The 57,671-nt window shown below is 34.1% G+C and carries 58 protein-coding genes and 2 pseudogenes (2 of these 60 only partly in view); 50 read left to right on the top strand and 10 right to left on the bottom strand.

Annotation, left to right across the window (positions count from 1 at the left end; genetic code table 11):
- A protein-coding gene (locus tag D9842_RS08305; RefSeq protein ID WP_121662125.1) for a hypothetical protein crosses the window boundary here: on the top strand, positions 1 to 42 show its final stretch. The gene continues 174 nt to the left of window position 1, outside the view; the window shows 42 of its 216 coding nt (coding positions 175-216); the start codon falls outside the window, past its left edge; the stop codon is at positions 40 to 42.
- 141 nt (positions 43 to 183) lie between these two features.
- Here D9842_RS08305 and D9842_RS08300 read toward each other — a convergent pair whose 3' ends face one another.
- On the bottom strand, positions 184 to 390 hold the full coding sequence (locus D9842_RS08300) for a hypothetical protein (protein ID WP_121662124.1): 207 nt from the start codon (positions 388 to 390) through the stop codon (positions 184 to 186).
- A gap of 679 nt (positions 391 to 1,069) precedes the next feature.
- On the opposite strand from D9842_RS08300, the gene D9842_RS08295 reads away from it, so the two are divergent.
- The 6 genes and pseudogenes from D9842_RS08295 (at position 1,070) to D9842_RS08270 (ending at position 6,529) form a co-directional block, all read left to right on the top strand.
- Entirely contained in the window at positions 1,070 to 1,525 is a 456-nt protein-coding gene (locus D9842_RS08295) for a hypothetical protein (RefSeq protein WP_180320421.1), read from the top strand.
- Positions 1,526 to 2,529: 1,004 nt separating this feature from the next.
- On the top strand, positions 2,530 to 3,576 hold the full coding sequence (locus D9842_RS08285; RefSeq protein WP_121662122.1) for an ArsR/SmtB family transcription factor: 1,047 nt from the start codon (positions 2,530 to 2,532) through the stop codon (positions 3,574 to 3,576).
- Positions 3,577 to 3,594: 18 nt separating this feature from the next.
- Positions 3,595 to 4,815 (top strand): MFS transporter, encoded by a 1,221-nt coding sequence (locus D9842_RS08280; protein WP_121662121.1) that lies wholly within the window; start codon positions 3,595 to 3,597, stop codon positions 4,813 to 4,815.
- A 150-nt stretch (positions 4,816 to 4,965) separates the two neighbouring features.
- Complete coding sequence (locus tag D9842_RS08275; protein WP_121662120.1) at positions 4,966 to 5,469, top strand: GNAT family N-acetyltransferase; 504 nt, start codon at positions 4,966 to 4,968, stop codon at positions 5,467 to 5,469.
- A 175-nt stretch (positions 5,470 to 5,644) separates the two neighbouring features.
- Complete coding sequence (locus D9842_RS25785) at positions 5,645 to 5,794, top strand: PASTA domain-containing protein (RefSeq protein ID WP_162987364.1); 150 nt, start codon at positions 5,645 to 5,647, stop codon at positions 5,792 to 5,794.
- A gap of 140 nt (positions 5,795 to 5,934) precedes the next feature.
- Positions 5,935 to 6,529, top strand: a pseudogene (locus D9842_RS08270) (kinase).
- 421 nt (positions 6,530 to 6,950) lie between these two features.
- Here the strand turns inward: D9842_RS08270 and D9842_RS08265 are convergent.
- Complete coding sequence (locus D9842_RS08265) at positions 6,951 to 7,955, bottom strand: DUF3231 family protein (RefSeq protein ID WP_121662119.1); 1,005 nt, start codon at positions 7,953 to 7,955, stop codon at positions 6,951 to 6,953.
- 424 nt (positions 7,956 to 8,379) lie between these two features.
- Here D9842_RS08265 and D9842_RS26650 point away from each other — a divergent pair, with 424 nt between their 5' ends.
- Positions 8,380 to 8,709 (top strand): PH domain-containing protein, encoded by a 330-nt coding sequence (locus D9842_RS26650; protein ID WP_121664993.1) that lies wholly within the window; start codon positions 8,380 to 8,382, stop codon positions 8,707 to 8,709.
- A gap of 197 nt (positions 8,710 to 8,906) precedes the next feature.
- Here the strand turns inward: D9842_RS26650 and D9842_RS26645 are convergent, their stop codons facing one another.
- A complete protein-coding gene (locus D9842_RS26645) occupies positions 8,907 to 9,059 on the bottom strand; it encodes a DUF6980 family protein (protein WP_373995098.1) in 153 nt (50 codons plus the stop codon).
- A gap of 72 nt (positions 9,060 to 9,131) precedes the next feature.
- Between D9842_RS26645 and D9842_RS08255 the strand changes: the two genes are divergently transcribed.
- From D9842_RS08255 to D9842_RS08200, 10 genes and pseudogenes are all read left to right on the top strand, one after another.
- On the top strand, positions 9,132 to 9,476 hold the full coding sequence (locus tag D9842_RS08255; protein WP_121662118.1) for a hypothetical protein: 345 nt from the start codon (positions 9,132 to 9,134) through the stop codon (positions 9,474 to 9,476).
- A gap of 83 nt (positions 9,477 to 9,559) precedes the next feature.
- The gene (locus D9842_RS08250) at positions 9,560 to 9,748 is read left to right on the top strand and encodes a hypothetical protein (RefSeq protein WP_257536015.1); all 189 of its coding nucleotides are present in this window, start codon (positions 9,560 to 9,562) and stop codon (positions 9,746 to 9,748) included.
- 2,088 nt (positions 9,749 to 11,836) lie between these two features.
- A complete protein-coding gene (locus D9842_RS08235) occupies positions 11,837 to 13,369 on the top strand; it encodes an NADH dehydrogenase subunit 5 (protein ID WP_121662116.1) in 1,533 nt (510 codons plus the stop codon).
- Positions 13,369 to 15,993 (top strand): DUF2309 domain-containing protein, encoded by a 2,625-nt coding sequence (locus tag D9842_RS08230; RefSeq protein ID WP_121662115.1) that lies wholly within the window; start codon positions 13,369 to 13,371, stop codon positions 15,991 to 15,993. Before D9842_RS08235 ends, D9842_RS08230 begins: the two co-directional genes overlap by 1 nt.
- A 75-nt stretch (positions 15,994 to 16,068) precedes the next feature.
- On the top strand, positions 16,069 to 16,566 hold the full coding sequence (locus tag D9842_RS08225) for a carbonic anhydrase (RefSeq protein ID WP_121662114.1): 498 nt from the start codon (positions 16,069 to 16,071) through the stop codon (positions 16,564 to 16,566).
- A gap of 158 nt (positions 16,567 to 16,724) precedes the next feature.
- Positions 16,725 to 17,015, top strand: a complete 291-nt coding sequence (locus D9842_RS08220) for a DUF6407 family protein (protein ID WP_121662113.1) — start codon at positions 16,725 to 16,727, stop codon at positions 17,013 to 17,015.
- Positions 17,016 to 17,185: 170 nt separating this feature from the next.
- Positions 17,186 to 17,548 carry a Na-translocating system protein MpsC family protein gene (locus tag D9842_RS08215; RefSeq protein WP_121662112.1) on the top strand — a complete coding sequence of 121 codons (363 nt, stop codon included), beginning with the start codon at positions 17,186 to 17,188 and terminating at the stop codon, positions 17,546 to 17,548.
- Between the two features lie 259 nt (positions 17,549 to 17,807).
- Complete coding sequence (locus tag D9842_RS08210; RefSeq protein WP_121662111.1) at positions 17,808 to 18,260, top strand: MarR family winged helix-turn-helix transcriptional regulator; 453 nt, start codon at positions 17,808 to 17,810, stop codon at positions 18,258 to 18,260.
- A gap of 19 nt (positions 18,261 to 18,279) precedes the next feature.
- Positions 18,280 to 18,801: a spermidine/spermine N(1)-acetyltransferase gene (locus tag D9842_RS08205; RefSeq protein WP_121662110.1), complete on the top strand. Its 522-nt coding sequence runs from the start codon at positions 18,280 to 18,282 to the stop codon at positions 18,799 to 18,801.
- Positions 18,802 to 18,824: 23 nt separating this feature from the next.
- Positions 18,825 to 19,448, top strand: a pseudogene (locus D9842_RS08200) (FMN-binding negative transcriptional regulator).
- Between the two features lie 462 nt (positions 19,449 to 19,910).
- Here the strand turns inward: D9842_RS08200 and D9842_RS08195 are convergent.
- The 3 genes from D9842_RS08195 to D9842_RS08185 form a co-directional block, all read right to left on the bottom strand.
- Positions 19,911 to 20,927: a DUF3231 family protein gene (locus D9842_RS08195; RefSeq protein ID WP_121662109.1), complete on the bottom strand. Its 1,017-nt coding sequence runs from the start codon at positions 20,925 to 20,927 to the stop codon at positions 19,911 to 19,913.
- Positions 20,928 to 21,228: 301 nt separating this feature from the next.
- A complete protein-coding gene (locus D9842_RS08190) occupies positions 21,229 to 21,663 on the bottom strand; it encodes a hypothetical protein (RefSeq protein ID WP_162987363.1) in 435 nt (144 codons plus the stop codon).
- Positions 21,664 to 21,716: 53 nt separating this feature from the next.
- A complete protein-coding gene (locus D9842_RS08185) occupies positions 21,717 to 22,193 on the bottom strand; it encodes a hypothetical protein (RefSeq protein WP_121662107.1) in 477 nt (158 codons plus the stop codon).
- Positions 22,194 to 22,884: 691 nt separating this feature from the next.
- Here D9842_RS08185 and D9842_RS08180 point away from each other — a divergent pair.
- The 9 genes from D9842_RS08180 (at position 22,885) to D9842_RS08140 (ending at position 30,307) form a co-directional block, all read left to right on the top strand.
- Positions 22,885 to 23,655: an SDR family NAD(P)-dependent oxidoreductase gene (locus D9842_RS08180; RefSeq protein ID WP_121662106.1), complete on the top strand. Its 771-nt coding sequence runs from the start codon at positions 22,885 to 22,887 to the stop codon at positions 23,653 to 23,655.
- A gap of 167 nt (positions 23,656 to 23,822) precedes the next feature.
- Complete coding sequence (locus D9842_RS08175; protein WP_180320420.1) at positions 23,823 to 24,701, top strand: DMT family transporter; 879 nt, start codon at positions 23,823 to 23,825, stop codon at positions 24,699 to 24,701.
- A gap of 331 nt (positions 24,702 to 25,032) precedes the next feature.
- On the top strand, positions 25,033 to 25,506 hold the full coding sequence (locus D9842_RS08170; RefSeq protein WP_121662105.1) for a GNAT family N-acetyltransferase: 474 nt from the start codon (positions 25,033 to 25,035) through the stop codon (positions 25,504 to 25,506).
- A gap of 174 nt (positions 25,507 to 25,680) precedes the next feature.
- Positions 25,681 to 26,964 (top strand): IS110 family RNA-guided transposase, encoded by a 1,284-nt coding sequence (locus D9842_RS08165; protein ID WP_121662104.1) that lies wholly within the window; start codon positions 25,681 to 25,683, stop codon positions 26,962 to 26,964.
- 400 nt (positions 26,965 to 27,364) lie between these two features.
- Entirely contained in the window at positions 27,365 to 27,865 is a 501-nt protein-coding gene (locus D9842_RS08160; protein ID WP_257536014.1) for a GNAT family N-acetyltransferase, read from the top strand.
- Positions 27,866 to 28,016: 151 nt separating this feature from the next.
- Complete coding sequence (locus tag D9842_RS08155; RefSeq protein ID WP_121662102.1) at positions 28,017 to 28,376, top strand: cupin domain-containing protein; 360 nt, start codon at positions 28,017 to 28,019, stop codon at positions 28,374 to 28,376.
- Positions 28,377 to 28,407: 31 nt separating this feature from the next.
- Positions 28,408 to 28,914, top strand: a complete 507-nt coding sequence (locus tag D9842_RS08150) for a GNAT family N-acetyltransferase (protein WP_121662101.1) — start codon at positions 28,408 to 28,410, stop codon at positions 28,912 to 28,914.
- A gap of 36 nt (positions 28,915 to 28,950) precedes the next feature.
- Positions 28,951 to 29,511 carry a class I SAM-dependent methyltransferase gene (locus tag D9842_RS08145; RefSeq protein WP_121662100.1) on the top strand — a complete coding sequence of 187 codons (561 nt, stop codon included), beginning with the start codon at positions 28,951 to 28,953 and terminating at the stop codon, positions 29,509 to 29,511.
- 223 nt (positions 29,512 to 29,734) lie between these two features.
- A complete protein-coding gene (locus D9842_RS08140) occupies positions 29,735 to 30,307 on the top strand; it encodes an outer membrane protein assembly factor BamE domain-containing protein (RefSeq protein ID WP_162987362.1) in 573 nt (190 codons plus the stop codon).
- A gap of 123 nt (positions 30,308 to 30,430) precedes the next feature.
- Here the strand turns inward: D9842_RS08140 and D9842_RS08135 are convergent, their stop codons facing one another.
- The 3 genes from D9842_RS08135 to D9842_RS08125 all read right to left on the bottom strand — a co-directional run bounded on the left by D9842_RS08135 (position 30,431) and on the right by D9842_RS08125 (position 33,574).
- Complete coding sequence (locus D9842_RS08135) at positions 30,431 to 31,822, bottom strand: MFS transporter (RefSeq protein WP_121662098.1); 1,392 nt, start codon at positions 31,820 to 31,822, stop codon at positions 30,431 to 30,433.
- 75 nt (positions 31,823 to 31,897) lie between these two features.
- Positions 31,898 to 32,920: a quercetin 2,3-dioxygenase gene (locus tag D9842_RS08130; protein ID WP_121662097.1), complete on the bottom strand. Its 1,023-nt coding sequence runs from the start codon at positions 32,918 to 32,920 to the stop codon at positions 31,898 to 31,900.
- An 81-nt stretch (positions 32,921 to 33,001) separates the two neighbouring features.
- Positions 33,002 to 33,574, bottom strand: coding sequence for a TetR/AcrR family transcriptional regulator (locus D9842_RS08125; protein ID WP_121662096.1), 573 nt, complete (start codon positions 33,572 to 33,574; stop codon positions 33,002 to 33,004).
- Positions 33,575 to 33,975: 401 nt separating this feature from the next.
- Between D9842_RS08125 and D9842_RS08120 the strand changes: the two genes are divergently transcribed.
- From D9842_RS08120 to D9842_RS08070, 10 genes are all read left to right on the top strand, one after another.
- The gene (locus tag D9842_RS08120; RefSeq protein WP_121662095.1) at positions 33,976 to 34,398 is read left to right on the top strand and encodes a YdcF family protein; all 423 of its coding nucleotides are present in this window, start codon (positions 33,976 to 33,978) and stop codon (positions 34,396 to 34,398) included.
- Between the two features lie 177 nt (positions 34,399 to 34,575).
- Positions 34,576 to 34,842 (top strand): DUF4190 domain-containing protein, encoded by a 267-nt coding sequence (locus D9842_RS08115; RefSeq protein WP_121662094.1) that lies wholly within the window; start codon positions 34,576 to 34,578, stop codon positions 34,840 to 34,842.
- Between the two features lie 158 nt (positions 34,843 to 35,000).
- Complete coding sequence (locus tag D9842_RS25780) at positions 35,001 to 35,147, top strand: hypothetical protein (RefSeq protein ID WP_162987361.1); 147 nt, start codon at positions 35,001 to 35,003, stop codon at positions 35,145 to 35,147.
- A gap of 1,403 nt (positions 35,148 to 36,550) precedes the next feature.
- Positions 36,551 to 37,021: a hypothetical protein gene (locus D9842_RS08095; RefSeq protein ID WP_121662090.1), complete on the top strand. Its 471-nt coding sequence runs from the start codon at positions 36,551 to 36,553 to the stop codon at positions 37,019 to 37,021.
- A complete protein-coding gene (locus D9842_RS08090; protein WP_121662089.1) occupies positions 37,021 to 37,515 on the top strand; it encodes a hypothetical protein in 495 nt (164 codons plus the stop codon). The genes D9842_RS08095 and D9842_RS08090 overlap by 1 nt, the downstream gene beginning before the upstream one ends.
- Positions 37,516 to 37,843: 328 nt before the next feature.
- Positions 37,844 to 38,365 (top strand): GrpB family protein, encoded by a 522-nt coding sequence (locus D9842_RS08085; protein ID WP_121662088.1) that lies wholly within the window; start codon positions 37,844 to 37,846, stop codon positions 38,363 to 38,365.
- Between the two features lie 73 nt (positions 38,366 to 38,438).
- The gene (locus tag D9842_RS08080; RefSeq protein ID WP_121662087.1) at positions 38,439 to 38,840 is read left to right on the top strand and encodes a hypothetical protein; all 402 of its coding nucleotides are present in this window, start codon (positions 38,439 to 38,441) and stop codon (positions 38,838 to 38,840) included.
- 223 nt (positions 38,841 to 39,063) lie between these two features.
- Positions 39,064 to 39,264, top strand: coding sequence for a hypothetical protein (locus tag D9842_RS08075; RefSeq protein WP_121662086.1), 201 nt, complete (start codon positions 39,064 to 39,066; stop codon positions 39,262 to 39,264).
- A 71-nt stretch (positions 39,265 to 39,335) separates the two neighbouring features.
- Positions 39,336 to 39,467, top strand: a complete 132-nt coding sequence (locus D9842_RS26290; protein ID WP_257536013.1) for a hypothetical protein — start codon at positions 39,336 to 39,338, stop codon at positions 39,465 to 39,467.
- A 69-nt stretch (positions 39,468 to 39,536) separates the two neighbouring features.
- Complete coding sequence (locus D9842_RS08070; RefSeq protein WP_257536012.1) at positions 39,537 to 40,007, top strand: hypothetical protein; 471 nt, start codon at positions 39,537 to 39,539, stop codon at positions 40,005 to 40,007.
- Between the two features lie 268 nt (positions 40,008 to 40,275).
- Here D9842_RS08070 and D9842_RS08065 read toward each other — a convergent pair whose 3' ends face one another.
- Positions 40,276 to 41,664 (bottom strand): MFS transporter, encoded by a 1,389-nt coding sequence (locus D9842_RS08065; RefSeq protein ID WP_218975605.1) that lies wholly within the window; start codon positions 41,662 to 41,664, stop codon positions 40,276 to 40,278.
- A 297-nt stretch (positions 41,665 to 41,961) separates the two neighbouring features.
- Between D9842_RS08065 and D9842_RS08060 the strand changes: the two genes are divergently transcribed.
- The 13 genes from D9842_RS08060 to D9842_RS08005 all read left to right on the top strand — a co-directional run.
- Positions 41,962 to 44,838, top strand: coding sequence for an alpha-L-rhamnosidase (locus tag D9842_RS08060; RefSeq protein ID WP_121662084.1), 2,877 nt, complete (start codon positions 41,962 to 41,964; stop codon positions 44,836 to 44,838).
- Between the two features lie 283 nt (positions 44,839 to 45,121).
- Positions 45,122 to 46,087 (top strand): alpha/beta hydrolase, encoded by a 966-nt coding sequence (locus D9842_RS08055; protein ID WP_121662083.1) that lies wholly within the window; start codon positions 45,122 to 45,124, stop codon positions 46,085 to 46,087.
- A gap of 149 nt (positions 46,088 to 46,236) precedes the next feature.
- Positions 46,237 to 47,775: a sigma-54 interaction domain-containing protein gene (locus D9842_RS08050; protein WP_212138285.1), complete on the top strand. Its 1,539-nt coding sequence runs from the start codon at positions 46,237 to 46,239 to the stop codon at positions 47,773 to 47,775.
- A 330-nt stretch (positions 47,776 to 48,105) separates the two neighbouring features.
- Entirely contained in the window at positions 48,106 to 48,444 is a 339-nt protein-coding gene (locus D9842_RS08045) for a cupin domain-containing protein (protein WP_121662082.1), read from the top strand.
- Positions 48,445 to 48,469: 25 nt separating this feature from the next.
- Positions 48,470 to 49,249, top strand: a complete 780-nt coding sequence (locus D9842_RS08040) for an SDR family NAD(P)-dependent oxidoreductase (protein ID WP_121664989.1) — start codon at positions 48,470 to 48,472, stop codon at positions 49,247 to 49,249.
- A 34-nt stretch (positions 49,250 to 49,283) separates the two neighbouring features.
- Entirely contained in the window at positions 49,284 to 50,240 is a 957-nt protein-coding gene (locus D9842_RS08035) for a 3-hydroxyacyl-CoA dehydrogenase family protein (protein WP_121662081.1), read from the top strand.
- 28 nt (positions 50,241 to 50,268) lie between these two features.
- Positions 50,269 to 51,207: a cyclase family protein gene (locus D9842_RS08030; RefSeq protein WP_121662080.1), complete on the top strand. Its 939-nt coding sequence runs from the start codon at positions 50,269 to 50,271 to the stop codon at positions 51,205 to 51,207.
- Between the two features lie 33 nt (positions 51,208 to 51,240).
- Complete coding sequence (locus D9842_RS08025) at positions 51,241 to 52,092, top strand: beta-keto acid cleavage family enzyme (RefSeq protein ID WP_121662079.1); 852 nt, start codon at positions 51,241 to 51,243, stop codon at positions 52,090 to 52,092.
- Positions 52,093 to 52,224: 132 nt separating this feature from the next.
- The gene (locus tag D9842_RS08020) at positions 52,225 to 53,709 is read left to right on the top strand and encodes a sodium:solute symporter family protein (protein ID WP_121662078.1); all 1,485 of its coding nucleotides are present in this window, start codon (positions 52,225 to 52,227) and stop codon (positions 53,707 to 53,709) included.
- A gap of 15 nt (positions 53,710 to 53,724) precedes the next feature.
- Complete coding sequence (locus tag D9842_RS26285) at positions 53,725 to 53,847, top strand: hypothetical protein (protein WP_257536011.1); 123 nt, start codon at positions 53,725 to 53,727, stop codon at positions 53,845 to 53,847.
- Positions 53,848 to 54,033: 186 nt separating this feature from the next.
- A complete protein-coding gene (locus tag D9842_RS08015) occupies positions 54,034 to 55,032 on the top strand; it encodes an amidohydrolase family protein (RefSeq protein WP_218975604.1) in 999 nt (332 codons plus the stop codon).
- Between the two features lie 138 nt (positions 55,033 to 55,170).
- Positions 55,171 to 56,523 carry an MFS transporter gene (locus D9842_RS08010; RefSeq protein WP_121662076.1) on the top strand — a complete coding sequence of 451 codons (1,353 nt, stop codon included), beginning with the start codon at positions 55,171 to 55,173 and terminating at the stop codon, positions 56,521 to 56,523.
- A 248-nt stretch (positions 56,524 to 56,771) separates the two neighbouring features.
- On the top strand, positions 56,772 to 57,671 hold the 5' portion of the coding sequence (locus tag D9842_RS08005) for a sensor domain-containing protein (RefSeq protein ID WP_121662075.1). Its footprint extends 333 nt past the window's final position; only the first 900 of its 1,233 coding nucleotides appear in the window; its start codon is at positions 56,772 to 56,774; its stop codon lies beyond the right edge, outside the window.

The raw sequence follows: 57,671 nt of genomic DNA, 5'->3' as shown, positions 1-57,671 counted from the left end.
AAACTTATGGACGAAGCCAACCGTTTAGCCGATTATATCTAAACATCTGCCGTTATCGTTTTGATCGTATATTATATGTTATTTGTTCAAAGTGGTAGCTAGTCTAAGTTCAATCTTCAACAATTAGAACCCTAAGTGTTATATGAAAAACAATAAACGTCTAAAACAAAAACGGACCTACTATTAAAGGTCCGTTTTTGAACGTATCTTCTCAATTCTTCTTACACCTAAGTTTAAAATTAAAGCAATCATACTCCAAATAAGAAGCACTGTAGAAAATAATAGCATTGTCCAATAGATAAATGGAGGTAGGCTTACAGTTGTTGTAATGCTTCTTAAACTTAGACCTACAAGAAATAACGCTAGTAGTAATGGTGTATTTCTAATCAATTTACACACTCCAAATATGTCATATTGTAAAATTATAACATATTGAACTGCGCTTTATCTAAAATTACAAAGAACGAGTTAAATGCCCCAGTTTTTAAAGTATTCAAAAAATCCCATATGCATAGGGAGTGCCCATAAATATGCACCAAAAAGAGCTATTAAAAAGTTGTCGATTGTTTTAGGAAGTCTGTTAAATAAAAAGTGTTCTTCAGCAATTAAAAGCGCCTTTCTTAAATAAGAATGTGCGCTCTTTATCGTATTAGGGCTTAAACAAGGTGAAATAGAATGGATACAACACATCATAATAGCAACGCGTGGATTCTAGATACACTCAGGCCGTAAGTAGGAAAAAAGTAAATCAGGTGAATGGGCAATCCCTGTCACAACTGAAAAAACAGTTCCAAGAGATTGGTTTCCAAAATACATAAAAGGTTAAAGATACTATGCAGGTAGTAATTCAAGAAACAAAGTTGTATAACGGGGAAAAACTATTTTAAGCAGGGACGATTCTTTTAAATAGTTATTTATAAAAAAGAGCACAGTTATTTGTGTTCTTTTTCATTAAGACCAGAATGGAGAATATTAAACTTAGGTTAACGGAGCTGCCTTATCCTGCATGACATTATTCATTGAAACTTATATTAACCATAAACGACAAATTAAAGAAAGGGGGATTTGGATGAAAAGTAAACATTTAATATCTATTGCAGTTTTATTCATGTTCTTTTTTCCTGATAAGATATTAGCAACATCTTGGGCTTATCCATTTGTAGTTTGGGATGAATATATTTATGTGATAAGTGATGAATATGTAACGGAAATTGATAATGAAATAGGACATGTTACAAGGTATTCGGATATGGAACAGTATTCTGGTAACTTCTCTAATGCTTATAAGCAAGGGACTAAATACTATTCAATTAAAGGTATAAGTACAGACCAAGCAATAGCAGTTGAAGGACAAAATGGACAATATATAAAGGCAAATAGAGAAGCAGAATATAAAATGAAAAGTCCTTTTGATGGACAACAAGGGTTTATTAAGATTATTTTATTTTCTGTAGTGGGTATCTTTTTTATTGTTCTCATTTATAAAGTGATAAGAAATAATGCGTCTAATATGAAAAGGGGATAATGACTATGAGCAGAGTAGTTGTATATATAACAGTATTTATCTTCTTTCTTGTTAATATCATGAGAATATAGATTTAAATAAAATGTGAAAATATCTCTATCTAATTCACTTCATTATCGATAACAAATATAGAGTTCCAAACAATACCCTAATCCTAAACATAGCCATTCAACATAAATGATCTAATCTTCCTTAAACATTCCCATTTCATATTTAACATTGATGAAGTTAAAGTTCCATTAAAAGCTTGCATAACTATAAGCGCTCCAATTAAATAGCTAACTAGTACATAAAAGTTAAATTTTTCTTTCTTTTATTTAAGAGTAAGGAAAGAGGATGCCTGTTATTAAATAAATAGCTGAATAACGTTGAAAAGGGGGTTACTTTATCAAGAAGTTTAAATTCATTCTACTGACTTTAGTTTGTCTTTTAGCTTTAAGTTACCTTTTATATAAAGGGAATATCGACAAGTTTAAAGAGTATCTAAGCAAGGTAGAATTTGAGAATCAAGAAGTGACAATTAACAATGGATCCATGTTTGATAATAGACAACTGGGAAAAAGCCCTCAACATCTGAAAGTTACAGACGGCGATTTTTTACATATTTATAAATATCCAAGTAATTTATTAGCCAAAGAGGCAAGTAAAAGTTTTAAAAGGAAAACAGAAAAATATAATATGGTTTCTCACAATTTATATGTAGTGGAAAATATGTTCATCATCTATGAATACCAAAGGAGTTTGGATGATTACGACAAATCACTAGATGAAATAATTAGGGATTACGAGGAATGAATACTTCTTTAGAAATGAAAGTACCTATTTATAATATTGTTATTCAACAAACGAATCGCGTTTCATAAATATGAAATGCGTTTTTATATTTCTTAAAAACGCTACCTTTTCATTTGATAAACTTAGAATTTAAATTCTATATTTATTGAAAATATATAGCTGATATTATAAAATTGTAAAAAAGAGGTAATGGGAGGAAGAGTATACAGATGGACGTAATTAATATCACTAATAGAAAAAGAGAAACATATGAAATCAAACTAGAATACTCATTGTTGTGGGAAACAGCATTAGGAATTGCTGCCATAACAAATAAATCTTTAATTAACACATTAGAATTATCAAAAGATTATTTAGTGAATTTAAAGAGCTCATTATCTGAGGAGTTAATAAAACAATTAAAGTATGTTGAAGAAAATAATACTTGGAAAGCTCTACTTCAAATACTTCATATGCAATCATTCAAGAGTATGACTGAGTTTACTGCATATATAGAACAGCTCTCTTCTCAGGAATTGAAGTATATCAGTCTCCCATTTACAGGCTATAAAACAGAAGAAACTAGAGTGAATGCTTCACATGGAGAAGAGATTGCGATAGCTCAATTGAAATCTTTAACTGCAAACAATGAATTCCTGCCCAACTACATAGACTTCATATGTAATATTGACGAAGAGCTTTTGAAAGAGCATCTGATAAATGTAATGACAAGATGGCATAACGAAGTTATAGAAAAAGATGATTTTTCATCAGTTAATTTTATATTGAGAAATGACTATGAATCTAAAAGACAAATGCTCTCACAAATGTCTCCTGAGGATTTAGTGAAGTGGGCTACAGGAGGAATCAACTACTTACCAGAACCTAGTGTAAGGACAGTATTATTAATTCCTCAATTTATTTATCGTCCGTGGAATATAGAAGCTGATATAGAAGGAACCAAGGTCTTTTATTATCCAGTAGCAAATGAAAGTATTAATCCTAGTAATCGTTATGTACCTGATAACTCTCTTGTTTTAAAACATAAAGCTTTAGGGGATGAAGTAAGACTCAGAATTGTAAAGCTACTGAATGAGAAGGAGTTAACATTACAGGAGATAACCGAAAAGATAGATTTAGGCAAATCAACGATACACCATCATCTGAAAATTCTTAGATCAGCTAGAATTGTTTCGATTAACAACTCTAAGTACTGTCTAGAATTTAATGCATTAGAAAGTCTTTCGATAGAGTTTGAACGATTTCTTAATAAGTAGTAAAGGGGGAGAGTTTGGATGGTCGATCCAGCAATACAAATGAATTCTATTCCTAAACTCAGAAAGAACTATTCAGTATTTCGATTTATTGGAGGCAACTTAATTTCGTTTTGCGGAGATCAAATATACCTTTTAGCTATTCCACTAATAGTTTTGTCTATTACAGGATCACCATTAAGTATGGGAATAGTTGCAGCACTTGAGAGGCTTCCTATTCTCTTCCAACCATTAACAGGTGTTCTTGCAGACAGATTTAATAAAAAATATTTATTGCTTTTCTGTGATTTGCTTCGGTGTATTATTGTAGGGATAATTGGCTTACTCTTTATTTTTGGAATATTAGATATGTGGTTTTTATATACAGGTGCTTTTACTATTGGGGTTTTAAGCCAAATCTATAACACTTCACAGTTTGCATCTATTCCCAAAATGGTACGTAAAAGTGATTTGCATTCTGTTAATGCAATCAATACAGGCTTTTTCAATACAGCTGTATTAGTTGCTCCAGGAATCGGAGGCTTGATTATAAGCTTATATAATCCAGGATATGCACTCTTAATCAATAGTATGAGCTTCTTTATTGCCTTCCTAACAGTATTAAGCATTAACATGAATACATCTGAGGATAGTAAGAAATTTAAGAGAAATAGCTTTTGGTTAGATATAAAAGAAGGGTTTCAATTTGTGTTCCATTCCAAGCCTATATTGTTTACCAATTTAGCAATGTTAGTTTCTGTTTTTGGTACTACTATGTTTTTAACGATGATGGTTTTTCATTTGACAGATACAATAAGCTTGTCGTCAGAAAAGGTGGGTCTATTGATTTCAATAGGTGGGATAGGAGCTATATGCGGTGCATTAATAACAACAAAGGTAAGGGAATCTTTCACGTATCGCAGTATCCTTTTCTTTGCTTCTCTAATTGGCGGATTATCCATAGTATTGTTTGGTATGTCTACAAGTTACATTTGGTTAATTATATTGAATGCTGTAGGAACATTTGCCTCATCTATGATGAATCCATGTATTGTTACGATAAGGCAATCCCTAACCCCCGATCATCTCTTAGGAAGAGTGCAGGCGACAAGCAGATTTATGACATGGATTTCTATGCCTGTATCAGCATTCCTAGCTGGGATTCTCTCTAATAATATTGGAACAAATCTGACCATTATTTTAGGTGGAATTATATCCACAGTAGCTTCATTTTTGTATTTACATCATTCACTTGGTAAGTAATAAATTCAGCAATCAAAGCGCCTTTCTGGAACAAGGAAGGTGCTTATTTTAGTTTGAAACCCGATGGGAGAAGAACAAAATGTGAAGAAAAAGGATTTTTACTAGTTTAATTGAAATGTATTACTTATTAAACTAGAGTAGGTGTATAGTATGAAAGGTACTATAGTTTTAGAAAAAATGAAATCAAATGATTGGGAACAAGTAAGAAAAATCTATCTTGAGGGCATTTCTACTGGAAATGCAACCTTCCAGAAAACAGCTCCTTCTTGGGAGGAATGGGACAACGCCCATATTAATAATTGTAGAAGAGTGGCACGTTCAAAAGGAAAAGTTGTGGGCTGGGCTGCTTTAAGTCCAATATCAAGTAGGAGTGTATATTCTGGAGTTGGAGAAGTAAGTGTTTATGTGAGTTTAAAAGAAAGTGGCAAGGGAATTGGGAGTTTACTCTTGGATTCCTTAATTGAAAATAGTGAAAAGAATGGGTTTTGGATGCTACAGTCTGGGATATTCCCCGAAAACGTCGGTAGTATTAAATTACATAAAAAACATGGATTTCGAGAAGTAGGAAGACGTGAACGTATAGGATACATGGATGGCGTGTGGCGAGATACTGTCCTGCTTGAAAGAAGAAGTGATAAAGTAGGAATTATCTAAATTGCGCTGCTGAATTAATTCGTAATTATGAGTTAAATAGAAGATAAACAAAAACAGTGTCAATTGCTGTACAGTACAACCATACTTTTAATAACGAATTTGGATTCTACAAAAAGCGCTTAACAGGGTTACTATATGCTTCAAAAGTAGAAATAAAAACAGAGGGTAAAAAGGAATGCCTGATATAACTGGATGGAGCCTTTCTGATGTTATGAAACTAAGTAGCTTAACTGGGCTAAGTGATCCAGAAGTTTATTTCAAAGGTGGTAGGTTATCAAATTTTATACCAGAACACGTTGAAGATGCACTCTTTAAGAAAGTGTGACTAGTAATGTAAGCAAGTAAAGTCCTAAATACAGGGAGTTCCATTTAGAATAGAGACTTATATGCAATAGCTGAAGATAAATTCTTCAGCTATTTTTAAACAAGAAAATATGATATGTATATATAGAGTAGTGGATATATTTGGAACATAAAATACTAAATATAATTAATAAGATTCCTAGGCCTGAACAAGATCAAAGAATCGTTCTTGGAATAGCCGGACTAAGCCGTTCTGGGAAAACCACACTGACAAAGAAAGTTGTGCAGCATCTTCAAGAAAAAAATATTTCAGTTTGCCTTTTTCATATAGATGATTACATTGTTGAGAAAAAAAGGCGTTACAACACTGGTTACGGAGAGTGGATTGAGTATTACAAATTACAATGGGATGTTAAGTGGTTAAAAGAAAATCTCTTCCAAAAACTAAAAAAATCTAATGAATTGCAATTGCTCAATTATGATTACGGGTCTGATACTCAGAGCTTGGAGATAACTGAGGTACCTGATACTTGTGTAATTGTTATCGAAGGAGTATTTTTTACAAAGAAAAGTTTGGAGAAATTTTTACGATATTATAATAGATTTGGACAGTTCGGGAGAAATGAGATTCAATCGTGAATGCGAAGTCACTAAGACCAATATTAAAAAATTTCTAAATAGATATTGGAAAGCCGAAGATTATTATATGGAGGTTGAAACTCCATTAGAACAAGCTGACATAGTTATACAAAATTAAATAATATCAAGTAAATCTTTGACTCACCTATCCTAAAAATAGAAAAAAAGCAATGAAACGAATTCCATTGCTTTTTTTTATTACAAATTGACTACCCAAAAATAGTGTAAATATGCTTACTAATTTGGTTGAAATTGATGCTTTCTACTTCTCAAAAGAACCCGTTAAGTTAAATGCCTCAGTTTTTAAAGTATTCAAAAATCCCATATCATAGGGAGTGCTAATAAATAAGTATTACCCTTCGAACGAGTAATAGCCCTGAAGGAGAAAAAGTTTCTGTGATTAAGTAGCTTTTCAATGGTTTCAACACCATTTACTAAAGATTATATCAGGAGCTGTTCCTCCCTTAGTATTATATTTAATAAGTTACATTGATATGGACAAATTAAAATTCGCTCTTTGACATGAGTTTTATAGAATCTTATTTATCTTTTGCTATTTCTTTTCGATTTGGAGCAAGTGGTGGCTGCTCTAGCCACTTATTTTTTGTCATAATATCAAACCAATCTTTTGTAACCATTAAATTCTTTAAAATTATTTTTTCATAATTTACTACTAGATCAGATCTCATTGCTGATGCAAGACCGGCACCATGATAATTTTGTGAAGCCTGTAATAAGAACCCAATGTGATACAGCATCAACTTATCCGAAAATGGAGGATCTTGAGAGGTGGTAACCTCTGATTCCCAGGACATCGGAACAGGTAAATTATCTCCATTAAGGATTTTTCCAAGGGATTGGATCTGGTTATCAGAAGCTCTCTGAGTGTTCTTTAAGAATTTTCTAACCTCTTTATCTTGTGTTACTTGACTAAATCCTATCGAAAGAGATTTTTCTAATATTTTCTTTTTTAAGTTAAGGGAAAGAGCAATCATTTCGGTTGCAGCTAAAGGGCGTTTGTCACCGAAGTATCCATCTGTAAATTGTCCTCCTGAAATAAATACAGGGTTTGTCTCTGGGTAAAAGTAAGGATCCTTTTGAAAATGTCCTTTTTCAAGTAATAAATCAGTTACTTGATGATACATTTTTTTGCCATCATGATCACAGGAATCATAAAAGTTTCGTAAATCCTTTCTCACTGAAGAACTAAGGGATGTAGAATGACCCAATAGACCATGAAGAGTTATTATATGTAAATAGTGTAAACAAAATATGTCGGTGAATAGTCTTTTAGTTCCTTTATTAAGATCTGAGTCAGTAAATCCAATCGGAATTGGAAATCCTTCATTTTCAATAAACATAGTAATTTGTTGTTTCTGTTTTGCGAAAGTATTAATAGCTTCCTCAAATAATAGTTTGATCTTTTTGTCTTCAATGATCGAGACCATATATTTATTTATGATGTCAACGGCAGTACCATTCATATATTGACCCCACAATGTACCTATTTCGCTAGACGTGAGATTGAGACTTTCTTTATCCATAATAATCACCTCAAATAAATGGTACCCAATTCTTAGATAAGTTATTTGGATGGACTGGTAAAATTAGAAAACAAAAATGAAAATGTGTGTTTTGAAAGATATTTGGCATTTCGAAATAGTGAATGAATAAGAAATGATCTTCAACAATGAAAATGCTGTTGTTGAATAAGGATACTGCTTAGGATTATATTGAACTTTATAATTTTGGATAAGATTAAAAACAACTAACTTCAATTGCGAATCGCATTTTCACAAGAAGATTCAGTTTATTGTAAAGGGTATAAATGAAACCTTTCCCGATTTTGTTCGTATACTTCTTTAAAGAGAGGAGGAGTGGTATGAATGTTCTTTCAATCTAAAAGAGACATTTTGTATTTTATAAGCAATTTGGGGAACGGTATTTATCGTTTTTGATACATAGCTAATTGTTATTAAGATAGCTTACTATTTAATTGGAATTATTAGTATTGGAATTTTAATTTGGATATGGTTTGGAACGGGATATAAAATTGAGGATGATCTATTAAAAGTTCAATGTGGACCATTTCAATGGAAATTAAATGTAAAAGAGATAAGAAAAGTAAGGGAAGTAAAAAGTATATTTACCTCACCTGCTCTCCCCATTGATAGGTTAAATATATACTATGCTACATACAATTTAATCAGAATTTCTCCAGAAAATGAATCTGAATTTATTGACCTATTGTTAAAAGAAAACCCTCAGATACAACTTAAATATGAAGCATATAAATAAATAGAATTCATAATAATTTTCAACTATTAACAAAAAGATAAAACGCACTTTAAATATAAGCGTAAACTATGTTTTATCGAAATTAGAACAGCATAATATAAAGAATATGAAAAGTGTACTTAAAGTAACGGGTGCTTAGTCAAAGATTAATCTTCAGCAATCAAAGCGAGATTATGAAAGAAGCTAAAATTCGGTTATTAGTGATCTTTAAAAGTGAGGTGCATTTCATTTTGAAATGTGCCTTTTAAATGTATGTAATGAATATCGTTAAATCCTAATTCTTCAATTGTGTCAAACCATAAGTCTCTCTTGGAATCAGAAAGTTTTGAATCACACCAAGGGATCAGCAATAAACGCGCAATTCTTTAGTGAAAATTGTGATTTCATAATTTACTAAAATAATTGGTAGAAAGAGGGATCTGATGAAGAAGCTTCTTCAATTTGTAACATTGATTATTGTACTAATATTATCGGGATGTTCCACATCTAAGGTACCAAAAGAATTTGAAGATTTAATACCTGCTAATTCTAATGAATATTATATAATTGGTTTCGAAAAACAAGTGTCAGAAGCAGACTTTTTTCTAAAAAGTATTGAAAGGTTTAAAAAGGATAAAAATGTTTCTGGATTAACAATCTATTATAAAGTTAATGACTCATTTCTAGATGAGTATCACTTTCATCAAGAAAACGGTTTTATCATTCTTGAAAAAGATAAATCACCATATTATGTGGAAAGCTATCAACATTTTCTAGATGAAAAGTAAATATTCCGATTGAGGAAAGGCTAGCTACCAGTTGTCACCCTTACTAGGGACACATTTACTACACACAGAGGTAGGGATAATAAATGGAAACAAAACTACTAAGGATAGCAAAATTAGCAAAATCTGATCCTAAAATGAAATTTACATCTCTTGCGCATTTATTAAATGTGCAATCATTAGTTCAATGTCATCATGAGCTACTAATAAAAAGGCAACTGGGGTTAATGGTACAACTAAAGAACAATATAGTGAAAATCTTAAAGAAAACATAGAAGGTTGGTAAATTACTGTTTAAATGGCTCAATAGAAGAAGTCAAAGGAAATCAATTACTTGGGATAAATTCAGACTCTTTCTTAATAAATACCCATTACCTTACGCAAGAGTTAAGGTTAAACATATATGATTTAAGAAAAGTGATTAGCTACATTATGTGAATGGTAACTAGGAGGAGCCGTGTGCGTTAATTGCGCAAGCACGGTTCTGGGTGCGGGGAGAACACAATCTACCGTAAGGTAGAGAGGCTCTCTTCTACTCGACTATAAAAAAGAGCCTCAATGATATGGTAGGAAGTTAGTAGAAAAAAAGCAAATTTAAAGGGGATACAATGAAATAACTTGTTTTGATGGAGTTCTAGGTTCAAGCATAATAGCTCAAGAACTTATTAAAAAATATAACTGTGTACGGAACGTCGCCTACAATATCTAATTATCAATATCATCAAAACAGATGTCTCCATCGTAAATCATGAACTAATGATTTTCCCTATCTAATTTTTCTTTTTTAGTAATAACAATTAGTTTAATGGTCAAGACAGTCAGAAAAACAGTGACGATTATAATATCATTAATAAGACCTTTTTCTATAATAAATGAAGAAAAAATTGAGATCATCACCAAGACTATGTAAATATATAATTCATTCTTAGTAATAAAATCCATCCTTACCACTCCCTTCCTATAAACTCCCTTCCTATAATACTAATTTATATAAGGTAGGTTTCAAACTGTAAATTTGCTTACTTTGAATTGTGAGAAAGTAGTTATGAGTTATCTTCAGCATTCAAATGACATTCATTCATGAATAAGGATGTGTAGTCTTTATCATGTTTGAAACTATTTATCAAGAAATCTAAAAGTGTTTTTACTTTTGTTAAAGCTTCTGAATGAGTTAGTGTAAAAAAACAATCCAGAGTTAATTGAAAAGGCGCATTTGGATGAGCGCGCTTTTTTACATTTACATGTATCTGATAGGAGATGGTAAAATAAGTATATAATAAATGTTAGGGGGAGAGGTTAATTTATATAAAAATAATGAGGTTCATAACTTTATATATAGTTGTAGGATTAGGATTATCTTTTCTTCTATCATACAATCCTGACTCAGCTCCACTCGTTTATTGGGGAGCAGTAATATTATTGGGGATTTGCTTTGGGTATTTAATAGTCCATTACGGAACAATAATTAAAAGAAAGTTAACTAGATAACACATTTGTTATGTAGTCTGTAACAGGAGAGCTAACAACTTAAAATAAAGCGCTGTTAGCTGCTTTATAAATATAAGGCAATATTGCGGAACAACAACCGGTTGGATTGATAAATGATCTGAAGAAGGAACTTGGCAGGGAGAGCTTAATATTAAGCAAATATGATGAAGGGCTCAAATTTAAAACAATAACGTAAATAATAAGATAATCCGTGAGTCTAGATTGCTTGCGGTTTTTTGTTATTTTTAAAGATTAATATCATGAAAACCTAAGGAACGCTTACGATCTTATATTCAACACAGATGAATTATGTATGTGTTACTTACATAGTTTTCCGGTTGAAATATTTGAAAGGGAAAGTTATAAAGCATTTGTTTGTTGACAATTTGCATAATTTGGTATATTATAGTATTGATTTAATATTCGATAGATGTTTATTTTACATTCTTACAATAATGATGGCTTTAGCATTCTTTTAATATTTTCATATTGATTGGATGAAAAAGCTTTATAAAGTATATGGACGAAAAAGTAACGTAAATCGTTATATTTCATAATTTAGGATGTAAGATTAGAGATATACCGATTTTTAAAAAGAAGAATAATTATAAGTACAATTTATTTTTGAACATAAAAAAGGTAGTTCTTCAAAAAACTTCGTTGAAGTTAGTTGAAGTAAAACCGACAATTTTCAAGATTCAATGATTTTAAATCATCATTGAATCTTGAAGTTGTCGGTTTTTTTTATTTAATAAATACAATTTATTCAAATAATCGTAAAGAGCAAATAAAATGTATAACTTTTTAGGAAAAATATATGAAAATACTTTAATGACTTTTAATAAATCATTTTTATATTTAGGGGAGAATTTTTTATGTTTGTTTCACTGAGTTTATCATCATTGTTAGCATTATTTTTTATTATGCTGATTGCCTCTGGTCTAAGTGGACTATTGTTTTTACACCCACGAGTACCATTGAATTTTGTTCGCATTCATATCGGTATCGTTGCTTTACCTCCTTTAGTTTCTTTATTGGCTCTCGTTAATACTAGTGGGAATAAAGTTGTTGGGCTTTGGTACCTAGACACTTTAGCTTGGTTAATGGCTTTCTTTGTTCTTTTAATTGGTTTCATCATTCAGCGTTTTTCTGTACGTTACTTATTGGGAGATCGTTCTTATCGTAAGTATTTCACACTATTTACATTCACTACAGGTGTTGCTTCAATAGCATGGTTAAGTGGCGATCTCCGCTTGATGATCATTTCTTGGGGAGCAACTCTCGTCGGGTTAACTCTACTTATAAGTTTAAACAGTGGGTGGAAAGTAGCTAGTGAAGCAGCCAAGGTTTCTGGTCGCTTATTTACATTAAGTTGGTTTTCATTATTATTCGCTGTGATTTGGCTTTTTCAAGGTACAGGTCAATGGCAGTTATCATTTGCTCTAACAAATGAAAATTTAGCTCAACTTGAAGCATGGGAGAGAACAGGGATTAATTTATTGATTGTATTAGCAGTGATAATTCCTGCAGCTCAATGGCCATTTCAAAGGTGGTTAATTGAATCTGTTGTTGCTCCGACGCCTGTTTCTGCGATTATGCACGCAGGTTTAGTAAATGCAGGTGGGATTATGTTAACTCGATTTTCACCCCTTTTTAGTGGTGATCTAGCTTCAATTATTTTACTTATTCTTGCAAGTATTTCTGTATTGATTGGGTCTGGAATTAGTTTAGTCCATGTTGATTATAAACGTCAGCTAGTAGGCTCAACAATTGCACAAATGGGGTTTATGCTCATTCAGTGTGCTTTAGGTGCGTATTTAGCAGCCATAATTCATCTTATTTTACATGGTTTGTTCAAAGCTACGCTGTTTTTACAGGCTGGTTCGGCATTAAGTAGTTTCAAAGTATCGACTCGCGTTAATGAAAGGTCATCTTATTTATGGATCATGGCTGGGCGTACTTTAGGCTTAATTGTAGGAGTTGCTTTTTGGATCATGGCTCCTGGAGAAGGTTATCAATTGATTAGTGCGCTCATCTTAGCGTGGTCATTGTCCGTTTCTTGGACACAGCTCATAGCTTTAGGAGAGGGGAGAATTGGTCGAATTGCCGGCTTATCATTTTTAGGAGGAGCTGCCATCGTATATTTTATCATTCATAACCTCTTCTATGAGTTGTTGCATACAACTGTTTATCAAAGTGTTCAGCCTCCCATGTCAGTTGTGATCCTTGTCGTATGTCTCTTACTACTTGGAAGTGCTATAGGTATGTGGGCTGCCCGTAATCGTTCATCTGTTTCCTTCGCAGTACTCTATCTTTGGTTAGTACAATTAGGTGAAGCAAAAACAAAGTCAGTAGAAAGTCATCCAAACTACCTTAAACAATATTTATCTCAAGGAGGTAACCAGTGATGAGCAGAACATCTGTCTTAACAAAAGATAATGAAAAACTGGAAGATATGAATATTAATCTTCAAAAAAGTGATATTAACACTTTAATTGAAGCTGCTAGCCGAGTAATTGCACCTCTTTGGCCTATTTCTACATTTGCAGCACGTAATCCGTGGATGGGACTTGAAAATCAATCTTTTGACAAGGTTGCAGGTTGGTTAAAAAATAATCGAGATGTTGATATATACCCTAGTGCGTCTATGATCCTGTCAGCAAAGAGTAAGGGTGAGATTGATGAAGATTTTGTGAAAATGAGTCTACATCGTTGGCTTGATTCACATTCCTTTCATATCCCAAGGGACGTCCAGGAGCGATTTTGTCATAATGCACTAAAATTAGATCCATTACCTTCTAACCTCTTTTCATCACATAAGCTTGAAAAATTGACACATGAACTTAGTGGACTGAATACGGACAGCATCGAGAATACTCCAATGCAACCATTAAGTTCGCATATAGAGAATCAGGATGGGGAAAGGTTAGTCAATATACTCGATCATCATGTCATCAAGTGGTGTAAATTATATCTTGATGACTCTCAGGCAGGTTGGACAATGCCAAATCGTGAGGAAGGTTTTTATCGTGCGTGGCAGCGTCTTATTCAATATGATCCGGCACTGAGTAAAAAGCAACGGAAAAGTTTAAAAGGTTGGCCTAAAGATGCACATATGGCTTTACAAGAAGCGTTATCCGCACTAGAAATCCCTGAAACAGAAATCCAACCTTATCTTGAAGGTCATTTGCTCTCCTTACCTGGGTGGGCCGGGATGATGCTTTGGCGGTCCCAACAATCTAGCCATGAACATGCACTCCTAACAGAATATTTAGCAGTAAGGATTTCCATGGAGTGTGCTCTTATAAAGCCTTATTTGCCTCTGACAAATCAACAATCTGAGAAAAAAGTTTCGATTACTCCTCTTTTAGCATCATGGATTCATTGTGGGGAACTTACAATTGAGGAATGGTCACAGATGTCAGCTGCTGAACAAAACGAATATTTATCATTTGCCTACAGCTTTGATGAGAAGCTTTGTAGGAAGCTTTGGTTAGAAGCTTGGGAACAAACACACACAGATCGATTAAGCCAGAAGATTAACTCTAAACAACAAGAGACCAAAGATAAAAATACGGTATTAGCTCAATTTGCATTTTGCATTGATGTACGATCAGAACCTTTTCGTCGTCAACTTGAAAAAGAAGGTCCATTTGAAACGATCGGAATTGCTGGATTTTTTGGCTTACCGATTGCGACTAGTGAACTCGGGAGTAATAACAGTCATGCTTCCTTGCCGGTTATACTAAAGCCTCAGCACAAAATTAAAGAGTCCACAGATGAAAATGAACTGAAATTATATCAACAACGTAAGCAGGCCGTTAATTCCTTAAGTAATACATTTAAAACGATGAAACAAAATGTACTTGCGAGTTTACTTTTACCTGAGCTAAGTGGACCTTGGCTTAGTCTACAAATGGTAGCACGTAGTTTTGTACCAAGAGGAACCGGTCGTTTCATGCGTCATCTTCATGAGAATTGGTTACGTAAACCTAATACAAAGCTCTTGCTTAATCATGTTCATAACACAGAAGCGGAGATACCTGTTGGTTTTTTTGAAGAAGAAAAAGTGAATTATGCGCACCAAGCTCTAAAAATGATGGGGCTAACAGAGAATTTCGCACCCTTAGTCGTCATATGCGGACATGGTAGTCAAAGTACCAATAATCCTTATGCCGCTGCTCTCGACTGTGGTGCCTGCGGTGGAGCGGCAGGTGGATTCAATGCAAGGGTTTTAGCTACATTATGTAACCTTCCAGAGGTTAGAGAAAGGCTATCTATTGAAGGGATTAAAATCCCTGAGGACACTGTTTTCGTAGCCGCTGAGCATAAAACAACGGTGGATGAATTACATTGGATTTATGTTCCTGAACTTACCAAATCTGCACAAGAATCATTTGATCGTATTGAAGCTATTATGCCGAACGTAAGCCAAAATGCAAATGCGGAACGTCTAGTCCAATTACCGAATGTTCAATCGCAACTTAAAAATCCGAAGGCTGAGGCACACCGATTTGCAGAAGATTGGAGTGAGATACGTCCGGAATGGGGATTAGCTCGTAATGCCGCTTTTATTATCGGCCAACGTGAACTAACTCAGGATTGTGACTTGGAAGGAAGAGCTTTCCTTCATAATTATGATTGGAAGCAGGATGAAAGTGGTGATCTTCTAGCTAACATTATTGCGGGACCAGGAACGGTGACCCAATGGATTAATCTACAATACTACGCTTCAACGGTTGCACCTAATTATTATGGTAGCGGAAATAAAGCAACTCAAACTGTTACAGCAGGTCTCGGTGTTATGCAGGGAAATGCAAGTGACTTGTTAGCCGGACTACCCTGGCAATCCGTCATGAAAACAGATTTTGAGGCTTATCATTCTCCTCTTCGTTTGCTAATTGTCATCCAAGCACCTAGAGTATATGTTGAACGGTTATTAAATAATGATTCAGCATTTCGAGGAAAAGTTCAAAATGGATGGGTTCGACTGGCTAGTGTTGATCCAGAAGGACGTTGGGAAAACTGGTAACTTCTAAAATAACATTTATCAAATGATTTGTTACTAAATCAATGAATTCATAAAAATAAAGAAGGGGTGTACGATATGAATTTAGATGAAAATAAAAAAGCATTATTTTTAACGGACATTGAAAACAGGTTGGAACCTATTTTACAAGAAGTGACTAATATTCAACCAGAAAATATGTTAACGTTACAAAGCTATGGTACCGTAATCTCACATCCTTATGGAGATATAATGAGGTCTGTTATTACTGCCATTTATCATGAAAATGTTGAGGAAATTTTTGTTGTAGGAACAAAAGATAATCGGACACCCAAAATTAATGTTCAAACTCAACTTGAATCAATGAAAGGCAAAATAGAAACATTGGATTATCTTTTTCAAAATTGCAGACCTGAATTTTCAGGTGGTACGGTCAATGAGTGGCTAAATGGAAAAGAATATGGTAGTGACAATATCCAAAATAGTGTTAATATCATTCGTCATCATCCATTAGTGCCGTCAAATGTTAAAGTTCAAGGTTTAATGGTAACTAATAAAGATGGAAAAATCTCAAATGTTGAGGTTTTTAATAACTAAATCAGAGTCAAACTTTACCTAATAATCACTTGTCATTTTGGAATGGAAGGTAGGACATTCAATGCACCTTAATATATAAATAGTTTTCAACTTAGGTGAACAATCTTTTCTATTTGAATAAGGGGAATGAGGTTTATCCTAATTAAAAGGAGAGTTTAATGAAAACTAATTTAACTGATTTTGTCATTGAAACAATAAAAGAAATTAGTAATTTTAATTATGAAAATGTAGAATGCATTAAAAGAGTAATTAGAAAAGCAATTGATGTTTATCATTTAAAATCTTATGAAGAAGTTGAGGAAACTCAAACAGGTGTTATTAGATTTTTACATATACACTCAATGTTGGAAGAAAACATTTTGTCCAAAATTGTAGAGGTCTCAAGAAACAGTGAAACTACATTGGATATTGAAGGTGTGTATGAAGGTCATGTGATTAGAGATTATTAAATTTAAGCTAGAAAAATTAGTCTTGTCTATCTAACCCATGTATTTAGTGGATTTTTTTTGAATGGAGGATTTACGACTGGCACTAATTTTTTAAGAATAAATATCGTCTCACATATTAAAAGCATATGGGGATAAACTAATTTAATTGTTTGCTAGGAGATGTATTAAATATGAAAATATCTAAAGGGTCTTGTGAATCCGAGATAAGTAGGGCAATTACACAATGGGAAAAGGACTTTCTAGGGCGTGGATCTGTATCTGTTAAGACAGATATAGTACGGGATATGATAATTGTAAATCTACAAGGGGTTTTAACACCAGCTGAATATGCCGTTTGTGAAACAAAAGAGGGAATGTTAACGATAAAGAAAACTCGTTCAGAGTTAGTTGAGTCAGGTATAGAAGATCTTATAGATATTATACTAACTATAACTGAAGAAAAAGTGAAAAGTTTTCATACTGATATTAGCACCCGTACAGGTGAACGAGTGATGATATTTAAATTATTTAATGATCTCGAGAAAAAATTTTAATATAAAAAAATCAATAAAGGGAGATCTTTAAAAGACTTAGGGTCAGTTAATTAAAAAAACCGACAATTCAGGATCAGTGGTTTAAAGCCACTTTAATTCCGAATTGTCGGTTTTTTAATTAGGCATTGCAATATGTAAATCAGAGTCACTACAGTTAATGTGACTGAATATTTTGTTGCATTTACAATAAAAGTTGGTATATAGTTAAGGTAACCTATATTTGTTGCATTTACAACAAAAATAAGCTAAGGAGTATGTTATGAAGGAAATTCTTCGTGAAATTGGAATGATAGCAAGAGCTTTAGATTCTATAAGTAATATAGAATTTAAAGAGTTTGAGCTTACAAAAGGGCAATACTTGTACCTTGTGAGAATATGTGAAAGCCCAGGAATCATTCAGGAAAAGCTAGCTGAAATGATAAAAGTAGATAGAACAACAGCGGCACGTGCTATAAAAAAACTTGAAATAAATGGTTTTATTGAAAAGAAGAACGATGAACATAATCAAAAAATAAAAAAACTTTTTCCAACAGAGAAAGGGAAAAATCTTTATCCCTTTATAAAAAGAGAAAATGAACATTCTAATAGTGTTGCATTAGAGGGGTTTTCTGAAATTGAAGTGGAGACTATTTTTAATCTTTTACAAAGAGTAAGGGGAAATGTGGAAGTTGATTGGGAGTTCGTTAAGAAAGGAAACAAGAGAAATTATTGACATAAGGAGCGATACATAAATGACTATAAATATAAAAAAATGCACCCTTGAAGATCTACGTACACTTAAAGAAATAAGTTACGAAACCTTTAATGAGACTTTTAAGCATCAGAATACACCCGAAAATATGAATGCTTATTTGGAAAAGGCATTTAACTTTAAACAGCTAGAAAAAGAGTTAGCTACTATTTCTTCACATTTCTTCTTTATTTATTTTAATCATGATGTGGCAGGATATTTAAAAATTAATACCAATGATGCTCAGTCTGAAGAAATGGGTGATCATTCACTTGAAATCGAGAGAATTTATATCAAGAGAAAATTTCAGAAACATGGGCTTGGTAAATATCTATTAAATCAAGCTTTGGAAATTGCAGTGGAGCTAAATAAACAGAATATCTGGCTAGGTGTATGGGAGAAAAATGAAAATGCGATAGGTTTTTATAAGAAAATGGGGTTTGTTATAACGGGATCACACTCTTTTTATATGGGTGATGAAGAACAACAAATGGACTTGATAATGACCAAAACACTCAAATAACATTTCTTGAAAGGTGGCTTACGATGTATATTCCAAAATATTTTAAGATTACAGATGAAAAGATGGCTCACGACGTTATAAAAGAACATAGTTTTGCGACTCTTTTTTCTCAACACAATGGAATGCCATTTGCAACACATTTACCGTTAATTTTAAACAAGGAGAATTCTTACTTATATGGGCACTTTGCTCGTCCAAATCCTCAGTGGCAGGATATTAAAAATCAAACAGTTTTAGCTATTTTTCATGGTCCTCATTGTTATATCTCACCATCTTGGTATGAGACGAATAAAGCAGTACCAACATGGAATTACGTGACAGTTCATGTATAAGGAGAAGTTGAACTATTAGAAGATGATAATGAGTTAATAGGTTCTTTACATGATATGGTATTAAAATATGAAACTCCTGAAAGTACATATAGATTGGAGGATGTAGATGCCGAGTTTCTTGCTGGTATGAACAAAGGAGTTCAAGGTTTTAAAATAAAGATCAATAAGATAGAAGGAAAAGTTAAATTAAGTCAAAACCATTCTTTACAGAGACAAGAGCTAGTTATTAATCAACTTGAACAAAACCCCAATACAGATGAGCAACAGATCGCTAAATTAATGAAAATAAATGTAAAAAATTTACATGTTAAATAACTAACTTCAAATAGGCTCAATAGATGAAAAAGATGTGCTATTATGGCTGTTTTTGTTCTTTATTTTCTTCAGCTAATCGCAGAATAGTTTAATAAGTCTCTTTTTCAGCCTATAGCTCCATCTAATTGCCAAAGAGTGCAGCGTACAAAATTAATAGAAGGAAAGGTTGGGCAGGATTTCCTTTATTTTAAGTGCTCTTTATAAAGCTCGAAATGCTGCCTCAACGATGCTACTACTACCTAGCTCACCTTTTGTAAGTCTTTCTCATTTTGTAAGCAGAAAGAAAATAATAGAATACATAAATAACTAAATTGTCCCAAATATCGTTAATGTTTGGGACAAAATCAACCTAGGGGTGTAATAAAGGATGCAGTAAATCAACCGGAACGAAGAATAATTTTCTTTCCAACCACCTGCGACATTTAAAGAATCTCACATTGAATTTAAACAATAGCCGCTTCTTTATTTCTTTTTTGTTTTAGCAATTTCAATGTTATCAATGGAAGAAGGCGGCTTTTCAATCCATTTATGTTCAATCATAATATTTGCACCATCCTCCGCATATTGAACAGCTTCCATCGTAATACGCATAAATTTAGAACCTAAATCACGTCTTGAAACCGTACCTAAAGCTACACCATAATATCCAAGTGACATTCCAGATAATAGGGATACTTGAAACATCATGAGTTTATCTGAAAAGGGAGGAGTGGTTGATTTTAAGACGTCTGAATCCATCGTTGGCGTTTCTGAAAGATTTTCTTCAGATAGGATATGAGCCATAAACTCTACAACTTTGCTTGCAATATGAGCACCTCTAACCATAAAGTTTCTTACTTCTTCTAAGCTAGCTGTTTGAGCAAAACCTAGCAACAATGCTTTGCCAAGGGCATTTCGCTCCATATTGTTATAAAAATGCATAATTTCAATAGCATTCATCGGACGTCTTTCTCCGAACCATCCTGTTAAATAGCCCTGTTTTTCTATAAACTCCACTTTATCGGGTATTGGAATAGAAGCAGCTCTGGAGTATAATCCTTTTTCTAATAACACACTTAATGACTTGTTATATAAATCTCTTGTCATGTCAATTGCTTTGGAGATAAGTTCCTTTACATCTGAACGAGCACATCCAGCGAAAGATGCTCCGTAGGTGGTCATCCCGTGTCTTGCCATATTATGAACAAACTTCAGATGGAATGTATCAGAATATAGTGCAGGTGCATTAAGGTTTAAATCTTCTTTCTCGTTAAAACCAACAGGTATAGCATGGTTTTCTTTTTCGTAAATATCTGTTATATCTTTAATCATTGTTTCTGATATTTCTATTGCAAGATCTAGTACTGAACTAATTTCTGTATCTTGTGTTTTTGCTTTAAAATATTTTAGTACGCATTTAGACATACTGTTATTCATATATGCTGTCCAAAGTGAAGCTAATTCTGATGAAGTGAGACGAATATTGTGGTCCATTTCCATAAGGATAAACCTCCAGCTATTAATTGATATATCTAATTTCTCCTAAAATAAGAAAAATATAAATGTAAGTGAAGAGTGGCATTATTATTACTAGGGGTAGCGGTGGTTTATATCTAAAAAGATTGGTAAAAAGCAATAGGATACTTGCTCCATAGTAATAGTTAATGGTAGCTACATTATATTTGTTTTAAAGTCGATCACTTTTGTATGATCCGTTTAACGTTTTTGACTGAATAAGCGTAACAAGATGGTGAAAGAAATGTAATTTTTAGTAAGTAATACACTATTGAAACATAAATACTTAATGTACCTTCTCATCTTTGGAGCTAACATAAGTACCAATTAACATAAGTAAAATCATGAGTATTCCTACTGTGATCATGGGCATTGGGATATATCTACCATATAAGACACCAAATGTCCCTACTAAGCCAGATAGACAAAAGTAAAAAGCAGAGTTTTTATTATATTTTGCTTCAGCATTTATAACTGAATCATATATAAAAAACACATATAACCCTGGATAAAATAAAACATATTCATAATTAAGAATTTTTAAGGCTTCCTGATGGTTTCCATTAAAGCTAAGCATGAGTCCTGTATTTAAATGGGAAAGACGGTTTATTGTATGTTCGATAAATAACAAGACAATAGCTTTAAAAAATTGTTTGTTAAACAGCTGTCCTAATCCAGGCATAAGAATTGATAAAATAGCAGCACAAAACCTATTTTTCACATTAAACACTCACTTACCTTTTTTAGAATTTATCAATAAAGGGACGTATATGATTAAACCAAATCTCCTCGTTTCGATATTTTTAGAATAATATACCTTAAAGTGAATCCAAGAATTAAGCCGGGTATGACAAAGAGCATAGGCATAAACACCGGTCCAATTAAATGACCAAATAATTTTAATTTACTACAATAAAATAATCCCACTGTAACTAAATAAGCTGAAAAAACGAATGGAAGAAAAGAAAGCTGTTCCCCTGGAGGCATTGCGGTTCTGTAACCATCCCACATCGCAAAAAAGTATAAACAAGAATAAAATAATAACCACTGATAATTTGTAACAGAGTATGCCTTTTCGAATTCCCCTAAGAAACTAAACATAATTGCAAGATTAAAATGACTGTTAAGGTTAATGATTACTTCTGAAAGAATAAATAAAATGCCTTTTATATAGTGGCCAGTTAGTATTTGGCTGAATCCAGGCAATGCTATATTCCACATAATTGATTCTAACTTCCCTACATTTTTCATGTCTCATCCATCCTTATAGCTGATAAAGCTAGTTTGTTTAAGGGAGTTAAAATTAATTCATAAAAGATTTAGGTTTAATAAGAACCTTTATTTTTTTCGTTTGAAAACGATGTAGTAGGTTGAACAGGGAGTTAATCGTAATTAACAGAAGCATATTATTTTTAAGCAAAGAAGATATTATAGATAAGCTTTGTTATTATGATTGGGCTTGCAGTTATCATTTTTATTACAAGTATGTACAAGAAAAGTGACCCTACTTCTTGAGTCAGTAATACAAGTCTCTATGTCATAAAAAAACCAAATAATTAATCAATAGTGATTTTCATATAATCATAGCACCCTGTATCGTAGATGGTTGGGTGTGTACATAAAAGGAGGTTGTTATATTTTGAAGACTAACAAATGGAGCTTGAGGTTAATGTTTATAGTACCTTGGTTATCGTCACCACTACTTTGAACATAAATGAAAAATTGGATAAACAAATACCTCAACAATTATTTAATGAAGGTATATCCTGTGGTATTGATGAATGTTAATTGATTATATAAATAAATTTAAGCATACATATATATGTTTTTGAATTTGTAAGGCGTTTAAATTATGCCAAAAAAAGTTCTTATGCACGCAGGGGCATTGTCACTAGGGAATCGCAATTGAAATGAATAAATGATAAAGGTGGAGAGGATTAAAATGAATGGAATGTTTGATTTAACTGGAAAAGTAGCAATCATTACAGGAGCAGGTAGAGGTATTGGAAAAACACTTGCTGAAGGTTTGGCTAGAGCTGGAGCAGATGTTGCCTTAGTTGCTCGAACAGAAGAAGAAGTGAATAATACGGCAAGTGAAATCACTAAAAGCACAGGTCGTAAAACACTAGCACTAGTGTGTGATGTTACAGAAGCAGAATCTGTGCATAATACCGTGAACAAAGCGTATGAGCATTTTGGACATCTTGATATTTTAATTAATAATGCTGGGACAAGTGTTCGAGAAACAACCTTAAATTTATCCGAGGAAGACTGGGATAAGGTGATGGATGTTAATTTTAAATCAGTATTTTTAATGTCCAAAGCTGTTGGGAAATATATGATTGAACAACGTTCTGGAAGAATCATTAATGTGGCATCTGTGGCATCTGCATTAACGTTATCATCCGGAACACCATATGGGCCGAGTAAAGCAGGTGTCGTTCAATTAACTCGTCAAATGGCAAACGAATGGGCGACAAAAGGAATTACAGTTAATGCTATAAGCCCTTGGTTTTTTAAAACATCATTAAATGCAGCTGCGTTAGAAAACGAGGAATTCCGTAGCTTATTAGAAAGTAGAACACCTATGAAACGCCTCGGTCAATTAGAAGAACTTATTGCTCCGGTTGTTATGTTTAGTTCAGATAGTGCAAGCTATATTACAGGTCAAAATCTTTTTATTGATGGTGGAGTAACTAATTATGCTTTTTAATCTTGGATCTAAAAGATAGGTTGGTAAATATTTAAAATAAGCAAATGTCCCATTTCATATAATGAGGTGGGGCATTTATTCGTTTATCAAGTCAGTTTATTTTTTAAAACAGCGTAATGTTGCTAAACTAATTGTAATATAACAAGTACAGATTGGGGCTACTTATTATGAATAAAGCATTGTTTACGCTTTTCGTAACCATTACTACAGGTTTAATGGGATCCTCTTTTGCAATAGGTAAGATTGGTTTGAACTATGTTTCACCCTTATTTCTAGTCGGATTGCGCTTCACGATTGCTGGTTTATTAATGAGCGCTATTGTTATTCTATTAAAAAGGTCCCATCCAAGAGCTCCGAAGGAATGGCTTCAAATCTTAGTTGTTGGTATTTTTCAAACAACTGGGGTTATGGGGGCTATCTTTTTGAGTTTACGAACAATCACAGCAGGCGAGTCCTCCATTTTGACTTTTACCAATCCTTTGCTGGTTGTTATTTTTAGTACAATATTCCTTGGAACAAAATATCGTTTAGTCCAATGGTTAGGAGTCTTAGTTGGATTCTTGGGTGTATTTATTACGCTAGGTGCAAAATTAGATATACAACAATTTGGCACCTTTTTGGGTATTTTCAGTGCCGTCTCTTGGGCTACTGCAACATTATTATTAAAAAAGTGGGGTTCTTCTTTTGATACTTGGGTCTTAACTGCTTATCAAATGCTTTTTGGAGGTATTTTACTACTATTGGGTAGTCTGGTGTTCGAAGAAGTAAAACTTAATTTAACTGCCTTATCAATTTTTATTATTTTATGGTTGGCAATCATGGCTTCTATTGTCCAATTTGCCATTTGGTTTTTTCTTTTACAAAAAGAAGATTCAGGGAAGGTTAGTTCCTTTTTATTCCTCGCACCATTCTTTGGCGTAATCTTTGGATGGATTTTACTAGATGAAACACTACATTTATCGACATTAATAGGTGGGTGTCTCATCTTAGTGGGGATCTATTTAGTTAATAAACCGAAAAAACAATTTAAGAATCAAACTAAATAACCGCAAAGATATTATGGGGGGAATTTTATGGTAAACCAGAAAGAAGTTGCTTCTCCCCTGAAAAAGATAATCACGTTGCCAGAATCAGAATCTACTTATCTTAATAGGACAAAAAAACCTAACCCCACAAGTTAAGTTAAAGAGGAGAGCTATTAACCTTATAGTGGATTTAACTACTGAAAGTACCAGGTTATCACTCAAAGCGCTATTTATAATTAGACTATGCCTCTTTATCCAAATCTAAGGATAGATTATTAATTATATATATTAATATTTTTTATGTATAAATATTATTGTTTATGTATTATTATTCTGTTGAGAGGTGATGAAAATGGTCATTCGTTTTGCTACAACTTCAGAAGCAGCAGTAGTTCATGATTTAATGATTAAGGCATTTATCGAATATAACAATGAAAGCCCGCCATCAAGTGCTTTAGATGAAACTGTTCACTCAGTTTTAGACGCATTAGAAAAAGGGGAAAAAGCACTTATTGCTTTTGATGAAAATAGACCTGTTGGTATGGTGCGATTTCAACTTAAAAATGAAGGTTTATATTTTTATCGTCTATCAGTCATACCAGAAAAACAAGGAAAGGGTATTGGTAAAAAGATATTAAGCTCCATAGAGGACTATGCAAATAAAGTTGGTGTATCTACAATTCTATGTAAAGTCCGTATGACAGTACCTAAGAATATAAATTTATATAGTTCCATAGGTTATAGTGTTTATGATGAAGAGGTTGTACATAAACCCAATAATGTAAATGTTAAGGTTCTCTCAATGAAAAAAGAGCTTTGGTCATAATCGAAAGTAAAGGATATCTATAGTTCTATAAATATACGTATTTCATTAAGGAGCCATTCCTGTAATGAAGAAATTTGAGGATTGAAACAAAAAGAGCCCTCTTGGTATAGTACGAGGTGTCCGCAGCTGATCAGCACTAAGGACCCTTAATTAAGTAACCAAGGAGGACTCAAAATGAATTATACACAAAATCACAAAATCTCTCAAATTACACCTTCAACTCTTATTGTTGGCATTGATATTGCCAAAGACAAACACGTTGCACGTGCTCAAGATGACCGAGGCATCGAGTTCGGGAAACGCTTGATCTTTGAAAATCGAATGCATGGCTTTCAAAAACTAGTGAATTGGGCAGAAGCTCTTCGGAAGGAAAATGCAAAGGATCACGTCATTCTTGGCGTAGAACCTACTGGTCATTACTGGTTTAGTCTAGCTTATTTTTTAGTAGCTAAAGGATACGATTTCGTCGTCGTAAACCCTATGCACGTTAAGAAAAGTAAAGAGCTTGACGACAATTCCCCTACTAAAAATGATACTAAGGATGCCCGTGTCATTGCACAGTTGATTAAGGATGGCCGATACTCTGTACCAAACCTCTTAGATGGTGTTTATGCCGAATTAAGAGAAGGCGTCAAATTACGAGATCAGCTTACTAAACAACTGATGACAACAGAAGGACGCATCCAAAACCATATTCAACGCTATTTTCCTGAATTCTTTGATGTGTTTGGAGACTGGGAAGGAAAAGCAGCCTTTTGTACGTTGCGATTGTTTCCGTTTCCTTCTCAAATTAAAGAACTATCACCGGAAGAGGTGTTGATGAAGTGGAAGCCATATGTTCAACGAGGAGTGGGAATTAAGCGAGCAACGAAGCTAGTAGAAGCTGCTCGAAAGAGTATTGGGATACAAATTGGTATTCAGTTTGCCAAGCGAGAATTAGATTATCTACTTGACCAGTATAAGTTATATAAACAACAGGTAGAACAATTAGATACGGAGCTTGAAGCTCTAGTGGAAACACTTCCGGGAGCTAAACAAATGATGGAGATATCAGGATTGGGGTCTACCACAATCGCTTTATTCTTCTCAGAAGTAGGTGACATTACAAAGTACAGTCACCCCCAACAGCTAGTTAATTTAGCTGGGCTCTCATTACGAGAACACAGCTCAGGTAAATTTAAAGGTCAAACTCGGATAACCAAGAGAGGGCGAAGCCGTCTACGACGAGCCTTATATTTGGCTATTCGTCCACTAGTCGCCCATAATCCAACGTTTAAGGCCTTGCATCAATACTATACAACACGGTCTGAAAAGCCGTTAAAAAAGCAACAGTCACTCATTGCCTTGTGTTGTAAGCTACTACGTGTGTTGTTTGTCATTGGACAAAAACAATGTGAGTTTGATGGATCTAAACTAGTAAGTGGATTACCTAAAAAACATTTATTACAGGCTGCTTAAAGCTTTTAGAAAAACACTATAAGTACACATTATTTCTCTACAAACACCAATAGTGCAGAGTTGGAGCATATTTTTTCCATTCGGGCAATTGACCCAGCTAAGGAGCATTTCCAACCTCCACCTCATGGATACGCAGGACGAAGGAAAGTATGGATTACAATCCTGAGAGATATGGGAGGGTTAGCGACCGTGATTTATGTGGAGATTTCTTAGCACGGTTATACACTTATTTTCCAAACTAATCCAGTTTGGATTGATAGGATGGCCCCCACCCTGTAAATCATTTGTATAAATTCAAATAATATCCTGTAATCTTGGTGCGTCAGCTATTTGGTAATATGAAATATTGAGAATGAATGAGTATTTCTAAGAAAAATTAACTTTATTGAGGGAGGAATATATGATGCTAGAGGACGATCAAACACTTTGGATAAATAATGATGGATTTACTATAAGTACAAATAAGAGTTATCTGGATATAGAAGTGATTCATGATTTCCTTAGCAAGGAATCATACTGGAATAAGGGTATTGCTAAGGAATTAGTAATAGCATCAATTGAAAACTCAATTCTTTGCTACGGAATCTACGAAGGGAACCCTACTGACGGTTCTGCCAAAATGGTTGGTTTTGCACGTGTTGTGTCTGACCTTGTAAGATTTTCTTGGCTAGGTGATGTTTTCGTACATACTGAATACAGAGGACGTGGACTTAGCAAATGGCTAATACGTGTAATCACCGAACACCCTAAATTATTAGGAACGAGTTTTCAACTTGCTACACAAGATGCTCACTCTCTTTATGAACAATATGGTTTTAAGTCAATAGGGCAAATTGAAAATAGAATGGCTAGACCTCTTGATTGGGAAGCGGTATATAAAGGGTATAAACTAAGCAAATAATCACCTAGTCTTAATCAATAACTTTTATGATCTTCAGCAACAATAAAGGCTTAATTCATACAAATGAATTGAGCTTTTTTGCAGTTAAATAAAGGAATTAGAAAAACAAAAAGCGAATAATATCTAATCTAAAAAACTAGGAGAAAATTTAATGGAGATTTATTCATTTAAAAAAAGTGTCGGGAAAAGAATAAACCAATTTCATTCTGATTTTATTATGTCACGTGTTATTAACACACTCAAACCTGCTCATATAGGATGTATGTATTTAGAGGAGAATGGTGTAATAGGATTTCATCAAGCTGTGATTCCTCAACTTTTAATTATTGTAAACGGCAAGGGTAGCGTTAGATCTAATAATGAAGAATACATTGAAGTACAAGCAGGAGAAGCTGTGTTTTGGACAAAAGGAGAATGGCATGAAACCAAGTCTGAGACAGGATTAACGGCGATTGTCATTGAGAGTGAAGAATTGACCCCAGGATCTTTCATGGCATTAACACCGAGATAATTATAACATTATTTAATTGAAGGAGAAGGTTATGAAAATAAGAGCTGCTGAAATAAGAGATGTTATTCCTATGTCTAGGGTTCATATAGATAGCTGGAAAACAACATATAATGGCTTGTTATCAGATAAATACTTAGAAAGTCTATCATACAAAAAGAAGGAACAATTATGGAAACAGGTTATCCCTAACGGTGGAGTATTTGTTGCTGAAAATGAAAGTGGGGACATTATTGGTTTTGCTTCTGGAGGCAAAGAAAGAACAGGAAATTATGATCAATTCAAAGGAGAATTGTACGCTATTTATCTACTTGATCAGTATCAAAGAAAAGGAATCGGCAGGAAACTTTTCAAAGCAGTAGTCCATTTTTTGCAAGTCCAACATATAGATTCTTTAGTTGTATGGGTAGTAGAAGGAAATAAATCCTGTTTATTCTATGAAGCAATTGGAGGTATAATTCTAGATTCAACTGAGGTGGAGATCGGCGGAGCTAAGGTAAAAGAAATTTTGTATGGTTGGAATGATATAAAATATCTCTAACTAATAGCTATTAGCATATTTAGGAGGATAGAATCTATGGTGTTACAAGAAAAAGAGATAAAAGTTGTTCTTGGAGCGGGTGAATATAATAATAATCCAGGATGGATACATACTCAGGAAGATCAACTAAATTTATTGGATCATTCCACGTGGGAAAATAGCTACAATGAAAATTCTTTATCAGCGATTCTTGCGGAACATGTTTGGGAACACCTTACTTATGAAGAAGGAATTGCTGCAGCAAAGCTTTGCTATAGGTATCTTAAAACAAATGGATATATTCGTTGTGCAGTTCCAGATGGATTTTTTCGTGATGATGAGTATCAAAATATAATTAAAATAGGTGGTCCTGGTCCAAAAAACCACCCAGCTGCTAGTCATAAAATCGTTCATAATTATAAAACTTTGACTAGAATGTTTGAATCAGCGGGATTTGAGGTTAACATACTTGAATATTGTGATAGTAATGGTATTTTTCATTGTAAAGATTGGGATGGATCTCAAGGAGTCATTTTTCGTTCTAAAAAATATGATCCACGAAATCAAGGAGAAAGAATGGTTTTCCCATCTTTAATAGTCGATGCGATGAAGAGGTAAAAATAAACATTCATCAACAATCAAAGCACTTATCCTGTATAAAGGTAAGTGCTTTGATTGTTTGATGGTCCAACTTGTCAAAATCCAATTTCAATGAATTGCAGGCTGTGTAAGCGTACACCTCAACTATCGATATTTGAATCCAATACGGTGTAACATTTTTTGGATAATTATGTTAAAATTTCATAGGGTAAATAGGACATTTCGTATAGGAGATATAAAGATGAAACATAACAAATATAGGTTTGGTTGCTTTTCTATTTTATTTGGATATTTTTATGGGCTACTTTATCTAGGTTACATCCTTTTTATTAGTATTGCACATTCTTCGTATAGTTATATAAGTGTTCCTGCTATTCTCATACCATTTATTCTATTTCTCTTAACTATATTCATTATAAGGAAACGAGTCGATATAAAAAATGATAGGAAAGCAAAGCAGAACCTCAACTTTATAATAATTATGGGTACTATTCCTTTTATCGTCTGTACGGTGATGTTAGGGATAAATGAATATAAAACGAACTTCACAACAAAAAAATGGGTTGGAAGTATGTCAGAAAGAGTGTACATAGTTGATGACTTACTAAGCACGTATAATTTAAAAGGAATGACTAAAAGTGAAGTTATAACATTGTTAGGTCCGCCAACTGACACAGAATATTTTAAAAATGAGAAAAATATTGTGTATTATCTTGGTGATGAAAGAGGGATTATTTCTATTGATAGTGAATGGTTAGTCATTGATTTTGATAAGCATGAAAAAGTAACAGATTATGTTGTGCGTACAGATTAGGAGGTTATGTTTTGGGTCAATAAGAATCATCAAAGGAGTTGTCTTTGAGGCAACTCCTTTTGGCAAAGGGTATATTATCATTCGATATCAAACACTAGCTTATTAGAATATATATGATCCAGTTTATATTTTTCGATATACCTTTTTTTCTACTTTGTTTAAGAAGATACTAGAAAAGGTAATCATATATATAATAGAAATTAAAATAACAATTATTCCTAGGGCTGCGAAGATGTTACTATAAATTAAACCCTTTGAATTGATTAAAAGAGGATTTAACTGAATAGTATCTGTTTCTTTTTCAACTGCTACACTAATCAAAGTAGTAGCAATGGAACCCGCAATAAAATTTGTCATCATAAAAATTCCCATCCCAATGCCAGATTGATCTTTTGACAGAGTACTAGATACAGTATTTGCAAGACCTATTTGTATGAAAGTTTGGCCTGTACATGCAAATACTAGGACAAGCATTATAAAATAGGTTGATAGCCCAGAAAGTGTGGAAAGAAAGCAGTATCCGATGAAAAAACATGATAATGCTGTGTATATTAAGTATGTATTGCCTTTATAGTCAGCTAATTGTCCGCCCTTTTTTCCTAATAATGCTGCTGTAAGCGCTCCGGGGAACATAATTAATCCACTCATAAATGGAGAAATTCCGTTAACATTTTGTAAAAGTAGAGGTGTTAAATAAGGAATTCCAAAGCCTATACCAGTACTTAAAGCTGATATTAATATTGCTATTGAGTACTCCTTGTTTTTAAATACTGAGGTTTGGATAAATGGTTGTTCTGCTTTTCGTATTCTCCAAATAAACAGAACTAAAAATATTATACCAGTGGCTGCGAACAATACTGTTTTTTGTGTAATAGTTAGAAGAAGTAGTGAGAGTGTACCAGCAAGTAAAAAAGCTCCAAGCATATCGATTTTTACATGTGGTTTTTGTATTTCGTCTTTTAGATATTTTCTAAATAAGGGCAAAGTGATTAATGATAAAAGTGAAATAACAAATAAATACCGCCAGTTGATAAAGCTTGTTACAAGCCCTGCTACTATAGGCCCGATTGCAGTTCCTAAAGCTGTACCAGCTGAAACGATTCCTAAGGCACGCCCCCTTGTTTCGGGAGTGAAGTACCTTGATGGAATGATCAGGGATGTAGCTGGCATCACAGAAGCACCGGCTGCTTGCAATATTCTGCCGAAAACGGTGATTTCAAAATTGACTGCAGTAAACCCAATGATTGAGCCAATCGCAAAAAGACTTAGTCCAAACGTTAGCAAATTCTTCAACTTAAATTTGTCAGAAAGCTTGCCGTACATAACTGTTCCAATTGCATAGACCACTATATATCCTGTTATAATCCATCCTGCTTCAGAAGGCTGTAAGTTAAAATCTCTCGTTATCGTAGGGACTGCCATATTAAACATAGTAGAATTCATAACTGAGATAACTAATGTAAAAGAAAGCAAGAAAATGAGCTTCTCGCTATCTGAACCTTTAAGTCTAATCATATGTACCTCCATTTATTTGTCTATGGAAGGGAGGGGTGAAATCACATTTTCCCTTCCAGTAGTTCGTTTCTTTAGTTAAATTGACAGATCCTTAGCGAGCTTTAAATCTAGCATGTCAATATTTTGTAATACTCGATCAAATCTCAAGGGTTTAGGTTCACTAGGGAATATATGATGCTCATAAGGGTCACCTAAAATACGGAAAAAAGGTTCAAATAATCCAGAAGCTAATAACCCAATCACTTTCGTATAATGAGAATCTAATCTATAAGAGTGGGTAGTAAAAGCAGGTACATGTAAGAAATCACCTGGATTCATTCTTATTTCCTCTCCATTTGCCCACATAGTCATCTGGCCTTCAAGACAGAAAAATGTCTCAGTATGATGCTCGTGATAGTGATCTACAATTCTTTCACCCATAGGACCTTCAGAGGAAACTAAAATGAATTGTCCATCAGTATTCTTTTGAGTTGCAATAATCCTATGTAGCTGATCGCCAGTTAATAGGCGATCTCCTTCTCCGTTTTCTAAAACATATGGAGCCAACTTACTAGGAACTACATTATTCTCCACAAGCTTTGCATTTCCACCATGTTTCATCTCAAAGAAAAATTCAATATCAGTCGTTATCGTAGCGTCTTGAAATTTTTCATTTGGAATTTCACTTTTTACATGTGGTGGATATTCAACCTTGTCATATGGTTCACCAATAATCGAGTAAAGATTGGCAAGATTACCTTTTGTAGTATAGGAGACAAACTTTGTTCTATGACTCTTCATGCAATAACTATGTATTGTATTAGGCGGAATATGAGCATAGTCACCAGGCAATAGGAGATGCATTTCATCATCAATTGAAAGTTCAAGTTTCCCTTCTAGTACTAATATACCTTCAAAAGTTTTATTGTGTTTGTGGAAAGGGAAAGTATCTCCCTTTCCTCCAGAAAGTAAGACCATCTCAAAAATGTGATCTGTACTTAGAGCATCTGCCATCACAGTAGCAACTTGTCTTCCAAACAAATATCTTTTACCTTCTCCATTTTTTAACAAGTAAGCAACTTTTTTTTGTGGTATTCCTTGAAATAATTGTGTAGTCATTATTGTTTCTCCTCTCGTTAACTAAAATAGACCGGTCTGTCTAATTGTAGGGTAAAGAGGGAGAACATTCTACAGGACATTCTACCCCTTTTTTGAGAAAAGTAATGGGATTGCTTCTGCTATTGCTATAAGTGGGCGAGGGTCCTTGTTTGTAATGGATTGCATAATACCGCCCCCAGTTAAAGAATTAAAAAGAATCCCAGCTTTCTCAGCTAACTCCTGCTCATAACCCGCTTCTTTAAACTTATTCACAATCAGTTGCTCCCAGTTATGAAATGCGTTCATACATGCTAGTCTTAAAGGCTCATTTATTAAAGCTGTTTCACATGCAAGTAAACCGATAGGAATGCCTTTAATGTCCTCAGGTTTCCTAAACTGGTTTGCAGTATCAATAATAAAAGATTGCATAGCCGCTATTGGATTTGACTCATTTTCAAAAAAAGATTTAATTTTTTCCTCAATATACAAACTAGTATATTTTACAGCTTCAATGGCCAATTCTTCCTTCCCGTTAGGAAAATGATGATAAAGTGAACCTTTCGGTAAGCCACTTTCTTTTATAATTTGGTTTAAACCTGTTGCATGATACCCTTGTAATTGAAAAAGCCTTGAGGCAATTTCAAGGATTTTTTCTTTAGAATCTTTTTTTATCATATATAGGAATGCCTCCTAAGTTTTTTATTAAAGTAAAAAAAATATAGTGAAAAAATGTAGGTAGTAGTCTCTAATATGGAACTGTACACTACTACTTAACTATACCATTTTAAATTGTAAAGTAGCTATTAAATGGTGTAGTCAGTTTCACACGCATTAGGGTATGGGGAAAAGCAATCTTTTTTTAGTAAAATCCAAAGAAGAATAGGATATATATGGTAAAATATAATTGTGAGAAATTTTGAGATAAAGTAGACATGGAAGGATGACTATGGAATTTTTTATTATTTTTTGACATGAATCTTCGTTACTACTTTTCATGAACTTGGTTATGCTCTGATAACTATTCTATTATTTAATTTACATTGTGCCTTTTAGGGTAACTAGATAGGATGTGTTGAATGGGAATTAATATATCGCTTTATAAGAATGGATTCGTAAAAAAAGTTATATTTACTGGTGGTAAAGGAAGTGAAAATGATTATACTGAAGCAGAAGTTGCTAAAGATTATGCAATTGAAAATGGTATAGAAGAAAAGGATATTTTAATAGAAACAAAATCGAGAATTACCGAAGAAAATCTCATATATGCCTATGATATTGCGTTAATGAACAAACTAAAAACATTTACTATTGTAAGTGACCCATTACATATGAAACGTGCTATCTTTATAGCAAAAGATATTGGTATGCAAGCATATTCCTCACCTACCCCAAGTACGCAATATAAGTCCTTTAAAAGCCAAACCCCTTTTTTATTTAGAGAGGTATTTCTTTATATTGGATATATATGCAGTTCACCATTTAGAAATAGTCATATTTGAGCATGTTCAAAGCACAAATGTGTAATGTGTTTTAGTGTAACAGGCAAAATTGCTGATCAAAGCAAGCTGTTAATTTGGATATATATGTTAAAGTATAATAAGTATTATAAAAGCTAACCACTAAAATCAACTTGGTAGAAGAGTTTATGTTATAGGGGAATTGGGGTGTAAATTCTGATGGATAGAAAAACTAAAACAAGTAGTCATTCTGTAATTTCCTTATCCATAGGTATTCTTTCCATACTTTTACCATTTCTTGGCTTAGTGTTGGGGGTTATCGGGATTGTTATAGCAAGAAAGGCTCTAAAAGAAATAGAAAAAACAGGTTACATCGGAGGAGGATTAGCAACTTCGGGTTTGATTTGTAGTTCAGTTGGATTTATTATTCAATTGTTTGGCGTGTTAGGGATTATTTCTTTTTATTCTGTATCTAACGTAGGTTAAAAACATTAGGATATTAGAAAAACTTATTTGGAAATGTACTAGACCTTAAACGGTCAAGATAAAATGCAAAATGAAGTGGAGGTTAATGATGAAAGAAACTTCAAATTTAAATAGGTTTGATTTTATGTTAGGTGCTATTAACAATCTTACAGAAGAGGATGCTGAAAATAACTTATGGTTTTGTTAATACAGCTATTACGGGAGAAGGTGGGAATGAAGTTAAATTAGAGATTTTAAATAAGCTATCAGGTATTTATAAGCATATTCCTGAATTAAACGATTTACGTAATAATAACAATAGCTGATTAGTATATGATATTTGAATAAGTAGTTTCTTAAATAAAGGGGTTGCTTTACCTAAATCACGATCACAGATAACAAAAGAGTGTATGTTCAGTGAAAGAATATAACAGTCTACTTTTGAATTAAGTGTATATTAGAACTTAATCGTTTTTTTAGGTGTTTTGTTTGGAATATCTATCAGTCTTCCAACTTTTTTACCTTTATTAAACCTTACTTTGTTAAGCCAATACACAAAAGCATCTGCATTGAAACAAACTCCATAAAACTCATTTCCCTCTTCGTCTATATAAGCTAATTCCCAATAAGGATGATTGCATTCTCTGTTATATAGCCATTTATCAAAATCACTTTGTAATTTTCGGAGGTTTTTCGCTATTTTTGAGGGGCAAGTCATATACTATGTATCGGTTTCATAATTAAATTCAATTTTAACAATCATTCCTTTCACCCTTTCACTTTTCGGAGTCTTTGTACTTTGTCTAATCAAATTTATACTGTTGAGTGAAACTACCTGTTCAAGATTTTTGGAGGTTGCTTTTAATAGGGTATATGCAAAAAATGACACATGGATAATTATGTTAAAAAAGGATGAATTTGTGAAGAAATACAATTAAACTTCCGGGCGAAGTAAATAAGTTGAAATTAGAGTTATTAAACTAATTATAAACATACGAGGGGACTGATTACCAATATGTTTGTAAAGAGCATTAGCTTTCCTTTAGTACATTTTGTAGTCTTGACTACTTGGCAATTAATAGTGAAAAAAGAGATTAAGTGGATAGACAATATAGGTATTTGTTTTATCATGTTCTTGATTTTTTTGTTTTATTATTGGGCGAAGGAACCATACGAATATAAGAAGGAAAATAAAAAATAATACGATCTTACAAAAATTGCTATGTACGAAAAATTGCGTAGACAGATAGTAACAGCAATACTTAACAATGGGAGAGAAATAAATGATTATTGCATCTCTATATATAGGCTGGTTTTTAATGCCTATATTGTGCATCATATTTTGTTTGAATTTAGTAACGATAATGAAAAAGGTTAAGAATGAAGAAAAAACTGCGGTTAATACAGTTTGGCTTACGATTTCTTTTACACTTATTATGTGGTGCATAGCCGTAATAGCATCGGCAAGTGTTCAATAAGTTAATGGTTATAATTGTGAGGTAACAGTTTTTATTCATGATGTTTTTCCCACGTTCCTGCACTTTGGCAGCAGTACTGCATCAGACACCCAACCGAATAAAACAACTTCCTTTTTTTACGGTATTTCATCAAGTTGCTCATTAATATTTATCTGATTTATAGATTAAGTATCGTTTTGTGTCAATAATATACAAGTAAATAGGAGAATCTAAATATTGTTGCTAATTACTTAAGCTAAAGGGTGATATTTATGGTTTTTGCTATCTATTTTTTTGTATCTTGGATTATAACGTTCATTTTCGTGCTCATGCCAAAAAACCTTTCGTTTATGCAAAATTCTTTTGTTTTTCTCCTTACTTTAATAATCAGTATGAATTGGTCTTGGATTATATATGAGGAATTGAAACTAATTAAGCTGTCAACTAACCCAATGGACTATACATCATTTCTAATTAATAGAAGCATAGCTGTTCCATTAATTGTTGTTATCACGATGAATTTGCTTAAGAAATCAAAATCTTTCAATCGATTTATACTCGTCTTATTTTCATCCACTTCATTTTTATCACTACTAGCTTTGGGCGGGATTTATTTTCATGTGACTAAATATATGAATTGGAATTTTGCATTTGATTTCATTTACTTTTTCTTATTAAACATTGTTGCTTATCTATATTTAATAGGCGTAAACGTAATGGAAAATAAAGAGGTGACAAGTTAATGATGCTTTGGGAAAGCTTTGATAAGAATGAAGTCTCTTTACTTTTATTTAATTTACTTGCCTATCTAATTATTTTTTTATTACCTAAGAAATTCACACCAAGGGCAACCTTATTAAGTCTATTCTGGGGTGTTACGATCGGTATGCTGTTCGATTTTACCATTGGTGGGGGCTTGCTTGACTTTTATAGAGTAAGTGATTCAAACAGATACGAAGTATTTGATCTTGTTTATTTCCTACTTTATGCTCCATTTGGCTATTTGTTTTTTTACTTTTATGAAGGTTTAAACATAAATAAGAAAACCGTAGTCATCTACATACTAGGATGGGCACTAATTGGGGTCTTCTTCCAATGGATTTTTGTGAAAATGGAGATTATAACATTTCAAAAAGGATATAAACTTTCATATTCGTTTCCGGTATTTTTAGTTACACAGACAATCTCTGGGATCTATTATGAAAAATTGAGGAAAAATGAAAAAATATTGCGTTGATTTTTAGCTTCAGGTATCTAATGGATCCTCACGAAATTCTAAATTTATTTGTAGCAAGTGCTGTAATTAAAAAAATTTCCATATTTAATGATCATTTGTGAACAAAGAGCTGATACGATTTCTTGAAAATAGGACAAAACCTACACATAACAACTGAATAAATGACAATAAAAATGTTAAAGTAGCACCATAACGCAAATGTGTCATAGCATTTGCGTTTTTCCTTGTTAAAGTTAGATTGAAGAAGGTCCGTTCATTCTGTAAAATAGTATTGTAAAAAACAGGGAACAATTCAATATCCCAGGTCTGCTTTAAAGGTGAAACCAAAATGGATAAAAAAATAATAATTGAAGATTACACTATTAATTGGTCGAAGCAGTTTGAAGATGAAAAAGTTAGACTACATGAAATATTAGATCACAATGTAAAGTCTATTGAACATATAGGAAGTACGTCTGTTATAGGATTAGGTGCTAAGCCTATTTTAGATATAGCTATAGGAGTATATGATTTAGAAATAATTAAAACTTACGTTGTACCATTACAACAAGTAGGTTATGAATTTGTGAATCATACAGATTTTCCAGAAAGACGCTTTTTCAGAAAGGGACAGTGGAGAGCTGGTACACATCACTTGCATTTTTATCAGTTTGAGGGGGAACATTGGAACAATCAAATTCTGTTTAGAAACTATTTGAGAAATAATCATGATGTATTAAAACAATATCATCAATTAAAGCTTGATTTGGCAGCGCAATATCCATTTGATAGAGTTTCTTATACAAAAGGTAAGACAGATTTTGTTCAAGGAGTACTTCGTGAGGCCAAAGCAAAAGGGTTCTTTTGCTAACGAAGCAGGCAAGCCTATGATTTGCTAAAAATAAAAGAATGTTAATTTACTAAGAAGTGAGTGAGGTATATAAATGATAAAGAAACCAAAGGTCATGATTCTTATCATTCTGTTTTCTACTAGCCTAGTTTTAAATCTCTATTTAGGAATTAATAGCTATATTAAAAGCACCTATGCCCCTAATTTAGATGACCAACAGATTTTGGGAGAAATGACACAAATGGTATTAGAAAATGAGCATTACAAAGAAATTGCCTCAAAAGAGAACGTTTATGCGATAAAACAAGGGGTTAGTAGATTCAATGTGGCTGACCCAGCGTCAATTTTTCACTATGAAATTAATGTTCAAACCGAAAAAGAATCCTATATATTTACATGTATTGATGAGAATTGTACAGATGTCTCAAATGAGGGTTGGACGTATTCAAGATATAGTGAGCATGAGCCCATACTTCCTATAAATAAAGAAAATTAATTATATGCTTACATTCCTTTACGATTTTCCATAATTGAAAGCGCAAGATTTTAATATTAGCCAAAAATGATAGCAATATTCAACAAACCAAGCGCCATTCTTGAAAAAAATAGCTTATTCCGAAAATCTATTGTGTAAAATGGTGATTTTTGGAATAATTAGTTTTGTATAGTTGATCATTTCTAATTAAAAACTGCAACTAAAATGAGTGGTGGGTGTTTGAATGGACAAAATTACTGGCACAGGTAATTGGATTGAGATCCTTTCTCTAATACTGATTGTACTTAGTTTCTATTTCAGCTTATCCTTTTTCTATTACTTAAAGTTAGGGGATGAACGAGCTATTAAACAGACGAAATTGGCTGCAGTCATTTGCCTAGCTTTGAGTTTATTTATTCCTGCAATAGTTAACGGATATAAATAATTAGAAGAAGAAATAAAGGCATTGTTTTGCGGTACTATGGGGTAGTTAAAATGTTATCTGAGGTGAAATAAATGATTTTCTTTATCACAATAATTCTAATAGTATTTCTTTTCGATTTTACGAAAATGAGAAATCAAAACGATACATTAATCGAGCAAAACAAAAAGATCATTTCGTTATTAGAAGAAATTAAAAATAAGTAATATGATAAGTTGTTTTGCACTAATAAACAGTTTCAGGCAAATAGCGCAATAGATAAAGAAAGGATCGTTATGGCGATGCTTTTTCTTACAAAAAAACATTATATTGTACGGGATGAGATATGGATTATTATGGTAAAATCATTAGGGGAAGGGGAGGATATTTTGAAAAGATTTATATATATCATCGTCTTAGTTTGCATTTTAGCTGCATGCGGGCCAGATCCCGTTACTTTATCTGATCTTTACCAAAAAGATATTGAAGATGTAACCAAAATAGAAATTATTGATGGAAGTACTGGAGATAAAAAAGTTGTTAATGATAAACAAATTATAGATGCCCTTTTATATAAAATACAAGAAATAAACTTCATTCCAGATGAAAATCAAGAGAGTAGGACTGGTTATTTATTTAATCTTTCTCTCTTTCAAGAAGATGATACTTTTACCTTTTCTCCTAATCAGATTAATGATATTTATTACACTACTGAGCCAAATATCGAACCTATTCTGCAAGAGTTCTATGAAAATCTTAATGAATAGTAAGAATATACTTCTTTAAGCTAAAGCAACTTTATTGAAGAATGAAAGGTGCGCATTTCAATGTTTTTAGACCAACTCTTGGCAAAAAAGTGAAGCAAAGGTTGTGTGGAATGCACGATTTTAAATTTATGCAAAAAAAGCCCTAAAACCTTTGGTTTCAACCTTAGGTTATAAGGGCTATTCTTATGAAATTGAATATATTAATTTACTTTTATAACAATCTAATTCAAATTATACGATAGCGTTTTCAAAGAAATGTGCAAAACGATTACTCATTTGAATCATTTTTCATTTTTGCTATTTCTAGACGATATTTTTCAAGAGGATAATACTTCATACAAACCACAATAATTAAGCAAATGATAGCAGGGATCCCAAAGCGAACGAAATTTAATGTGAACATTGTTGAATCAGGCTGCTGTCCAATAGCTCCTGGAATGTATCCTGATACCGCAAGCAAAGCTAAAATCCCTGAGTTTGTAATAGTACTTCCACATTTTTGGGCAAAGCCTTTAAGGGAAGCGATTGAACCGTTTAATGAAGTTTTTTCTTTTAAATAAATAAAGTCAATTGTATCATTTACTAAAATATTCACCAATGCATTTGACATGGCACCAATAGCTGTAGCGATAAATGAACATACATATAATACGATTAAGTTATCACCGAAAATGAATGCGATTGCATAAAAAACAAATGTTATCAATTGAGTAACTAGCATAGCTTGATGACCCGTTTTAAAGATTTTTAAGGCAATTGGCATAACGACAACCATAGAGACGAGTGCACCAATTGAAATGATCCCCATATAAAATGAAATCAAATCTGGTCTACCAATATAGTACATCATAAAGTACACAGAAGAAGCGAACATAAAACCATATCCTACTGATGCTAAACACCATACTAAGATTAGTGGATAAATTTCTTTATGCTTAAACAATTTCTTTAAATCTGCTGTAAATGGAATTTTTGCTGACGTTGTAATATATTTTTCTTTTGATGTAGTAAACAATCCCCAAAAACATAAGATTGTGATAATACCATAAATCAGCATTAATGGTGTATAACTTCCTCCGAATAATCCAGTAAGCTGTGGTGTAAAGGTTGATCCAATTGTAAAGGCAATAGCGGTAAATGCTGCACCTAAAGTAATGACACTGTTACGCTCTTTATCATTTTTCGTAACAGCAGGAAGAACAGCCATTTGAGGCATGGTTAAAGCTGTTGTACACATATTTACTAAAATATACAAACCACCAATATAAACAATTTTACCAGTTGTATCTAATCCAGTTGGATTTATGAAAAGGAATACACTACTAATAGTAAAAAGAATTGGAACAAATAAAAAATAAGGTCGATAACGTCCCCATCTCGAATTCGTTCGATCGGCAATCGTACCCATGATCGGGTCATTAATTGCATCCCAAAGGGTAGCAACCAACATGATCCCAGCAGCAGCTCCAGCTGAAATACCGACTGTATCCGTCATATAAACGGAGAAGTAACTAGCAATTGTGGCTAGTACCAGCATATGTCCTCCATTAAGGGATGTAGCATGGAACCATTTAAAAGCAGTTGTTACCTCTTTTTTAGCTGGTTGATTTATTTTTACCTCAGATGTTCTAGTTACATTCGTTTCAACTGACATCATTTCACACTCCTTATCATGTTTATCTGTATAATTTTTCAACAAGCGCTTGTAAGTTGTTAATCGTATAGTAGCAAACGCTTACACAGAAAACTATAGTCAAAACAAAGATGTGTTTTGCTCTAATCGAAGATCTAAACATTATAGTCTAGATAATATTAATATAGGAAAATAGATAAAAATTTAGCAACTCACGATAAATCTTTGATTCGAGCAGTACATTACTTTTATTTTACTATTAATTCCTTCTATTTGTTTTGATATGATGGAAACAAACAGAGTAAGAAAGGAACGAAAATAATGTTGAAAATCAGTCAATTAACTTGCGAATACCAACCATTTCTTTTAGGAATAGACATAACGAAACCAAGATTTTCTTGGATGATTGAATCAGATAAAAGAAACACAACACAAGCTTCCTTTCAAATTAAGGTAGCATTTGATGAGCAGTTTACTAGAATTGTATGGGATTCAAATGAAGTAAATAGTGATCAGAGTACTCATATCCAATACGAAGGGGAACCTTTGACACCCTTCACACGATATTTTTATAAAGTAAGAATTTCAGATAACTACGGAAGATCTACTGATTGGAGTACTACAAATTGGTTTGAAACTGCTTTTTTAAAGGATGCTAGTTGGAAAGCAAAATGGATTTCACCGAAAAATCAGGAAGTGGAGGAAGATGTCTTTGCCCTTCGAAATACGTTTTTCTTAGAACAAGACATTAGCTCAGCACGAGTTTATGTGACGTCCTTGGGACTCTATCAACTCTATATGAATGGTAATCAAATTGGAGATGCCTTATTAACGCCAGGATGGACTAGCTATCATCACCGCCTACAATACCAAACATATGATGTCACTGCTCATTTAGTAAAAGGAATCAATGCCCTTGGAATTCTTTTATCTGATGGCTGGTATAAGGGTATGGGCTTTGATAAGCCATATTACTATGGAGAAAACCTATCAGCTTTACTTGAATTACATGTAGTCTATCAAGATGGTAAAAAAGAAATTTTTACAACAAACGAAGAGTGGAAGTCCGGTAAAAGTGCTTTTGTATCATCAAGCATTTACAACGGTGAAACATATGATGCAAGACTTGAGAACAACTGGAGTGAATCAGCTTTTCATGATAACGGCTGGGATCCTGTAGAATGTTCGCTAAAACCTACAGCTCATTTAGTAGCACAAGAAAACGAGCCTGTTCGAGTGACAGAAACGCTTAAGCCGATCCAATACATCGTAACTCCAAACGGGGAAAAAGTATTAGATATGGGACAAAACATGGTTGGTAGGATGAAAATGCGTGTCACAGCACCGAAGGGAACAAAGATTACGTTAAAGCATGCGGAAGTTCTTGATAAAGAGGGAAATTTCTATACAGAAAATCTGCGAACAGCGAAGCAAGAGGTTACTTACATTACAAAAGGTGATGGAGAAGAAACCTATGCACCAACTTTCACGTTCCAAGGCTTTCGTTATGTAAAAGTAGAAGGATACCCTACAGAGGATTTACCATTAGATTCGTTTGAAGGAGAAGTTCTTCATTCTGATATGGAGCGAACTGGTGAATTTATGACTGATAATGAATTAATTAATCAGTTACATAGTAATGTCGTTTGGGGACAAAGAGGCAACTTTGTTGATGTACCAACAGATTGTCCGCAACGAAACGAACGACTTGGTTGGACTGGAGATGCGCAAGTATTTATTGGAACCGCTCTTTATAACTACCAAGGAGCATCTTTCTTTAAAAAATGGCTATTAGACTTAAAAGCAGATCAAAAACCTGACGGACAAGTACCGTTTGTTATTCCTGACATTATACCAGGAGATCAAGTAGCTTCAGGTTGGAACGATGCTGCCACGATTATTCCTTGGACTTTATATCAAGTGTATGGAGACAAGCAAATACTTGAAACGCAATATGAAAGTATGAAGGCTTGGGTGGAAAAAGTAAGAAGCCTTGCAACAAATGAAACAGTATGGGAAGCAAAAATTCAGTTCGGTGATTGGTTAGCGCTTGATGGAGACCCACATTCACCAGTTGGTGCAACTCCAATTCCGTTGATTGCAACGGCATATCATGCTTATTCTACACACATTTTAGCAAAAGCAGCATCTGTTTTAGGATTTGAGAAAGATGCAGATGAGTACTTTGCTTTATATGAAAGAATTGTTGCGGATTTTCAAGCGGAATTTACAACAGCAAACGGAAAAGTGATTGGTGGTACTCAAACAAGCTATATTATCCCACTTGCATTTAACCTGTTAAAAGGCAATGCCGCACAAAAGGCAGCACACGAACTTCACCGTATGATTGTGGCGAATGATTATCACCTAACAACTGGATTTTTAGGAACTCCACATTTGTGTTCAGTATTATCGAAATATGGATATCATGAAACAGCGTTAAGATTATTGCTACAAGAGGATTATCCTTCGTGGTTATTTGAAGTGAAAAGTGGTGCAACAACAATTTGGGAACGCTGGAACAGTATGAATCCTGATGGTACGTTTAACGATTCTGGCATGACATCCTTTAATCACTATGCTTATGGGGCGGTGGCTGAGTGGATGCACAATACAATCGCAGGTATTTCTTTTGATGAAACGACACCTGGTTTTAAGAAAGTAACCATTGCACCTAAAATTAGTTCACTAGGTATGAGCGAAGTCAAAGCGAGCTATAAAACACTTTATGGAGAAGTCATGAGTGAATGGAAGCTTAAACAAGATGAGGTCACTTTGAAGGTTACCGTGCCAGTTAATACAGAGGGGGACATCATCTTACCTACTCAAGCTACGAACGTAACATTAGATGGAGTCGAAAAACAAGGTTCAACGTTTACTCTCGGATCAGGTGACTATTTCTTTACGTTTCAGTTAGCCCAAGTAGATCAAAAGATATTTACTCATGAAAGTGTCCTTGGGGAGTTAATCTACTATCCTGAAGCAAAGGCTTTATTAGAGCAAAATTTAACGAACTTTATGCACGGTGAAATGCCACCACATGTTGCTTTCCAAATGATGAAGGGAATGACATTTGGAGAATGCAAAGTAACTCCTGAGACGGGTATTACTTCTAGTCAAGTCGATGAAATTCTTGATAGTATCAACAAACTAGTAAATAACCAGCTAGAAAGTAATGCGGTTACGATAAATAGCTAAATATTGGTTATAATGAACTTCTTTTCTAATTAAGTTGCAATAGTCGAGGACGATACTTTATGAATATGAACAATAAAGTATCTCCTTTTCTAATGGGAAAATTTATTATGTTTTGAAATAGATAAAGAATGTGCAAAATTTCGCAATAGCTAGCTAGTGAATATTTCGATACTATAGTCTTAGAAAGTGGCATTTCATGTTTTAAACTTGTATTCTATACACTTTTGTATTGAAATTTTTGAAAGCGTTTCCCATAACATGAAAATTTGTAGGAGGAGAAACCATGAAATCAGAAGTGATTACGTTTTATGAAAATCGAGAAGATGTGACCTTAACAACCTATGTGATTTCAGATTCACCAGAATTATTGGGAGGAAAGAAAAGACCTGCCATTTTAATCTGTCCCGGAGGAGCCTACCTTTCTTGTTCTGATAGAGAAGGAGAAGCAGTGGCACTTAGGTTTGCAGCCATGGGGTATCATGCGTTTGTTCTCCGTTATTCAACCTATATGGGAGGAAAGTTTGGTTTTCCAGATTTTCAAAAAGAAATGGAAGTGAATGAAAACTGCATGCATCCTACACCTATGAGAGAAATAGGTAAAGCGATGCTTACGATAAGGGAGCATGCAGAGGAATGGCTAGTAGATGTAGAGAAAATCGCAATCTGCGGATTCTCTGCAGGTGCTCACAATTGTGCCATGTATTCCGTATACTGGGATAAGCCTATTATCCATGAATATTTCACCGAAAAACCAGAAATGTTCAAACCAGCAGCTGCCATTCTTGGATACACATTAAGTGATTATCTTTTCATGCGTTCAATTCCGAAAAGTCCAATTGATCAACAGCTCTTTGAAGTATCTAATCTGGCCCTTACAGGTAGCAAAGAACCTGATGAAGAAACACTTAAAGAAGTAAGCCCAGTGTTGCATGTATCAGAGAGCACACCACCTATGTTCCTTTGGGCTACCTCCGAGGACTCTTTAGTTCCAGCTCAACATACATTAAGAATGGCTCATGCACTTGCTGATAAACAGATTCCATATGAAATTCACATTTATGAAAAAGGTCCTCATGGCTTAAGCCTATCCAATCAAGCTACAGCCCAGGCGAAAAGCCAAATTTATCAAGAAGCTGCAAGATGGATTATAGAAGCAGAGGCGTGGCTTGAAAAAAGATTCTCTTTGAACCTTCCTGAGCTTACACAATTTGAATTAATGGAGAAAGAAAACAACAAGTTGAGAACTTGATAAATTTGCATATAAACAATTAATTAGAACAAGAGACCGCTTTTAGCATACGGTCTCTTACGTTTATTTTTTTAACATAATAGATACCAAAATCATCCTAACTCGTAAAATAACAGCACCCTAAAAAGAGTATAGTAGGAGGTCAACAAATGGAAGAAACAGTTTCTCTTATAATCAGTTCTGACCATAAAAAGATGCTCCATGAGATCGCCAATTGTACAAAAATGAAGGAAAATGACATTTTACAAAAGCTAGTGGAAGATTATTATTTTAGTATAAGTGGAAGTGTTGGCTCGCCTAAACAAAAAATAAAGTCTAAACCTATTATTATCGATGGCTTTGATATTGGTGATGAGGTTTCAGATGGAATTATTGTTATTGATAATAAAGGGTTTGTTCTCCGGATAAACAAAGCCTACTCAAAAATTACAGAAATAAACGAGAAAGACATTGTTGGTAAGCATGTACAAACATTTGTTGATCAAAAATATTTTAGTCACTCTGCCTCATTATTAGTATTAAAAGAGAAAAGAAAGGTGTCTATTTTATCAACTGTTACAGCTAATAAGAAAAAGGTTCTATTAACAGGGACCCCTATTTTTGATAATGACGGTGAAATACAGCAAGTTTACACGATTATGAGAGATTTGACCGAGCTCATACGATTAAAAGAACAACTTGAAGAAAAAGAAAAGGAAAATATTCGATATTATGAAGCTTTAAAATACGTTAACGAAAATAAAAACAAAACAGATTTTATTGGTCAATCTCCTGCGATCTTTCACATCAAAAATTTAATTGAACAGGTTTCACAAACGGATGCAACAGTTTTAATTACGGGAGAAACGGGAGTAGGAAAAGAAGTCATTGCAAGTGAGGTTTATAAACATAGCTCTAGAAAAGATCAGCCGTTTATTAAAGTGAATTGTGCAGCTATACCTGAAACTCTACTAGAATCTGAATTATTTGGTTATGAAAAAGGAGCGTTTACAGGAGCGCAACAAAAGGAAAAATTAGGATTGTTTGAATTAGCGAATAGAGGGACACTTTTATTAGATGAAATTGGTGAAATGCCAATAAAATTACAATCTAAGCTCCTGAGATGTCTTCAAGAAAAAGAAATAACTAGAGTTGGAGGCACTCGTCCAATAAAGATAGATGTAAGGGTCATTGCAGCAACCAATCAAAACATTTTAAAGCAAATAAAAGAAGGATTATTTAGAGAAGATCTATATTATCGATTGAATGTAATTCCAATTAAAATACCAGCTTTAAGGGACAGAAAAGACGATATTTATTTGTTGCTTCATTATTTTCTTGAAAAGTTTAATAAAAGATATAATAAACAGAAAAAAATAGACCCAGAAACTGCTGATTTTCTAACCACCTATCATTGGCCAGGAAATGTTAGAGAATTGGAAAACACAATTGAGCGGCTAGTGATCATTGGGGATAATCAATACATAAATGTTGATAAAGTGATCTTAACATTAGGGGAAGATAGCACTTCAAATCAATTCGTGCAACAAACTTTTTCCTTAAAAGAAGCAGTGGAAAAGGTAGAAAAAGAACTTATTTGCAATGCACTAAAAAAATACGGCAGTACCCACAAGGCAGCAAAGGTTCTAGGTGTTACGCAGCCAACTGTAGTAAGAAAAGCAAAATCTTTAGGTATAACAGAATGGTAAAGTTAAATGGGTGATACATTTTTGTATCAGTTGATACAAAAATGTATCAATTAAAAGAACATACTAGAAATACTTAATACTAGAGTAATAGAGACAAGAACCTGATACATTTTTGTATCAGGTTTATTTTTTAATCATAATTATTTTCAGCATAGTTTAAGGTGGTTAAAACATTGAATGATAAGGGATTAACAAATTTTCAACTTATAAAATATCGATTTGGCACGCAACTTGCATTACTAAAAGTGTAAAGAGAATGTTGCTTCTATTTGTTCGGTACTTACAAAGTAGGTAAAGATAGAAAATCGTTCTTGAAAGGAGGTGAAGGAAATGAAAGCGGTTAAATTCAGCGAAGTAAATCCATATAAAGCACTATTACATTTTGATTGTTCCACTTTAAAGTTACACGGCACGGAAGAAACAGGGGCTACTAAGTTTTGGATGGGAATGACTCATTTTCTTCCTAATGGTGGAGCTGACTATGCTTATGAAGATTCACCAAGTGAGAAAATCTATGTGGTGTTAGAAGGGGAAGTTGTCATAGAAACAAAGACGGAGAGAGTGGTCTTAAAAAAATATGATAGCATCTTTATCCCACCTTTTGAAGGTAGGTCGATTATTAACGAAACAAATGAACCAGCCACAATGCTGGTGGTTGTTAATTACTAAAAATTGATAAAGGATGATTTTTGTGGTGAATCAAGACTTTGTGAATAATCTTTATGATATTAAAGGAAAGGTTGCGATTGTAACAGGTGCAACTGGAGCACTTGGAAAAGCTGCAGCATGGGGCTTTGCCTATGCTGGTGCAAAGGTGATGCTCACAGCAAGAACTCAGTCTAAACTTCAATCTCTTTATGATGAAATGAAAGCTCAAGGACTAGAATGTGCCTATCATATAGGGGACCCAATAATAGAAAGTGATGTTGATCATGTTGTTGCTGCAACGGTTAAAGAATTTGGTGGGATTGACATTTTACTTTGTGCGGCAGGAATGAATAATCCAAAGCCTATTTTAGAACAGCCAACTGAAGAATGGGAAGCAATAATGGATGCCAACATTAAAGGGACATGGTTGTACTGTAAAAAGGTCGGGCAAATATTAAAGGACCAAGGCAGAGGTGGAAAAGTCATTCTTGTCTCATCCACTAGAGGAAAACTTGGTATGAAAAATTATACAGCATACAGCCCTTCGAAGGCAGCAATTGATTTGATGGCAAAATCACTGGCATGTGAGTGGGGAGAATACAGAATTAATGTGAACGCCATAGGGCCAACCGTTTTCCGTTCTGATCTAACAGAGTGGATGTTTACGGATGACACAGCAAGAACGAAGTTTCTGACGCGAATTCCAATCGGAAGATTAGGTGAACCAGAGGACTATGTGGGAGTATGCAATTTCTTAGCCTCATCTGCTAGTAACTTTATAACAGGAACAACCATATACGTGGACGGAGGATACTTGGCTGGTTAAAAAATAGGAGGCTATCGGCCAAGGGGGGAACAGATTGAATACGAATTTTAGAAAAGTCGCCATTTGTGGTTCAGGGTTAATGGGAACCGGTATCGCACAAGTATTTGCTAACTATGGGGTTGCTGTTGCGATATATTCTGTTGAAGATACAGAGGCCGAGGTTATAAAAAAAGTAGACTCAGATTTACGTATGTTGGTAGATCGAGAGTCTTTTTCGATAGAGAAAGCACAAGATACGTTAGCGCGAATACAGGTCTCGAATGATTTGGAAAAAACAATAGAAGATGCTGATTTAGTTGTAGAGTGCATTCCAGAAAAGATGAACTTAAAACAAACTCTTTTTGAGAGATTGGATCGGATTTGTGATCCTCATGTTATTTTAGCAACAAATACATCAGTTATGAGTATTACAGAAATTGCTAAAAAAGCTAAATTAAAGAACCGAATCCTAGGAACTCATTTTTGGAATCCTGCGTTTTTAATACCGTTAGTAGAGGTTGTGCGTACGGAGGACACTTCAGAAGAAGTGATAGGGCGCACGATTAACATTTTAAATGCAGTCGGTAAACATCCAATTCGGGTGAATAAAGATGTACCAGGATTTGTTGCCAATCGGTTGCAGCATGCCTTATGGCGTGAAGCCATATCAATTGTTGAAAATGGAATTGCTGATGCAATAACTGTTGATGAATCGATTAAATATAGTTTTGGGATGAGACTTCCTGTGCTGGGGCCTATTGAAAATGCGGATATGGTTGGGACCAATTTAACCCTAGCCATTCATCATTATCTACTAAAACATCTTGAAAATTCAACAGAGCCTTCTCCATTATTAGTAGAAATGGTCGAAAAGGGAGAGCTTGGTTTTAAGTCCGGAATGGGCTTTCGGCAATGGTCAAAGGAAGAAATGATAGAATCTAGGCGAAAGTTAAACCATTATTTAATAGATGTAGAGAAAAGAAATCACAACAAACCAATAAAAAACAATTAACAATAGGAAAACTTAGGAGGAATTTACAATGGGTAAAAAAGTATTAGTTGATTTAAGTCATCCTTTTCATGCAGATATTCCGGTATGGCCGTACTTTGCAAAGCCAAAAATTGACACGATGCATAACCTTTCAAAAAGTGGAGTACTTACTCAAAAAATAGATGTTGTCATGCATTGTGGTACACATGCAGATGCCCCGCGTCATGTGATGGAATACGAGTTTGACGGAAGACGTGCACGTTATACCCATGAAATGCCTTTAGATGCTTATTATGGAGATGCTGTTTGTCTTGATATTCAGGTAGAGCGTTGGGGTCTAATCAAAGCATCACATCTTGATGATGCATGCAAACGAGCAAATATTAAACCAGAAGAACTTAAAGGAATGGTAGTTTGTTTGCGAACAGGGATGCACCTAAAATTTGATGAAAGCAAGGAATACTATCATTATTCCTGTGGTACTGGAAGAGAAGCTGGAGAATGGTTTGAAAAATATCAACCAAAATGTGTGGCAATGGATATGCAAGCTCTTGATCATCCTCTTCATACAACTATGGGCAAAAACGGAGGTTCACTTGCAATGAATCTTGATGGCTATTCGGGAAGAACCATAACAGAAGAATACATTGAGCAATTTGGAATGGAGGCATTTGCTGAATTTAACAAAGAAACGTACATCGAAACATTTGGAAAAGAAAAATATATGCAAGCCTTTGGCAAACTTGAAGAACATGGCTTAGAAGGAACTTGGGAACCGTGTCATAAACTCATGTTAGGAAACGGTATCGTTGGGATCGAAAACCTTGGTGGTGACCTAGATAAAGTTGTAGGCAAACGCTTTAAATTCATGGCCTTCCCAATTCGTTGGTGGTTAGGTGATGGGTCAATGGTGCGCTGTGTGGCAGAAATTGATGAAGATGATGTAAATGATGCTCCAGAGCGTGTTTATCCATTCGGAGCTCTTTAATAAAAATTTTCTATAAAAGGTGGGGAAGAGAAATTGGGAGAGTTTGAGTCAAAAGTCATTTTAACCGTAGCGCCTACTGGAGCTTGGCCAACAAAAAAAGAAACACCATATGTTCCTTTACAGCCTGAGGAAATCGCAGATGAAGTTTATGCTTGTTATCAAGCAGGAGCTTCGATTGCACATATTCATGTTCGAGACGATGAAGGAAACGCATCGATGAGCTTTGAAAAGTTTGAAAAAACAGTAAAGCTGATTCGTGAACGTTGTGATATCGTGCTGAATTTGACCACATCTGGTGGGATCGGCTTAATGGACGATGTTCGAATAAAGCCTTTTGTTGAGTTAAAACCCGAAATGGCATCGTTTGATTGTGGTTCAATGAATTGGCAGCACTCAACTGTTTTTGAAAATAGCCCTAAGTTTTTAGAAAAACTCGGGCAAACCATGCAAGAACATGAAGTAAAGCCGGAAATTGAAATTTTTGATGCAGGAATGGTTTATAATGCCCTCTATTATTTTAAAAAAGGAATTTTAAAGGCACCCCTACATTTTCAATTTGTGTTAGGTGCTGCTGGTGGAATGGCGGCAACAGTAGAGAATTTAGTGTTCTTAAAAAGCTTAATTCCTGAAGGATCGACGTGGAGTGCGTTTGGGATTGGGAAGGGACATTTACCAATTCTTTATGCGACATTAGCATTAGGAGGACACTTACGCGTTGGTATGGAGGATAATATTTTTTATGCTAAAGGGCGATTAGCGAAATCGAATGTAGAGTTTGTAGAAAGAACAAAAAGAACAGTAGCTGAAATTGGAAAGGAAATTGCTACTCCAGATGAAGCAAGGAGTATGTTAGGTCTTAAAATACCATCAAATATGAACCAATAATACAGAAGGTACAATGATTTCAATTGCCTCTTAGTATGACTCATCATCGTTAGTTGTCTAAGAGGCATTCATTGTGACCACCATTACATTGGGTGAAGAGGATCGTCATTCGTACGATTTGGAGGAATGATAATGAACTATACAGTATTAGTTGTTGTTCTTTTATATGAAATACTTTCAGTAGTTGGGATTGGATTGTATTTAGCTCGTGTTTCGAAAAAAGAAAAGGATTCCTTTTTACTATCAAACCGGGATTTGCCAACTGCAATCGTTGGGGTGACATTCGCTTTAACTGTTTTAGGATCAGCTCATGTATTTGGATTGATGGAGATGGCATGGAATATCGGAATGGCGAGTATGTGGTTTTCGTTTGCTCATGTTGCATTAATATGTGTGATTTGTTTAGCTACTGGAAGATGGGTAAGAAGATTGCAAATTTCGACTGTCCCAGAGCTAATTGAATTGCTCTTAGGAAAAAGACTGAGGATTGCCGTTGCTTGTGTGATGGCTGGTTCTATTTTTGGATTGCTTTCAATGGAAACTCAAACGATCGGTATTGCTTTTTCAGCCATGACAGGTTGGTCGATTCGTCAAGGGATGGTATTAGGAGCTGTCCTAGGGATATTATACGTAATCATTGCTGGAATGAAGGAAATTGGTTGGGTCAATCTAGTCAATACAATTGTAATGTATCTGGGGGTAATTGTTGCAGCTATTTATCTCACATTTGCCTTACCAGGAGAAGGGTGGAAGGAGGTTTCTGACTATCATACACTGACTCAAGGTCAAGAATTCATGGTCAATATAATGGGAAATCCGTCTATATGGTTTACTTTCGCATTAGCAAATATGATAGCGGTTCCATTTGCTCAAGGAATCAGTCAAATGGCATTACAAACAGCGATGTCGGCTAAAAGTGAAAAAGTAGTAAAAAAGACACTATGGATTGCTGCACCGATAAATGGAATGTTTGGGGTGTTTGCCGTTCTTGTTGGATTAGCAGCAAAATCGATCCCAGAATTTGCTGCATATGGGCCCAAAATGGGTGGACCGATGCTTTTAGTAACACTTTTGCCTGAATGGTTAGTAGCTTGGTTGTTAGCTAGTTTCCTTGGTGCATTACTCTCTACTTTTGCTATGAATGCAATGGCCCCAGCCACAATTTTTGTGAAAGATATATATGGAAGATTATATGAACCTCATTTAAGTGAAGAGAGGACGACTAAATTAGCTCGTATCATGATTGTGATCTTAGGAATCATATCCGTTGCTGTCGCTTTTACATTGCCACAAATCATTAATGGTGTAACGTGGTTGTTTGGTTGGCTTGTTCCTGTATTTTGGGTTGTTATTTATGCTCTGTTCTGGAAAAGAAGCACAAAAGCAGCGGGAATTACTCTTGGGGTTACATGGGTAATCAACCTACTATGGTCATTTTCTGCTCTACCTAAAGTTCTTCACTTACAATTTTTACAGAACGCAGTTGTGACATTCATTATGGCAATTGTTTTGGGTACTGCTCTTCATTATTTTATGGAAGGAAAGCCTGGCTTTTTTAGAATGGAGAAAGAAATGCAAGAACATGAGCGTCAAAAGCTGGATGAGCAAACTGCCTAAATAGGAGGGAAGAACATGCTATTAGTAGAAGCGACGATAGAAACGGCTGTGATCATCTGTATTATTTGTGGAATCTCAAGTATTGTGGGTTTTCTAGTAGATAAGAAGGTTCAGAAAAAGGTGAGAATGGATGGGTGAACTAGTATGGATGTTAGGAATAGTAGGAGTTATGTTGGCTTATGCAGTTTGTGCGTTTTACTTTTCACATAAAGCGAAAAAGAAATCATAATATGACACCTTTCTTCAAAATAATCAATGGCTATATATTATATTGAAAGGGCTTACATCAATAAGTAGATTACATTTTTATTAAAGGAGAGCAAAATGATGAGAAAAATAGATTTTGAGAATCACTTTTATGACCAAAGCTTTATTGATGCTTTAATAAAAAGGAACCAACCTCCATTATATGATCCAACAAGCAAGGTCCTAACTTGGTCGGAAGGAATAACAATGCCGCAGAATATATTATTACCTCAGCTATTAGAGGTAGCAGAAAAGCGGAGCCAGCTAATGAAAGAACAAGGAATAGATATGGCAGTATTAAGCAGCTCACCAGGGCTAGAGCAACTTGATATAGAAGAGAGCATTTTCCTATGCCAAAAGGCAAATGATGCCCTAGCAGAAGTTATCAAAAACTATCCAACTCAATATTTAGGAAGTGCCGTTTTACCGGTAAAAGATCCTGTAGCGGCCTGTACTGAATTAGAAAGATGTGTGAAGGAATATGGATTTGTTTGCTGGCACACTCATTCTAATTATGGTGAAACGTCTCCTGATGAAGAACTGTACCGTCCAATTTTCAGGAAAGCAGTGGAGCTTGGTGTTTATGTATATTTACATCCGCAGCTGCCAAATGGAGGCAGAACTGATGGATATGGCTTTACCGTAGCTGGACCAGGTCTAGGTTTTACATTAGATACGATGATTACCATCACGAAAATGATTGTTTCAGGTCTTTTTGACGAATTACCAAATTTAAAAGTTGTACTAGGTCATCTTGGGGAAGGGATTCCGTTTCTGCTAGAACGAATGGATAATCGATTAAATTTTCTTCCTAATCCGCAAATCAAATGTAAGGAAGAAGCAAGCTACTATTTTAAAAACAATATTATGGTAACGACTAGTGGGAATATGTGTAAAGAAGCTTTTGCTTGCACAAAAAATGTTCTGGGTATAGACAATATATTGTTTGGCAGTGATTATCCGTATGAGTCGCTTCCAGATATGATGGAGTTTCTTGCAAATGTCCCACTTACAGATGATGAAAAAGAGAAACTCTATTATAAAAATGCCATCGATAAACTAGGGATTATTATCTAATATCAGACAGGAAGTAAAGCACTAACTTTTTATACTTAGCAACCTGTTGACCAATTGTACTTCATACAAGTTGATGAAAAATTTAATAGAAAATAAATAGCATTTATAAACAGATTGCTTAATTAAAGGAGGATCACTATGTCCGTTATGAACGGTTATGAAATAATTGCTAAAAGTAAATTTAGTAAATTTCATCTTTATATGTTTCTCTTACTTTTCATCATTATGTCTTTTGATGGATATGATATGGTCATATATGGAGCAACTTTGCCAGTCCTATTTGAAGCATTAAAAATGGATCCAGCACAAGCGGGGTTAATTGGAAGCTGTGCGCTTGTTGGTGCTGCTGTTGGAGCCCTATCATTTGGGTTTATGGCAGATAAAATCGGCCGAAAAAAAGTGATTATCATTTGTACTATTTTATTTAGTGTTGGAAGTATTTTATCTGGTTTTTCTAATAGTATCTACACATTTGGTTTCTTTCGGTTTATTGCTGGCTTAGGTTTAGGTGGAGTCATGCCTAATGTTGTGGCACTTACTACAGAATATTCTCCACGAAAGAATAGAGCGATTATGGTAGCTGCTATTTTCTCAGGTATGCAAGTAGGAGGAATATTAGCAGCAGGAATGACGATGTGGCTATTAGGTGAAGTAGGTTGGCGGGTTTTATACTTTATTGGCGGCGCCCCATTAGTAATTGTTCCTTTCTTACTAAAATCTTTACCAGAATCGGCAAATAGCTTAGTTAAAAATAATAAAATAGATGAACTAAAACGTATTCTGCATAAATTAAATCCTACTTTCAATTTAACAAATAATGTAACCTTTGATGGAAATGATGAAGAGAAAAAGTCTTCTATTAAATCGTTATTCAGTGAAAATAGAACGCTAAGCACCATTTTTATCTGGGTTGTATTTTTTATGAATATGTATATGATATTTGGCTTAGGCACTTGGCTACCGCAATTAATGATTAACGCAGGATTCGGACTCGGTTCAGGGTTGTTGTTTTTACTCACGTTAAATATAGGTGCTCTTTTTGGAAGTAATATAGCTGGTGTGATTGCTGACAGAATTGGGTACAGACCTACGCTAGTAGGATTATATCTCATTGCCTTTCTATCAATCTCTTTATTAAGTATGACGACAAATTTTTATGCAGTCATCATTCTTGTCGCACTTGCAGGAATAGGATTTTATGGAGGACAAAACGTTGGAAATGCATATGTTTCTCTTTTTTATCCTCCGTCTATGAGATCAACTGGAATGGGGTTTGCCTTTGGCTTAGGAAGATTAGGTGCCATCTTCGGCCCTGTTATAGCTGGATTTATCGTTTCATGGGGAATGGCTATACAAGTGAACTTTTTAGCTCTAGCTATTCCTGGTCTAATTGCAGCTGTATCTGTATTAATGATTCGAGAAAAGCATAGCTATCTTTCTCAATCAAATGATGTTCAGAAACCAGGAGATGGTGGGGTAAAAGTCATTTAATCTCTTAGTGTTTCAAAACAATATTGATAGTCAAACCTGAATGAAACCGCACAGTATTGACTGTACGGTTTTTTGTCGTTTATATAGAGGGTTAAATTTAATGGTAGAGATTAGAATGATGTTATTTATAGAAATAAATTCCTTTGCTATAGATCATAACAAACAAATATAATAATAGAATATATTAACGTTTGCATAGATAGTTAATAGTGGAAGACTATGTAAAATTAAAGGTGGATCATTCAATCATGTTACAACGAAATATACTCGAACAACCTGGTGCAATTCCGCTTCTTTTTGATCATCATCCAGATGGTATATGTCTTGTTGATGTTGATGGTTCTATTTTATACGGAAATACCTCAATATCAACTATTTTTGGATATACCAAAAAAGAGTTGGAGCAAAAATCATTACAGCAGTTATTTCTTACAGCCGGTGTTAGCGATGATTATTCAGAGGAAGGCTTGAAGGACCAAGCAAAACTAGCAATTCAACATCGAAACGGTCACGTTGTATATGTAAAGGTGACAATTGTTCCGCTTATTAGTGACGAGAAGGAAATGGGAAGTTTGATTAGATTTGAAGATATATCGGAGCAAATTGGATTAAAAAATGAAATATCAGATATTCAAGAAATCTTCACATTAATATCGGAAAAGTCTCAAAACATTATATCTTCTATGTCTGCTGACGGCATATTTACATATATTTCCCCAACCGTTAAGGCATTACTTGGCTATACTCAAGAAGAGGTGATTGGAAAACCAGGAGCATCTTTTAACCCTCCAGATACTAATGATAATTTTCATAAGCATCGCAAGTCATTGGTTATAGATCAAGATACAGTTCGATTTACTGGTAGAGTCCGACATAAGAATGGTGAATATCGATGGTTTGAAACAACAGCTGAGTTTATTCGTGATCAATCTGGAAAGATCATTCAAACGATTGGGGTCGGGCGTGATATTACAGAGCGTAAAGAAGCAGAAGAGAAAATAACGTATTTAGCCAACCACGACACTGTAACAGATCTGCCAAATCGACGTTATTTTAAGGAACAAGTAGGGCAGCTACTAGAGGAAGTAAAAGACAAACATCACGCTCTAATGCTACTTGACTTGAATGGGTTTAAATACGTAAATGAC

The organism is Metabacillus litoralis, assembly GCF_003667825.1.
In the GTDB taxonomy this organism is placed as follows: domain Bacteria; phylum Bacillota; class Bacilli; order Bacillales; family Bacillaceae; genus Metabacillus; species Metabacillus litoralis_B.
Note: the sequence above shows the minus strand (reverse complement) of the source record. Positions and strands in the feature narration are given on the sequence as shown.

Excerpts from the sequence above, each read along its gene's own strand:
- D9842_RS08295 (WP_180320421.1), top strand. The coding sequence starts at position 1,070 with ATGAAAAGTAAACATTTAATATCTATTGCAGTTTTATTCATGTTCTTT.
- D9842_RS08285 (WP_121662122.1), top strand. The coding sequence starts at position 2,530 with ATGGACGTAATTAATATCACTAATAGAAAAAGAGAAACATATGAAATC.
- D9842_RS08280 (WP_121662121.1), top strand. The coding sequence starts at position 3,595 with ATGGTCGATCCAGCAATACAAATGAATTCTATTCCTAAACTCAGAAAG.
- D9842_RS08275 (WP_121662120.1), top strand. The coding sequence starts at position 4,966 with ATGAAAGGTACTATAGTTTTAGAAAAAATGAAATCAAATGATTGGGAA.
- D9842_RS25785 (WP_162987364.1), top strand. The coding sequence starts at position 5,645 with ATGCCTGATATAACTGGATGGAGCCTTTCTGATGTTATGAAACTAAGT.
- D9842_RS08265 (WP_121662119.1), bottom strand. The coding sequence starts at position 7,955 with ATGGATAAAGAAAGTCTCAATCTCACGTCTAGCGAAATAGGTACATTG.
- D9842_RS08255 (WP_121662118.1), top strand. The coding sequence starts at position 9,132 with ATGAAGAAGCTTCTTCAATTTGTAACATTGATTATTGTACTAATATTA.
- D9842_RS08250 (WP_257536015.1), top strand. The coding sequence starts at position 9,560 with ATGGAAACAAAACTACTAAGGATAGCAAAATTAGCAAAATCTGATCCT.
- D9842_RS08235 (WP_121662116.1), top strand. The coding sequence starts at position 11,837 with ATGTTTGTTTCACTGAGTTTATCATCATTGTTAGCATTATTTTTTATT.
- D9842_RS08230 (WP_121662115.1), top strand. The coding sequence starts at position 13,369 with ATGAGCAGAACATCTGTCTTAACAAAAGATAATGAAAAACTGGAAGAT.
- D9842_RS08225 (WP_121662114.1), top strand. The coding sequence starts at position 16,069 with ATGAATTTAGATGAAAATAAAAAAGCATTATTTTTAACGGACATTGAA.
- D9842_RS08220 (WP_121662113.1), top strand. The coding sequence starts at position 16,725 with ATGAAAACTAATTTAACTGATTTTGTCATTGAAACAATAAAAGAAATT.
- D9842_RS08215 (WP_121662112.1), top strand. The coding sequence starts at position 17,186 with ATGAAAATATCTAAAGGGTCTTGTGAATCCGAGATAAGTAGGGCAATT.
- D9842_RS08210 (WP_121662111.1), top strand. The coding sequence starts at position 17,808 with ATGAAGGAAATTCTTCGTGAAATTGGAATGATAGCAAGAGCTTTAGAT.
- D9842_RS08205 (WP_121662110.1), top strand. The coding sequence starts at position 18,280 with ATGACTATAAATATAAAAAAATGCACCCTTGAAGATCTACGTACACTT.
- D9842_RS08195 (WP_121662109.1), bottom strand. The coding sequence starts at position 20,927 with ATGGAAATGGACCACAATATTCGTCTCACTTCATCAGAATTAGCTTCA.
- D9842_RS08185 (WP_121662107.1), bottom strand. The coding sequence starts at position 22,193 with ATGAAAAATGTAGGGAAGTTAGAATCAATTATGTGGAATATAGCATTG.
- D9842_RS08180 (WP_121662106.1), top strand. The coding sequence starts at position 22,885 with ATGAATGGAATGTTTGATTTAACTGGAAAAGTAGCAATCATTACAGGA.
- D9842_RS08175 (WP_180320420.1), top strand. The coding sequence starts at position 23,823 with ATGAATAAAGCATTGTTTACGCTTTTCGTAACCATTACTACAGGTTTA.
- D9842_RS08170 (WP_121662105.1), top strand. The coding sequence starts at position 25,033 with ATGGTCATTCGTTTTGCTACAACTTCAGAAGCAGCAGTAGTTCATGAT.
- D9842_RS08165 (WP_121662104.1), top strand. The coding sequence starts at position 25,681 with ATGAATTATACACAAAATCACAAAATCTCTCAAATTACACCTTCAACT.
- D9842_RS08160 (WP_257536014.1), top strand. The coding sequence starts at position 27,365 with ATGATGCTAGAGGACGATCAAACACTTTGGATAAATAATGATGGATTT.
- D9842_RS08155 (WP_121662102.1), top strand. The coding sequence starts at position 28,017 with ATGGAGATTTATTCATTTAAAAAAAGTGTCGGGAAAAGAATAAACCAA.
- D9842_RS08150 (WP_121662101.1), top strand. The coding sequence starts at position 28,408 with ATGAAAATAAGAGCTGCTGAAATAAGAGATGTTATTCCTATGTCTAGG.
- D9842_RS08145 (WP_121662100.1), top strand. The coding sequence starts at position 28,951 with ATGGTGTTACAAGAAAAAGAGATAAAAGTTGTTCTTGGAGCGGGTGAA.
- D9842_RS08140 (WP_162987362.1), top strand. The coding sequence starts at position 29,735 with ATGAAACATAACAAATATAGGTTTGGTTGCTTTTCTATTTTATTTGGA.
- D9842_RS08135 (WP_121662098.1), bottom strand. The coding sequence starts at position 31,822 with ATGATTAGACTTAAAGGTTCAGATAGCGAGAAGCTCATTTTCTTGCTT.
- D9842_RS08130 (WP_121662097.1), bottom strand. The coding sequence starts at position 32,920 with ATGACTACACAATTATTTCAAGGAATACCACAAAAAAAAGTTGCTTAC.
- D9842_RS08125 (WP_121662096.1), bottom strand. The coding sequence starts at position 33,574 with ATGATAAAAAAAGATTCTAAAGAAAAAATCCTTGAAATTGCCTCAAGG.
- D9842_RS08120 (WP_121662095.1), top strand. The coding sequence starts at position 33,976 with ATGGGAATTAATATATCGCTTTATAAGAATGGATTCGTAAAAAAAGTT.
- D9842_RS08115 (WP_121662094.1), top strand. The coding sequence starts at position 34,576 with ATGGATAGAAAAACTAAAACAAGTAGTCATTCTGTAATTTCCTTATCC.
- D9842_RS25780 (WP_162987361.1), top strand. The coding sequence starts at position 35,001 with ATGCTGAAAATAACTTATGGTTTTGTTAATACAGCTATTACGGGAGAA.
- D9842_RS08095 (WP_121662090.1), top strand. The coding sequence starts at position 36,551 with ATGGTTTTTGCTATCTATTTTTTTGTATCTTGGATTATAACGTTCATT.
- D9842_RS08090 (WP_121662089.1), top strand. The coding sequence starts at position 37,021 with ATGATGCTTTGGGAAAGCTTTGATAAGAATGAAGTCTCTTTACTTTTA.
- D9842_RS08085 (WP_121662088.1), top strand. The coding sequence starts at position 37,844 with ATGGATAAAAAAATAATAATTGAAGATTACACTATTAATTGGTCGAAG.
- D9842_RS08080 (WP_121662087.1), top strand. The coding sequence starts at position 38,439 with ATGATAAAGAAACCAAAGGTCATGATTCTTATCATTCTGTTTTCTACT.
- D9842_RS08075 (WP_121662086.1), top strand. The coding sequence starts at position 39,064 with ATGGACAAAATTACTGGCACAGGTAATTGGATTGAGATCCTTTCTCTA.
- D9842_RS26290 (WP_257536013.1), top strand. The coding sequence starts at position 39,336 with ATGATTTTCTTTATCACAATAATTCTAATAGTATTTCTTTTCGATTTT.
- D9842_RS08070 (WP_257536012.1), top strand. The coding sequence starts at position 39,537 with ATGGCGATGCTTTTTCTTACAAAAAAACATTATATTGTACGGGATGAG.
- D9842_RS08065 (WP_218975605.1), bottom strand. The coding sequence starts at position 41,664 with ATGATGTCAGTTGAAACGAATGTAACTAGAACATCTGAGGTAAAAATA.
- D9842_RS08060 (WP_121662084.1), top strand. The coding sequence starts at position 41,962 with ATGTTGAAAATCAGTCAATTAACTTGCGAATACCAACCATTTCTTTTA.
- D9842_RS08055 (WP_121662083.1), top strand. The coding sequence starts at position 45,122 with ATGAAATCAGAAGTGATTACGTTTTATGAAAATCGAGAAGATGTGACC.
- D9842_RS08050 (WP_212138285.1), top strand. The coding sequence starts at position 46,237 with ATGGAAGAAACAGTTTCTCTTATAATCAGTTCTGACCATAAAAAGATG.
- D9842_RS08045 (WP_121662082.1), top strand. The coding sequence starts at position 48,106 with ATGAAAGCGGTTAAATTCAGCGAAGTAAATCCATATAAAGCACTATTA.
- D9842_RS08030 (WP_121662080.1), top strand. The coding sequence starts at position 50,269 with ATGGGTAAAAAAGTATTAGTTGATTTAAGTCATCCTTTTCATGCAGAT.
- D9842_RS08020 (WP_121662078.1), top strand. The coding sequence starts at position 52,225 with ATGAACTATACAGTATTAGTTGTTGTTCTTTTATATGAAATACTTTCA.
- D9842_RS26285 (WP_257536011.1), top strand. The coding sequence starts at position 53,725 with ATGCTATTAGTAGAAGCGACGATAGAAACGGCTGTGATCATCTGTATT.
- D9842_RS08015 (WP_218975604.1), top strand. The coding sequence starts at position 54,034 with ATGATGAGAAAAATAGATTTTGAGAATCACTTTTATGACCAAAGCTTT.
- D9842_RS08010 (WP_121662076.1), top strand. The coding sequence starts at position 55,171 with ATGTCCGTTATGAACGGTTATGAAATAATTGCTAAAAGTAAATTTAGT.